Source organism: Actinoplanes sandaracinus, assembly GCF_030009775.1.
In the GTDB taxonomy this organism is placed as follows: Bacteria; Actinomycetota; Actinomycetes; order Mycobacteriales; family Micromonosporaceae; genus Actinoplanes; species Actinoplanes sandaracinus.
Genome location: NZ_JASCTH010000002.1, coordinates 227,800 through 285,470, shown reverse-complemented (window position 1 = coordinate 285,470; position 57,671 = coordinate 227,800). Strand labels below are relative to the sequence as shown.

The window sequence follows — 57,671 nt, the reverse complement described above, 5'->3', positions numbered from 1 at the left end:
CGGTGCCGTCGGCGCCTCCCGCGCGGCTGTCGACTCGGGCTACTACCCGCACCAGTTCCAGGTCGGCCAGACCGGCAAGACGGTGTCGCCGCAGCTCTACCTGGCCCTCGGCATCTCCGGCGCGATCCAGCACCGGGCCGGCATGCAGACCTCGAAGACCATCGTCGCGGTCAACAAGGACGCCGAGGCGCCCATCTTCGAGCTCGCCGACTTCGGCGTGGTCGGCGACCTCTTCAAGATCGTGCCGCAGGCCGCTGAGGAGATCCGCAAGCGCAAGTGACAACCCGGCGTCCGTGATCCGGACGATCTCCCGCCACCTCCGGCGGCCGATCGCCAGGATCCGGCGTCCGACGAACGGCCCGGCGGTCCTCCGCCGGGCCGTCCGCCTTTTCTGCGGTACGCCGTAGGCGCCCCCGACCGCACCGATGGCGGTCCCGTGGCTCCCGCGCGAGGCCCGCGCGGCGCCAGGCCGACTCGCGGCCGCCGGGCCGAGCCCGTGGTCACCGTCACCGCGCCCAGCCGTAGCGCACGCGTGTTCGGGGCGTGTGGTGGGGCGGTTGTGCTACGGCCGGGGAAGTGCCTCGGCAACGGCGTGAATACGACAGCAACCTCTCGCCGGTCGGCTCCCCGATTGAGTTGATCTGCTGGCCGTGCGGATGCGCTGTTCAACGTCCGTTCTGACCGCGCTTCACGCGGCCAGCAGATCAACAATTGGCCGGAGCGGCCGCGATCCCGGGACGCGCCCCGCTTGGGACGGATTGGCTGGTTCTTCCAGTCGGCCGGGAGCGCTGCCTCGACCCCGCTCGGGACCGCGCTCACGACCAGCCAGCGGAGACCGGCTCAGCCACCGTCCGCCGTGACGAACATTCCCCAGCTGGGCGCTGAGGGGCGGGCCGGCCGTAGCGCAGGGGTCATTCGGGCATGCGGTGGCGTCTCTGGGCTACGGCGCGCTGGGCCCGGCCGTAACGCAGGCGTGTTGCGGACCTCTGGTGGGACCTCCGAGCTACGGCTGGAGGTGGGGCCGGTGGGACTGGGTGGGGTTGCGCGACCTTGGGGGCCGGAGGGGGTGGATGTAGTGGGCAGCAGCCCGGTGGTCGCGCCGGGGTGGCGGGGAGCGGACGTCGCGGGGAGTTGCGGGGCGGGATGGTGCTGTTGGGGGCGGGTCCGGGCGTACAAGAGCGGGGTTTCGATCTTGATCTTGATGGTCGCGGGATAGGTCGCTTGGTGGTCGAGGGGTAGGTCGCTTGGGGGTGGTGGGGTAGGGGTCTTGGCGGTCGCGGGGTAGGACGGCGGGCGGCGGTGACAGGGGGACGGCCTAAGCTGGGGGCGATGGCCTACCTCGATCATGCGGCGACCACGCCGATGCTGCCCGCCGCGCTGGACGCCTACGTCGCCGCGGCGCGTGAACTTGGCAATCCGTCTTCGCTGCATGCGGCGGGGCGGGGGGCCCGGCGACTGGTGGAGGAGTCGCGGGAGCGGCTCGCTGCGGCGCTGGGGGCGAGACCTTCGGAGGTCGTCTTCACCAGCGGCGGGACCGAGGCGGACAATCTGGCCGCCAAGGGCATCTTCTGGGCGCGGCGTGACGCTGATCCGCGGAAGCGGCGTGTGGTGGCCTCGGCGGTGGAGCATCACGCCGTGCTCGACGCGGTGGACTGGCTGGAGCGGCACGAGGGCGCCGAGGCCACGTTGCAGCCGGTGGACGGGGCCGGGCGGGTGGATCCGGAGGCGCTCGCCGAGCTGGTCCGGGCGCACGGCGACGAGATCGCGGTGGTCAGCGTCCAGTGGGCGAACAACGAGGTCGGCACGGTGCAGCCGGTGGCGGCGCTGGCGGCGGTCGCCGCCGCCGAGGGCGTGCCGTTCCACACCGACGCCGTGCAGGCCGTCGGCCAGGTGCCGGTGGACTTCGCCGCGAGCGGGGCGGCGGCGCTGACTCTGACGGGGCACAAGGTCGGTGGCCCGGTGGGTGTGGGCGCGCTGCTGCTCGGGCGGGACGTGCCGTGCACGCCTCTGCTGCACGGCGGTGGCCAGGAGCGCGACGTCCGCTCGGGGACGCTGGACACGCCGGGGGTGGTCGCGTTCGCGACGGCGGTCGAGGCGGCGGTCACCGGCCGCCAGGAGCGCGCGGAGCGGGTCGCGGCTCTTCGTGACGACCTGGTGGGGCGGGTGCGGGCGGCGGTTCCGGACGCGATTCTCAACGGTTCCCCGGTCGACCGGCTGCCGGGGAACGCGCACTTCTCCTTCCCGGGTTGCGAGGGTGACGCGCTGCTGTTGCTGCTGGACGCGCAGGGGGTCTACTGCTCGACGGGTTCGGCCTGTTCCGCGGGAGTGGCCCAGCCGAGTCACGTGCTGCTGGCGATGGGGGCCGATGACGGGCGGGCGCGATCGTCGCTGCGGTTCACGCTCGGTCACGACAGCACCAAAGCGGATGTGGACGCGCTGCTCGGGGCACTGCCGGGCGCGGTGGAGCGGGCCCGGCGGGCGGGAGCCTGGAAGACGCCCCGGTAAGCGGGGCCGGATAGGCTTGCGGCATGCGAGTTCTTGCGGCCATGTCCGGCGGTGTCGACTCCGCGGTCGCTGCCGCGCGTGCCCGGGATGCCGGCCATGACGTCACCGGTGTGCACCTGGCGCTGGCCCGTAATCCCCAGACGTTCCGGACCGGGGCGCGCGGCTGTTGCACCCTGGAGGATTCGCGCGACGCGCGCCGGGCCGCCGATGTGATCGGCATCCCGTTCTACGTGTGGGACATGGCGGAGGAGTTCCACGACAGCGTCGTGGACGATTTCGTGAACGAGTACGCGGCCGGCCGTACGCCGAACCCGTGCCTGCGCTGCAACGAGAAGATCAAGTTCACGGCGGTGCTGGACCGGGCGGTGGCCCTCGGGTTCGACGCGGTGGTGACCGGCCACCACGCGCGGCTGGGCGCCGACGGGCTGCTGCGCCGCAGCGTCGACCTGCCGAAAGACCAGTCCTACGTGCTGGCCGTGCTGACCCGCGAGCAGCTGGACCGGTCGATCTTCCCGCTCGGCGACTCGACCAAGGAGCAGGTCCGGGCCGAGGCCGCCGCGCGCGGGCTGGCCGTGGCCGACAAGCCCGACTCGCATGACATCTGCTTCATCGCCGACGGCGACACCCGCGGGTTCCTGGAGAGCCGCCTCGGGGCGGCGCCCGGCGACATCGTCGACGGGCGGACCGGTGAGACGCTGGGCCGGCACAACGGGGCGTACGGGTTCACGATCGGCCAGCGCAAGGGCCTCGACCTGCGGGTGCCGGCCGAGGACGGGCGCCCTCGTTACGTGTTGTCGATCACTCCGGTGAGCAACACGGTGACCGTGGGGCCGCGGGAGGACCTCGAGGTCGACGTGGTCAGCGCGACCCGCCCGATCTGGCATTCCGCTTCTCTCGCGGAGGACTGCGACGTGCAGTTGCGGGCACACGGCGAGGTGGTCGCCGCCTCGGTGTCGGTGACCGCTGACGCGCTGGTCGCGACTCTGAGGTCACCGGCGCGTGGCGTTGCGGCGGGTCAGGCGATCGTGGCCTACCGTCCCGACCCGGCCGGTGACATCGTGCTCGGGTCGGCGACGATCACCGCCGGGACCAGGGCGGCGTCGCATGCCTGAGTTCCCGTGGGGCGCGGGCGCCGCCACCGGGATCGGGTCGATGCCCGGCACCGACATCGCCGAGGCGCAGCGGATCGTCCTCGGTGAACTGCCCGGCCTGCCGCACCTGGCCGAGCTGCCGGAGCGCGGCCCGGGCGCCGACATGATCGGGCGGTCCGCGGGGTTCCTGGTCGAGATGCCGGTGCAGCTCTACACCGGCCGGTGGCAGATGGCCTCACGGCCGGGCAAAGACCTTCGGCGTACGTTCGACCTGCTGGAACGTGATCTCGATCAGCTGAGCGAGCAGGCCGCCGGATACTCCGGCCCGCTGAAGATCCAGGCCGCCGGCCCGTGGACCCTGGCGGCGAGCCTGGATCTGCCGATCGGCGGCCGGATGCTGCGCGACCCGGGCGCCGTGCGTGACCTGACCGACTCGCTCGCCGAGGGGCTGCGCCGGCACGTGGCAGAGGTGCGCAAGCGCGTGCCGGGAGCCACCGTGCTGCTTCAGCTGGACGAGCCGTCGCTGCCGGCTGTGCTGGCGGGGCACGTGCCGACGGAGAGCGGGCTCAGCGCGTACCGGACGGTCGACGGCCCGGACGCCTCCACCCGTCTGCGGACCGTGGTGGAGACCGTCGATGCGCCGGTGATCGTGCACTGCTGCGCTCCCGGCCTGCCGTTGCGGGTGGTGCGCGACACGACCGCGGCGGCCGTGGCGTTCGACCTGTCGCTGCTCACCGACCTGGACCCGCTGGGCGAGGCGATCGAGGCCGGCCTGGGGATCTTCGTGGGCGCCGCGCCGACCCGGCCGGCCGACGGACTGCGACCGGAGTCGAAGCAGATCGCCGAGCGGGTCGGCACGCTCTGGCAGCGCTTGGGCTTCCCGGCGGCGCGGCTGCCGGAGCAGGTGGTGATCACCCCGGCGTGTGGTCTGGCCGGCGCGCCGGCGGGCTATGTTCGTGCGTTGCTCAAGGCGTGCACGGAGGCCGGCCGCCGGATCGCCGAGGTCTGACGTCGCCCGGACGAGGTCTTGACGCCGGTCCGCGGAAATGTCGGTGGGTGGGACTAACGTGCGGGTTGAGTTCGCAGACACGGAGGTCCCGGTGCCCGACAATCCCACATCTGAGCTGGACCCGGCCGACGAGCTTCCGGCTGCCGCCCGCATCGCGGCGCCGGAGCCGGCCGCGGCCGCAGACCCGGCTTTGCGGGCCGCCGCCCGGCACTCCGAGCTGGCCGACGAGATCCGGGAGCATCAGCACCGCTATTACGAGCTCGACGCGCCCACCGTGTCGGACGCCGAGTTCGATCAGCTCCTGCGTGAGCTGGAGGCGCTGGAGGCGGAGTTCCCGGAGCTGCGCACCTCCGAGTCGCCGACCCAGCTGGTGGGCGGCACGGTCTCCGGCGACTTCCCCAAGGTCGACCACATCGAGCGCATGATGTCGCTGGACAACGTGTTCGACGACGACGAGCTGGCCGCGTGGACCGAGCGCACCCTGCGCGACGCCGGCGGCCCGGTGCGGTTCCTCTGCGAACTCAAGATCGACGGACTGGCGATCAACCTGACGTATGAGAAGGGCGTCCTCGTCCGGGCCGCCACCCGGGGCACCGGCCGCACCGGCGACGACGTCACGCCCAATGTGCGGACCATCCGTGACATCCCGGAGCGGTTGGCCGGCGACGACGTGCCCGATCTGGTGGAGGTGCGGGGCGAGATCTACTTCCCGGCCGAGGCGTTCGCCGCGCTCAACGCGATGTTGGTCGAGCAGGGCAAGCCGACGTATATGAATCCCCGCAACGCGGCCTCCGGCAGCCTGCGGCAGAAGGATCCGCGGATCACCGGGTCACGCGGGCTGGGCATGGTGGTGCACGGGCTCGGCGCGCGGGAGGGCTTCGCCCCGGCCTCGCAGTCGGAGTCCTACGCGGCGATGAAGGCGTGGGGGCTGCCGGTCAGTGAGCGCTGGCGGCTGGTCGACGATCTGGCCGGGGTGCGCGAGTTCATCGCCTACTACGGCAAGCACCGGCACGATGTCGAGCACGACATCGACGGTGTGGTGGTCAAGATCGATGACGTCGCCATCCAGGGGCGGCTCGGCTCGACCAGCCGGGCCCCGCGCTGGGCGATTGCCTTCAAATATCCGCCGGAGGAGGTCACCACCAAGCTGGTCGACATCTTGGTCAACGTGGGCCGCACCGGCCGGGTCACGCCCTATGCGGTGGTGGAGCCGGTGGTGGTGGCCGGGTCGGAGGTCGAGTTCGCCACCCTGCACAACGCGCAGGAGGTCGTCCGCAAGGGCGTGCTGATCGGTGACACGGTGGTGCTGCGCAAGGCCGGTGACGTCATCCCGGAGATCCTCGGCCCGGTGCTCGACCTGCGGCCGGCGGACGCGCGGGCCTTCGTCATGCCGACCGTCTGTCCCGACTGCGGCACGCCGCTGGCCCCGGCGAAAGAGGGCGACATCGACATCCGGTGCCCCAACTCGCGGTACTGCGTCGGCCAGCGCCGGGAGCGGCTGACCTATGTCGGGCATCGCAACGTCCTCGACATCGACGTGCTCGGGGAGAAGTCGGCTCGGGCGCTGATCGATTCGGGTGTGCTGTTCGACGAGGGAGACCTGTTCTCCCTCACCGAGGACGATCTGCTGCGGGCCCCGTTCTTCGTGAAAAAGGACGGCACGCTCGGCGCCAATGCGCACAAGATGCTGCTCAGCCTGGCCGAGGCGAAGGAGCGTCCGCTGGCCCGGATCCTGCGTGCGCTGTCGATCCGGCACGTCGGCCCGGACGCGGCCGGCGCCCTGGCCTTGGAGTTCGGCTCGATGGAGGCGCTCGAGGAGGTTCTGGAGCGGACAGCGGTCGCGCCCCCGGCTTCGCCCACGGCCGCCGTGGTGGAGCCGGCCGATGCCGGCGAGCCGGCCACCGCGGCCGAGCCTGCCATCGAGAGCGAGCCGGCCATCGAGAGCCAGCCTGCCACCGAGAGTGAGCCGGCCCCGAAGCGGAAAGCCGCCAAACCCGTCGACCCGCTCGCCGCGGTGGAGAAGGTCGGTCCGACCATCGCCGAGAGCCTGCGCGAGTGGTTCGCCGTCGACTGGCACCGGGAGATCATCGAGAAGTGGCGGGCGGCCGGGGTGCGGATGGCCGACGAGCGGGTCGAGACGGGCCCACGCCCGCTGGACGGCGTCACCGTGGTCGTGACCGGCACGCTCGCGGGTTACAGCCGTGACAAGGCGGCCGAGGCGATCACCACCCGAGGCGGCAAGGTGAGCGGTTCGGTGTCGAAGAAGACCGGGTTCGTGGTAGTCGGCGAGAACCCCGGCAGCAAGTACGACAAGGCGATCACCCTGAAGGTGCCGGTGCTCGACGAGGCCGGGTTCGGCGTACTGCTGGCGGAGGGCCCGGAAGCGGCCCGGGCGGTCGCCGAGACCGCCCCGGAAGGGTGAATCACGGCAGATCGTGCGTCTGGGAGTTGTGGGGCGTCTAACAACGTTTAGGTGCTTTAGGACAAAAAGCGCTATACGGATCTATGGTGTATGCGATCGGTGATCGAGGCCATCGTGGAGGTCGCATGGATGCCGCTCGCCCCCGGACGGCCGGCCTGCGTCACCGGCGCACAGTGATCGTCTCCACCGTGTCGGCCGCGGCCGCCGCCCTCGCGCTGCTGCTCGGTTCATCCGGTGATCTGCCGGCGGCCTTCTGGGTGACGGCTCTGCTCGCCGTCGTGGTCGACTCCCGGCCCTACCTGGTGCCCGGGCGGCGGGCCAGCGCGGTGATCCTGCCCTCCATCTGCTTCACCTTCGCCATTGCGCTGGCCTGGGGCGCGGCGCCGGCCATCGCGGTGCAGCTGGCCGCCGTCACCGTCGCCGGCATCCGGATGCGGCACTCGCTGCGCCGCACCCTTCACCTGGCCCTGCAACACGCCGCCGCGCTCGGCGCCGCGGCCGTGGTGGCCGGTTTCGGGTCGCTGCGGTTCGACCCGGGCCCCGGCTGGTGGGACGCGACGGTCATCTGCGCGGCCGCGATCGCCTGGATCTGCGCCCGTCACGCGGTCGCCGCCCTGGTCCGCGGCCTCACCTCGGAGAGCCGCGCCCCGGCCCGGCGCCGCCGCGGCCACGCCGACCTGCTGGCGACCGCCGCCCTGCTGCTGCTCGGCCCGGTGGTGCTGGTCGCCGCACTGGTCAGCCCGGCCCTGCTTCCGCTCACCCTGCTGGCCCTGCACGCCGTGCACCGGATGGTCCGCTGGGCCGGCGAGTCCGAGCGGGCCGCCCGCTTCGACCCGCTGACCGGCCTGCCCAACCGCCGGGCCCTGCAGACCGCGATGGCCGAGCGCGCCCCGGACCGGCGCCGTGCCCTGCTCCTGCTCGATCTGGACAGGTTCCGCACGGTCAACGACGCCCTCGGCCACGGCGCCGGCGACCGGTTGCTGACCAGGGTCGCCGACCGGCTGACCTCGGTGGTGCCCGCGCACGACCTGGTGGTCCGGCTGGGCGGCGACGAGTTCGCGGTCCTCGCCACCCGCGTCGAGGACCCGGCGTCGGCCCGGCGGATCGCCCAGCATCTGGCCGAGGCGCTGAGCCGCCCGTTCCCGCTGGACGGCACCCCGGTCGAGCTGAGCGCGTCGATCGGGATCGCGCTCCAGTCCGGCCGCCGCGACGCCAGCACGATGCTGCGTGAGGCGGAGTCCGCGATGTACGAGGCGAAACAGCGCGGCGACCAGGTCGCGGTGCACGGGCCGGACGCCGCCGAACACACCCCCGACCGGCTCACCCTGGTCGCCGACCTGCGCACCGCGCTGCGCCGGGACCCGCCGGACGACGGGATAGTCCTCTACTACCAACCCCAGATAGCGATCGGCACCGGCGAGGTCGTCGGAGTGGAGGCGCTGCTGCGCTGGCGGCACCCGCGCCGCGGCACGGTCGGGCCGGAGGAACTGCTGCGGGCCGCCGAGCCGACCCCGGTGATGCGGCTGCTGACCGCACGGGTGCTGGAGGAGGTGGTGGCGCAGCTCGCGGTGTGGCGCGACGGCCGGTTCCCGCTGCGGGCCGCGGTCAACGTCAGCGCGCGTGACCTGCACGCCGGTGACATCGTCGACCGGGTCGGTGGCCTCCTCGACCGGTACGGCGTCCCCGCCGACCTGCTCCAGCTGGAGATCACCGAGAGCGCGCTGATGGCCGACCCGCACCGGGTCCTGGAGACCACCACCCGGCTCAGCCGGATGGGCGTCGCGATCTCGCTGGACGACTTCGGCACCGGATATTCGTCACTGCAGCACCTGCGCCGGCTGCCGCTGTCCGAGGTCAAGATCGACCGCTCGTTCGTCCTCGGGATGGCCACCGACTCCGGTGACGCGGCGATCGTACGATCCGTGGTCGGTCTCGCCGGAGATCTCGGCCTCCGTGCCGTCGCGGAGGGTGTGGAGGACGAGGTGACCTGGCGGCTTCTCGCCGCCGCCGGGTGTCACACCGCCCAGGGCTGGTTCCACGCCCGCCCGATGCCCGCCGCCGACCTCGGGGAGTGGCTGTCGCGGTACCGCCCGGTCCAGCCCTGGAATCGCGGCGAAATAGACTCGGGGTTCGCACCGAACACCGTCAAACAATGAGGGGGCAGGATGGCCGCCATCTCCCGCGAAGAGGTAGCGCACCTGGCGCGCCTGTCGCGGCTCGCCGTGACCGAGGAGGAACTGGATCGATTCGCGGGTCAGCTCGACGTGATCCTGCAGTCGGTCGCCCGGGTCGGTGAGGTGGCCGCGGAGGACATCCCGCCGACCTCGCACTCGGTTCCGCTGACCAACGTGTACCGCGACGACGTGCCCACGCCGAGCCTGACGCAGGACGAGGCGCTCTCCGGCGCCCCCGACGCGTACGAGGGCCGGTTCCGGGTGCCGCGCATCCTGGACGAGGAGGCCTGAAGTGAGTGACCTGACCAGGCTCTCCGCCGCCGACCTGGCTTCGCGCATCGCGAAGCGGGAGGTCTCGGCCGTCGAGGTGGCCACCGCGCACCTCGACCGCATCGCCGCCGTCGACGAGCGGGTGCACGCGTTCCTCCACGTCGACCGCGAGGGCGCGCTCGCCGCCGCCAAACGCGTCGACGACGGCGAGATCACCGGGCCGCTGGCCGGGGTGCCGATCGCCGTCAAGGACGTGCTGACCACCAAGGGCATCCCGACGACCGCCGCCTCGAAGATCCTCGAGGGCTGGAAGCCGCCGTACGACGCCACCATCGTCGAGCGTCTCAAGAACGCCGGCATGCCGATCCTCGGCAAGACCAACATGGACGAGTTCGCGATGGGCTCCTCCACGGAGTACAGCGCGTACGGCCCGACGAACAACCCCTGGGACCTGGGACGCATCCCGGGCGGCTCGGGTGGTGGCTCGGCGGCGGCGCTGGCGGCCTACGAGGCTCCGCTCGCGATCGGCACCGACACCGGCGGCTCGATCCGGCAGCCGGGCGCGGTCACCGGCACCGTGGGCGCCAAGCCGACCTACGGCGGCACCTCGCGGTACGGGCTGATCGCGTTCTCGTCCTCGCTGGACACACCCGGCCCGTGTGGCCGGACGGTGGAGGACACCGCCCTGCTGCACGCGGTGATCGCCGGCCACGACCCGCGCGACTCGACCTCGATCCAGCAGGCCGTGCCCGACGTCGTCGCCGCCGCCCGCCTGGGTGCCACCGGTGACCTGACCGGCGTCAAGCTCGGCCTGGTCAAGGAGTTCGCCGGCGACGGCTCCGAGCCCGGCGTCGCAGCCGCGTTCCGGGAGTCGCTGGAGGCACTGGTCAAGCTGGGCGCCGAGGTCGTCGAGGTGTCCTGCCCGAACTTCCAGTACGCGCTTCCGGCCTACTACCTGATCGCCCCCAGCGAGTGCTCGTCGAACCTGGCCCGCTTCGACGGCGTCCGGTACGGCCTGCGCAGCGGCGACGACGGCAGCCGCTCGCTCGAGGAGGTCATGTCGCTGACCCGGGACGAGGGTTTCGGCCCCGAGGTCAAGCGGCGCATCATCCTCGGCACCTACGCCCTCTCGTCGGGTTACTACGACGCGTACTACGGTCAGGCGCAGAAGGTCCGGACCCTGATCACCCGGGACTTCCAGTCCGCGTTCGAGCAGGTCGACGTGCTGGTCTCACCGACCACCCCGTTCGTGGCGTTCCCGTTCGGCTCGCGGACGAGCGACCCGTACCAGATGTACCTCGCCGACCTGTTCACCATCCCGACGAACCTGTACGGCGGCCCGGCCATCTCGGTCCCGTGCGGTCTCGCCGAGGGCCTGCCGGTCGGCTTCCAGATCATGGCCCCGACGATGGCCGACGACCGCATGTACCGGGTCGCCGCCGCGCTGGAGTCCGCCGTCGGCACGTTCACCCCGCCGGCGCTCTGATCCGTTGACGAAGGGGCCCGCTGCTCGCGGGCCCCTTCTCACTGCGGTGTCGTCGGTGAGTCCAGCCAGGTGTCGATCAGCTTGGTGAAGTCCTTGCCGGTCTCCGCGTTCACGAACGCGATGAAACCGGCCCGGTCCTGGTTGGTGTTGCGGTTCTTCTCCGCCCACGCCCGGGCCAGTGCGAAGAACTTCTCGTCGCCGAGCGCGTCGTTCAGCTCCTTGAGCATGGCCGCCGGGCAGATGTAGACGTTGCTCTCGGCGAAGGTGCCGGCCTTCGGCTTGCCGGGCGGGCCCACCCTCTTGCGCAGGTCGGCGTCGTTCTCCCGCAGGGAGGCCTCCAGGGCGGCGTCGTCGAAGTCGTACAGCTTCTGCTCGTACACGTACTGGATGTAGGTGGCGAAGCCCTCGCTGAGCCACAGGTCGGTCCAGGTCCTCGGGGTGACCGCGTTGCCGAACCACTGGTGGGCGTACTCGTGGACGAGCACCGCCTCGAACTCCTTCAGATCCGTCTCGCGGAACGCCTCCCGGCCCATGCTGAGCATCTGAGACGTCTCCATGGCCGAGATCGAGCCGTTCATCAAAGCACCGGCGCTGGGGTACGGGTACGGCCCGAGCCGTTCCTCCAACCAGGTCAGCAACTGCGGCGACTTCTTCAGGACACCGAGGTACCGGTCGTCGGCCTTCGGCACCGTGAAATAGGTGAGCGGCAGTCCGTGCGGGCCCTTCTGCTCCACCTTGCTGTACCTGTCGACGGCCAGCGTCGTCACGTACGCCGCGGCCGGGTCTGTGCTCTGGTAGTGAAAGGTGTTGCCCTCGACCTTGCCGGGTGTGCCGCTGGCCGCCGCCGTCCAGCCCTCCGGAACGGTCACCGCCATGTCGTAGAGCGCCTCGTCGGACGGGTGCTCGTTGACCGGGTACCAGGTCAGCGCGCCCCACGGCTCCTGCATGGTCCAGAGGACGCCGTCCTTCGAGGTGCGCATGCCGATGCCCTCGGAGGCGTCACCGCGGCGCGACGGCATCTTCACCTGCTTGGGCGTGCCGTGATAGGCGACGGTCAGCGTCACCGGCTGCTCGGCGGCGACCGCGGCGGGCACGATGAGCTTGTCGGCGGTGACGGTGCCGGTGACCTGTTTGTCGTCGACGGTGACACGGTCGACGGTGAGGCCGGTGAAGTCCAGCTTGATCTCGTTCGCGTTCGCCACCGGCCGGATCCGCAGCGTGGCGACACCGGTGAGGATCTTGGTGGTGGGCTGCCAGTCCAGGTCGAGCTGATAGTGCAGGACGTCCAGGCCGGCGTTGCCCTTCTCCGGGTAGAGCGGGTCGGCCACGGGCGTGGAACGGCCGGCCGCCCAGGTGGCGAAATCGATCGCGGGCACCACGGGGCCGATGGAGCCCGACGGTGCGGGTGTGGGTGTGTCCTCGGCGGTGCATGCGGTGGTGAGAACCGTCGCGGCGAGGGCGACGACGGCGAGGGTGTGGCGCATGCGCGGACGGTACCTCGAACATAGATCTTCTCGGGGGCGCAAACCCGGCGTCGTTCTGTCAGACCGGGCGACTAGGCTTGGTCTCTGTCCGCAACGAAGTCTCTGAGCCGGAGCCGCACTCACATGACGACCATCGCGCTGCCGTCCTACGACGACGCCACCAGCCGTTACGAGCCGGTGATCGGCCTGGAGACGCACGTCGAGCTGGGCACCCAGACCAAGATGTTCTGCGGCTGCAAGACCGAGTTCGGCGCCGAGCCAAACACGCAGGTCTGCCCGGTGTGCCTCGCGCTGCCGGGTGCGCTGCCGGTGGCCAACCGGGCCGGCATCGAAGCCACCATCCGCATCGGCCTCGCGCTGAACTGCGACATCGCCGAGTGGTGCCGGATGGCCCGGAAGAACTACTTCTACCCGGACATGCCGAAGAACTTCCAGACCTCACAGTACGACGAACCCCTCTGCACCGACGGCTACGTCGACGTCGAGGTGGACGGCAAGTCCTACCGGATCGGCATCGAGCGGGTGCACCTCGAGGAGGACACCGGCAAGACCCTGCACGTCGGCGGGGCCACCGGCCGCATCCACGGCGCCACCGAGTCGCTGGTCGACTACAACCGGGCCGGCATCCCGCTGGTCGAGATCGTCACCAAGCCGGTTCCCGGCCTCGGCGCGCTCGCCCCCGAGATCGCCAAGGCCTACGTCGCCGAGCTGCGCGACATCATCCGCTCCCTCGGCGTCTCCGACGTCCGCATGGAGCAGGGTTCGCTGCGCTGCGACGTCAACACCTCGCTGAACCTGCCCGGCGAGGAGTGGGGCACCCGCACCGAGACGAAGAACGTCAACTCCCTCCGCTCTGTCGAGCGTGCCGTCCGCTCCGAGATCATCCGCCAGGCCGGCCTCCTCGACGGCGGCACCCGGATCTTCCAGGAGACCCGGCACTTCCAGGAGACCACCGGTGACACCCGGCCGGGCCGCTCCAAGGAGACCGCCACCGACTACCGCTACTTCCCCGAGCCCGACCTGGTGCCGATCGCGCCCGACCCGGCCTGGGTCGAAACCCTTCGCGCCTCGCTGCCGGAGAAGCCCAGCATCAAGCGGGCCCGCCTCCGCGAGGAGTGGGGCATCTCCGCGGTCGACATGCAGTCGGTGGCCAACGCCGGCGCGGTCGAGCTGATCGAGGAGACCATCGCCGCGGGCGCGTCCCCGGCCGGCGCCCGCAAGTGGTGGATGGGCGAGCTGGCCCGCCGCGCCAACGAGCTCGACGTCGAGCTGTCCGCCGTCGGCGCCACCCCCGCCCAGGTCGCCGGCCTGCAGAAACTGGTCGACGAGGGCAAGCTCAACGACAAGCTGGCCCGTGCCGTCCTGGAAGGCGTCGTCGCCGGCGAGGGCGACCCGGTCGAGGTGATGGCCGCCCGCGGGCTTGAGGTGGTCAACGACACCGGCGCGCTCACCGCCGCCGTCGACGAGGCCATCGCCGCCAACCCCGACATCGCCGCCAAGATCCGCGACGGCAAGGTCGCGGCGGCGGGCGCCCTGGTGGGCGCGGTCATGAAGACCACGCGAGGCCAGGCCGACGCCAAGTCCGTCCGCGACCTCATCCTCGCCCGGCTCGGCGCCGCCTAAACCGCCGCGGGGGTACGCATGACGCCCGGTCCCGTGCTCACGGTCCCGGGCGTCGTCGTTTCGGGCGTCGTCGTCCCGGCGGGCCTGTAGTCCCGTCGTCCCGCCACCTGCGCGCGTGCCGGCTCGTCACCCGTGCCCGGTTGCGGCCTGTGCGGGGTTGCCGCCTGCGCCTGGTTGTCGCTTGCGCTGTAACCGGTTGGGTGGGCCGGGCCGTCACACGCTTGTCCGTGCCGGTCGCCTTCAGTCTGATTCCGTCAAAGCAGGCGTCTGGGCGGCGTAACAGAGCGGCGTCTCCCGTTCCCACTCACGCGGCGGGAGGGCCACAGGACCCGAACTGTCCATCCTCGATCGGAGAAGAATTCGATCGAGGATGTACATTCCGTACGCTCTAGGTGGGCGAATTTGCGGCCTTATCGGGAGTTTCATGTCTGAAGAGGCATAGCCTGCCACGATGGCAGGGCACTCCTCGGCAGTAGTCCGCACGAACTCGCGGTGGGCCACCGTCGCACTGACGGCAACCCTCGCCCTCGTGGCCGCAACGTCAGCTGGTGCGAGAGTTGCCGAGATACCGCTTGTTGCAGGGATCGGTGGGACGCCGCCTGCTGCGGATGTCGCCGCTTCGCCCGCGGCTGCGAGGGCTGCGGAATCGCCGGTCGCTGCGGGGATTGCTGCATTGGCGGTCGTTGCAGGACCCGCGAAATCGGTGACTGTTGCGAGATCTGCTGGAACGCGAGCCGCTGCCGGGCCAAACGGGATGCGCGCGGTTACGGGATTCGCTGGAACGCGAGCCACTACCGGACCAAAGCGAAAGCGGGCCGTTGCAAGATCTGCAGAAGCTCGGGCCACTGCGGGATCGGGCTTTGGCGGATCGCGGCTTGTGGCGGAGCGTCGTGGATCACGGCTCATCGCGGGGTCTGGTGGATCGCGGGTTGTTGCGGGATTCGGTGGATCCCGGGTTGTTGCGGGTTCACGTGGATCACGGGCTGTCGCCGGGCTTACTGGCATGCGGGGCACTGCGGGAAAAGCCGACAGGTCGGGCAGCACCGAAACCGCGGGCGCTGCCATGACATCCGCTGCGGTGAGGGCGGTCGGCGATCCACTCACCGTCGGCGGCCCCGGCGTCCTGCTCACCTTCCCCGGCTCGGGTGCGGCGGGGTTCCGCGCCACCGCCGGCCAGCGCCTGACCGTTCTGGCCCAGCGCAAGACCCTCACCGCCGCAGACAACACCGACCTGGTGGTCCGGCGCAACGGCGCCCTGGTGGCCGAGGGCACCCTGCTCACCACCTGGTCCGATGTAAGCGTCGACTTCACCGCCGTTACGGCCGGCGCCTACACCGTCGAGGTGAAACCCCGGGCGAAGGACCGCGGCACCCTTTTGCTGAGCCTCGCCGGAACGACATCGGGCACCCTCTCCATCGGCGGACCAGCCCAGAAGATCACCATCGTCGAGCCCGGTGAACGCGCCTTCCTGGCCTTCCCTGCCACTGCCGGGCAGCAGCTCACCCTGGTGGCCCGCCGCGGCAGCCTCTCCAAGGACGAATACACGCATCTGGAGATCCGCGACCCGTCCGGCGAGATGTCCATGGCCGGCGCGGTCGGTTACGAGGCCGACTACCGCACCCTGGACTTCGACGTCACCGCGACCGGCCGGCATACCCTCGAAGTCGACCCGGACACGGCCGGCACCGGTACTCTCACGGTCCAGTTGGTCGGAGCCGTCACCACCACCCTGACCGCCGGCCAAGCCACCCGGATCACCCTGGCCCGTGCCGGCGAGCGCGCGTACGTCACCTTCCGCGCCGCCGAATCCGAACAGTTCCTCCTGACCGCCCGCCGCGACACCCTCACCGCCACGGAGGAGACCCGAATCCGTGTCCGCACCCCCGCCGGTCTCGAGGTCGTCGACGCGACCCTCACCCGTGAGAAACCCGCCGCGACGCTGGGCTTCAGTTCCTCAGCCGGCACTTACACGATCGAGATCGACCCCGAGGGTCTCGACACCGGCACCCTCACCCTCGACCTAGACAAGATCACCTAACACCCCTCCAGCTGCCAGCCCTTCGGCCCCAGCCCTTCGGCCCCAGCCCTTCGGCCCCAGCCCTTCGGCCCCAGCCCTTCGGCCCCAGCCCTTCGGCCCCAGCCCTTCGGCCCCAGCCCTTCGGCCCCAGCCCTTCGGCCCCAGCCCTTCGGCCCCAGCCCTTCGGCCCCAGCCCTTCGGCCCCAGCCCTTCGGCCCCAGCCCTTCGGCCCCAGCCCTTCGGCCCCAGCCCTTCGGCCCCAGCCCTTCGGCCCCAGCCCTTCGGCCCCAGCCCTTCGGCCCCAGCCCCTCAGCTCGCGGCTCCAGCTCCCAGCCCTTCAGCCCAGCCCTTCAGCCCAGCCCTTCAGTCCAGCCCTTCAGTCCTCAGGCGCCCTCCTCCCTCCCTCACCACCCATAACCGCCGATCTTGTGACCTTGTGGCTGTGCTTAGGCACAACATCAAAGGCCGCAAGCCGGGCCGATTGGCTTTTCGGGGGCCGGGCAGCCAGGGACAGGGCCGCCAGAGGCAGGGCCCGGGGCAGGTGTAGCGGGTGGGTAAGTGTCGCCGGTTGGTGTGGTGAGAGAACGTGATGTGAGAAAACGCCGGGTCAGCCTGTGGGCTGGCGGGCCGGCGCCGACGGAGTAGGAGTGGCGTCAGGTTCGAGGCCGATCACGTTGCGCTGCATCTCCACCGTGGACTCGCCGGTGCCGCCGAGCTGGATGTCGTCGTACGCCTTGAGCTCTCTGTTCTCGTCGAAGTAGAGCACCGACAGGCTCAGCGGGGTGGCCTCTTCCTCGTTCTCCAGGCCGCGCAGGCCGGCGCCGCCGGTGGAGCCCTCGACCATGAGACGTGTGGGGAGGGTGGGCAGCGCGGCCGCCGACGGCGACGGGGCGGGGGAGGGCGCCGCGGAGGAGCCGGGGGCCGACGGGTCGGGGGCCGGGGCGGCCGGCGGCGGGAGCATGGTCACCGAGCGGTTGTGCTGGTGGCCGGCGAGGACCAGCGGGACCAGGCCGGAGAGCGGCTGCGCCATGGCCGGGTCGTGGACCAGGGCGATGTCCACCGTTTTGCCGGACTGCCGGATCGTCTGGGACAGCCGCTTGCCGGCCGCGGTCAGCAGTTCGGGGCCGGAGTCGTCGCCGGCCTCGTTGGTCTCGCTCTTGTCGGGGGTGAACTGGGGGTCGCCGATGCCGGCGATGGTGAGGCCCTCGATCTCGGTGAGCCCGTCGTCGAGCACGATCGCGTTGCTCTGGGCGGCGACCGCGGCCTGGATGGCGGCCGAGTCGTGGTTGCCGCGGACGTAGATGTAAGGCACCTGGATCGACGGGATGGACGCGACGTATCCGGTTTCGGCGCTGCTGCCCCAGTCGACGATGTCGCCGGTGTCGATGACCGCGTCGATCTCGAAGGTTTCCACCACGGTCCGGATCAGGCCCCAGGACGAGGGGTTGAGGTGCAGGTCGGAGACGTGCAGCAGGCGGGTGGTGTTGCCGGCGGGCTCATAGACGGGCAGCGCCGAGATGGTCGAGTAGACGCGGCTGACGTTGCCGAGGATGGTCTGCAACTGGTCGGAGTATCGCCCGTAGTTGTCGGCGATCCGCCGCGCGTCACCGACCACCGCGGGCGCGTTGACCAGCAGGCCCTCGTAGCGCGGCTCGCTGATCGAGTCGGGCCGGAGGGTGCCGGCGGCCAGGCCCAGACTGCCGCCGGTGACCACCAGCGCGGTCACGCCGGCCGCCGCGGTCCGTCGCACATTGCGGAAGGTCAGGGCGGACAGGATGAGGCCGCCGAGAACGGCCAGGCCGAGGGTCCGCAGGCCGAGCCGCGCCACGGCGGCGGCCACCTCGTCGAGGGCCCGGTCACCGGCCGAGCTGATCGCCGCCGGGTTGTCGATCAGCGCCTCGGTGCGGCTCTGGTCCAGGGAGCCGAGGGCGACCCGCAGATGGACCGGGCCGCGGTGACTGTCGAGGTGCAGTGACCCGAGCGGCGGGATGTTGATCTCGGTGCCGCCGTGCACGGACGGTGTCACGGACATCTCCGCGCCGAACGGTCCGACGTTGAGGTCGGCGCGGGCGAAGAGCATCACCCCGATCAGCGCGCCGGCGACGCCGGTCAACCCGACGGCGGTGGCCACCCGGATGCGGCGGGTCCACCGGTGCCGGAACACCCGGCCGGACATGTCAGCCACGGTTCGCCAACGGTGTCGCCACGAGGGCCGGTCCGGAGCCGTGGTCGGCCGGTCTTCAGTCATCGTGGCCTCACCTGCCCGGTCGGGCTCGGGATGAAACAGTCATGGCCGTCAACTCCGGCCGGCGCCGCCGTCGGAGAAGACCAGCCGGATGACGCGGTCGTCATCGGGGGCGGAGGTTCCGCCGTCCTCCCGGTTGGAGGTGCCCACCCAGAACGAGCCGTCCGGGGCGGCAACCATGGCGCGCAGCCGGCCGAACTGGTCGGTCAGCAGCTCCTGAGGGCTGCCCAGGACCGTCCCCCCGGCGGTGACGTTGAGAAGCTGCAACCGCCGGCCCAGCACGCAGGCGGTGGCCACCAGGGTCTCCAGGGCGCCGACCCCGGCGCACGAGGAGACGCCGGACGGCCAGGACACCAGCGGATCGGTGAACGCGGCGCCGGCGCCGGCACCGGAGCCGTCGGCCTTCGGCCAGCCGTAGTTCTTGCCCTTCTCCACCACGTTCAATTCGGCGGTACGTGGCTGGCCGCGATCGGTCGCGTACATCCGCTTGGTCTGGTCCCAGGTCAGGCCCTGCACGTTGCGGTGACCGGAGGACCAGACGGGGGAGGTCTTGACCGGATTGCCGGGAGCCGGCTTGCCGGCCGTGGTGATCCGCAGGATCTTGCCGCCCAGACTCTTGGCGTCCTGCGCCTGGCCGCCGTCGGGCGTGCCGTCGCCGGTGCCGGCGTAGAGGAAGCCGTCCGGGCCGAAGGCCAGAGCGCCGCCGTTGTGTTCGGCCGAGCGTGGGATGCCGGTGAGGACGGGCTCCAGATCGCCGTCACCGGCCAGCTTGCCGATCCGGTTGTCCTGCTCGGTGGAGTAGAAGACGTAGAGCGTGCTGTCGGTCTTGTAGTCGGGCGAGACGGCGATGCCGAGCAGGCCGCCGTCGCCGCCGGCGCGCACCTCGCCGAGCCGCCGCAACTCGGTGACCTTGAGCCCCTCGGCGGTCGACTCGGGGCCGATCTTCAGGATGCGGGCGGTGTCGCGCTCGGTGACCACCGCCCCGGCGTCGGGCAGGAAGGCCATGCCCCACGGCACCTCGAGGTTCTTCGCCAGCACGGTGACCGCGATCCCGCGCTCGCCGTCGTCACCACCGGCGGTCGGAGCGGCCGACGGACGGGGCAGGTTGGGCGCGGAACCGGCCTTGTCCGGGCCGGGCGGGCCGAAGCTGCACCCCGCGGTCAGCGCCAGCACGGCCACGGAACCGGCGGCCAGAGCACGGCCGCGGCGGAAGAACCCCGCGCGGCCGGATGGCACGGCACGGCCGCGGCGGAACAGCACAGCACGGCCCCGGCGGAACAGCACGACCCGACCCCCTTCGGTCCTATGCCGACCAGGGTAGCCGTGCGGTCTGACAGAACCGGCTCATTGATGGTCGCCTGCGGCGACCGGATGGCCGCTGGCCTGGAGCACCAGGGGCAGGTTGTCCCGGGTGACACCGGTGAGGCGGATGACGTTGCCGTTGTCGAGCAGGGCCGAGACCCGGCCCCGCTCATCAGGGGCGAGCTCGGCGATCCGGCCGAACGGCACCCGGCTGCCGCCGATGAGGGCGCGGACGCGCAGCTCGCCGGGGTAGACGTCGGTGCCGGCCCGCCACGTCCAGGCGAGGACGGCGATCGGGATCAGCAGCAGCGGGGTCCGTGCCCAGGAGGAGCCGGCGATCGGGATCGTGCCGACGAGCCCGATCAACGCGGCGACCAGGACGGCGCCGGACTTGCGAACACGGAGGACGGGATGATCGCTCACGTACCCATTCTTCCACCCGGAGCGGCGATCGGTCGTGCCGGACCCGGGGCACCCGGCGCCGGGTTGACCGTCATCGCTGGATGGTCGACGATCCGATGGTGGGACGGCGACACGCCGTGCCGTAACCCGATCCGGGGACCGTCGTTGACCCGGTGCACTTCCCTCTTGCTCCCGCCCCGCATCCCGGGTCGCTCCGGGGTCAGAAAGCAGAGGAATCGTCGATGGTCGCCGTACTGCTCGCGTGGGCGATCGGCGTCACCGGCCTGTGCGCGGGTGCCGTCCTGATCCGTACCGCTCTGGCGATCCACCGTGCCGAGGGCGCGTTCGTGTCCTGCCGGGGCGCCGGATTCGTCGGACTGGGCGCCCTGGTCACGGCGATCACCGGTCTGGTCCCGTGGTGGGCGCCGGAGGACCGGGCCGGCTGGCTCACCGCGGGCCTGGCCGTGGCCGCCGTCTGTTTCGTGGCCGGCACGTCGCTGCTGCCCGGGGCGGCGAGCACCTGGGCGGTGCGGTTGCGGCGCGCGTACGACGGGGCCGCCCTCGGTGTGAGCCTGGGCTTCGCGATCTACCTGGTCCCGGCGGCGTCGAGCCGTCCCGAGGTGGTGCCGGCGCTGCTGATCGCGGCGGGCGGGATCGCCGTCGTCACGGTGATCGTGTTGCGCGCCCGTCCCCGTCCGCCGGGGGCCCTGTGGTGTGGCGCCGGTTCGGTGTTGGTCATGCTGGGCCTGAGCACTCTGGCGATCGGGGCGTCCGGACCGGTGTCGCCGGCCGCCGGGCTCCTCGTGGTGGCCGGCCTCAGCGCCTCGGCGATGGGCGGTTCCCGCCGTGATCTGCCACTGCCGCCGCTGGCGCCCCGCCACCCGGATCAGTACCTGGCGAGCTATCCGCTGCTGGCGGTGCCGGCCGCGGTGGGCGTGATCGCCGCGATCTGGCACCTGCTCACCGTCGACGAGTTCGAGACCGAGGCGATCGTCTTCGGTCTGGTGATGGTCAGTGTGCTGGTCGTCCGGGAACTGCTCGTGGTCCGCGACATCCGCCGCTACGCGGGCCGGCTGCGGGTCGCCGAGGCGCACTTCCGCTCTCTGGTGGCCGGTGCCACCGACCTCACCCTGGTGCTCGACGAGCGGCTCACGGTCCAGTGGCAGTCGCCGGCGGCGGCCCGCCTCTTCGGGCTCCGCGACCAGGAGGTGATCGGCCGGGACTTCCACGACCTGCTGCACCCCGACGACGCGGCGGACGCGCGGGCGGTGATCGGGTCGGTGCTCGCCGGTGAGCACGATGACGGCCCTCCGGTGCTGGTCAACGCCCGGGTCCGCGACGGCGCGCGGCTCTGGCGGGACACCGAGTCGACCATCTCGGATCTGCGCGGTGTCCCCGAGGTCGCGGCGCTTGTCGTACACGTCCGCGATGTGGGTGAACGCCGTCATCTGGAGCGGACCCTGCACCGGCTGTCCTACCTGGACCAGCTGACCGGCCTGGCGAATCGCCGGGCCCTGATGCGGGATCTGCTCGCTCTGCGCCGCCGGGCCGGGCAGCACGGCACGCTGCTGGTGATCGATCTGCACGGGCTCGCCGAGATCAACGACACCCGGGGGCGGGAGGTCGGGGACGCCGTGCTGATCGAGGTCGCCCGGCGGCTGCGCGCCCTGATCGGCGCCGAGGACGTCGCCGCGCGGCTGGCCGGCGACGAGTTCGCGGTGCTCACCACCGATTCGGCGGTTCCGGCGTACGCCCTGGCGAGCCGCATCGTGACCGCCCTGGGCGAGCCGTACGCGCTGCCCGGCACCACCGCCGTCCTGCACACCAGCGTGGGCCTGGCCGAGCTGGCCGGCGGCGCCGACTCCGACGAGGTGCTGCGGCACGCCGACCTGGCCCGGCAGCGGGCCCGCCAACTCGGGCGGGACCGGGTCGAGTGGTACGACCCGGATGTCGAGATCCAGCTGCACCGCCGGATGGAACTGGAGCAGCAGCTTCTCGGCGCGGCCGGGCGCGGCGAACTGGACCTGGTCTTTCAGCCGGTGTCGTGGCTGGGCGACGGCCGCCCGGCCGGGGTCGAGGCGCTGCTGCGCTGGCGGCATCCCGAGCTGGGCACGATCCTGCCGGAGGAGTTGCTGCCGATCGCGGCCTCGCTGGGGATCACCGCCGAGCTGGACGAGTGGGTGCTCGACGAGGCCTGTCACCACCTGGTCACCTGGTCGCTGAACGACGAGTTCTGGCTCTCCGTCAACGTGGGCCCGCGTGAGCTGCTGACCGCCCGTTTCCCGGAGCGGGTCCAGGCGACCCTGAGCCGGCACGGCCTGGCCCCGGAACGCCTGGTCGTCGAGGTGGCCGAGACCTGGATCGCCGAGGACGTGCCGGCTGTCGTGGCCGCTCTCGCCGGGTTGCGCAAGCTGGGGGTGCGCGCCGCTCTGGACGACTTCGGGTCCGGGCAGACCTCGCTGTCGCACCTGCGCCGGCTGCCGGTGGACATGCTGAAACTCAGCCCGTCACTGGCGACCGACCCGTCGGTGATGCAGGTGGTGGTGAGTCTCGGCCGCCGGCTGGGACTGGAGATCGTCGCCAAGAACCTGGAGACGCCGGAGGACATCGCCCGCGCGACCGAGGCCGGTTGCCGGTACGGCCAGGGGTTCGCTCTCGGTCATCCGGGCCCGGCGGAACGCGTCGAGGCATACCTCGACAGCCACCGAAGCTGAGGCAGCCACCGAAGCTGAGACGGCCGTTGAGGTCAGCGCGGCGGGGCGGTGCTGCCGCGCGGGGTGAGGTGAACCCGCCCGGCCTCGACGTTGCCGACTTTCCGGCCGTCGATGGCGTTGAGGAGCTCCAGCGCGGCCTGTGCGCCGTACGCCGAGATGTCCCGGCTGAGTGCGGTGAGCGGTGGGTGGACCAGGCTGCACAGGGGCGAGTCGTCCCAGGCCACGATCGACAGGTCGCCGGGGACGGAGAGCCCCATCTCCTGGGCGACGGCCAGGCCGGCGACGGCCATCACGTCGTTGTCGTAGATGATCGCGGTGGGCCGGTCGCCGCCGATCAGCAGCCGCCGGGTGGCCCGGCTGCCCTCCTCGCCGGTGTAGTCGGCCGGGATGGTCCTCGCGTGGTCCAGCCCCAGTGACGCGCAGACCGTCTCGAAGGCTTTCGTCCGGTTCTGGGTGTGCAGCAGGTCGGAGACGCCGCTGACCCGGGCGATCCGGTGGTGGCCGAGGGCGACCAGGTAGCGGACGGCTTCGGTGATGGCGCCGGCGTCGTCGGACCAGATCTGCGCGATCGACCCGGTCTCGCCGGGGCCGCCGATCACCACGGCCGGGAGCTGGAGCTGCTGCAGGACGGGGATGCGGATGTCGTCCTTGCGGATGTCGGTGACGATGACGCCGTCGATCCGGCGTTCCCCCCACCACCGGCGGTAGACCTCGATCTCCTCTTCGGGAGTGGCCACCACCTGGAGGGTCAGAGCGTAGGACCGGGCGCCGAGCTCGGCTTCGAAACCGCTGATCAGTCCCATGAACCAGGGCTCGATGCCGAGGAGTTTGGCGGGCCGGCACAGCGTGAGGCCGACGGCGCGTGCGCGAGCGCCGGAGAGCGCCCGGGCCGCGCTGTTGGCGTTGAACCCGATCTCTTCGGCGATCGACAGGATCCGCTTGCGCGTCGCCTCGGAGACGCCTGGCTGGCCGTTCAGCGCATATGACACGGCGCCTTTGGACACGCCCGCCCGCCGTGCGATGTCGGCGATCGTGGGCCGCTTCACTCAGTCTCCTCTGTCCCCACTGATGCCGAGCTTATCGGGCGCCGGATGGTGGGCCGTCGGACTCCCTCGACAACCGTCCCCTGCTTGATCGGTTAAGTGTTACGGCACACTGCAGGCGATGTAAACCCATCGATTTGTTCACGCCCGAAAAATCCGGCTTGCTACACACTGGGAGCGCGCCCGTAGCCCGCTATTGACAGGGATGAAAGCCCGGCTTACGGTTCCCAGAACTTACCCGGTTCAGTGATGCGCATCTCCTTGCGGAGGAATGACATGGAACATTTCGGACGTCGCGGCCTGCGTGTGGGTGCCGCCGGCCTCGCCGCTGCGTTGGCCATAACGGGTTGTAGCGGTCAGGCGCTGGAGGGCAACAACAACACCACCGCCGAGGGCGGCCAGGTCACCCTGAAGGTCAACTTCTGGGGTGACATGGGCCTGGACAAGCTGAAGGCCAAGTACGAGGCCGCCAACCCCAACGTCAAGATCGTGCTGAACACGGGCGAGTACAACGCCCAGCACGAGGACCTGCAGAAGAAGCTGGTCGCGGGCTCTGGCGCGCCGGACATCTCGGCTGTCGACGAGGGTTTCATCGTCCAGTTCCGCAGCCAGGCCGACCAGTTCGTCAATCTGACCGACAAGGGCGCCGGCGCGCTCGAGTCGAAGTACCTGCCCTGGAAGTGGCAGGCCTCGAAGTCCACCTCCGGCCAGCAGATCGGCCTCGGCACGGACGTCGGCGGTCTGGCCATGTGCTACCGCACCGACCTGTTCAAGGCGGCCGGCCTGCCCACCGACCGTGAGTCGGTCAGCAAGCTGTGGCCCACCTGGGACGCGTTCCTGGAGACCGGCAAGACCTACACCTCGAAGTCGAACAAGAAGTTCCTCGACTCCGGTACGAACCTGTTCAACCCGGTCCTCTCGCAGCAGCCGGTCGGCTTCTACAACGAGCAGGAGCAGCTCCAGATGGACGGCGGCCCGAAGGTCGCGTTCGACATCGCCACGAAGGCCCTCGACGCCGGCATCTCCGCCAACCTGGCCAGCTTCCAGCCGAACTGGGACCAGGGCTTCACCAAGGACCAGTTCGCCGTCCTCGCCTGCCCGGCGTGGATGCTCGGCCACATCCAGAAGACCGCGCCGGACCAGGCGGGCAAGTGGGACATCGCCACGATCCCGGGTGGCGGCGGCAACTGGGGCGGCTCCTGGTGGACCATCCCCAAGCAGGGCAAGAACGTCGATGCGGCGTACAAGTTCGTCGAGTGGCTGATCCAGCCGGAGCAGCAGATCGAGGTCTTCAAGACGGTCGGCAACCTGCCCTCGCAGCCGGCGCTCTACAAGGACCCCGCGGTGCTGGACTACAAGAAGGAGTTCTTCACCAACGCGCCGACCGGCCAGATCTTCGCCTCCACCGCGGAGAACCTGAAGCCGCAGTATCTCGGCAAGAAGAACGGCCCCACCCGCGTGGCCGTGGAGAACGTGATCAACCGGGTCGGCCAGGGCGGCATCAAGTCGGCTGACGCCTGGGCCGAGGCGGTCAAGGAAGCCGAGAAGGCCGCCAAGTCCTGATCCGTTTCCTTCGCAACGGCGGGGTGGCCACGGCCGCCCCGCCGTCCGGCCCGTAAGAGGAGTTTGTCGTGTCGCTCACCGACGTTCGCGCGGTGCGGACCGAGGAGCCGAAGCCCGCGCCGCCGAACGGCGCGAAGTTCTGGCTCTACCGTTTCGACACCAAGACCGTGCCCTACCTGCTGATCGCGCCGTTCTTCATCCTGTTCGCGATCTTCGGGCTGTTCCCTCTCATCTTCAACGCGGTGGTGTCACTGCGCCACTGGCGGCTCGACGACCCGACGCTCACCGGCTGGGCCGGCATGGAGAACTTCACCAAGCTGGTGGACGACTCCGACTTCTGGGACTCGCTGCTCAACACGTTCGGCATCTTCATCCTCTCCACCGTTCCGCAGCTGCTCATCGCGCTGATGCTGGCGAACCTGCTGAACCGCAAGCTGCGCGGCGCCACCTTCTGGCGGATCGGCGTGCTGCTGCCGTACGTCACCCCCGTCGCGGCCTCGACCCTGGTCTTCGCTGTCTTCTTCAGCCGCGACTACGGCCTCGCCAACTGGTTCCTGTCGCTCGTCGGTTTCGGCGAGGAACAGCCGCTCGACTGGCGCGCCTCCACATGGAGCAGCTGGATGGCCATCGCCGTCATGGTCAACTGGAAGTGGATCGGCTACAACGCGCTGCTCTACCTGTCGGCGATGCAGGCCATCCCGAAGGACGTCTATGAGGCCGCCGCGGTCGACGGCGCCGGCCCGTGGCGCCAGCTGTGGAAGATCACCGTGCCGATGATCCAGCCGGTCGTCCTCTTCACCGTCATCCTCTCCACCATCGGCGGGCTGCAGCTCTTCAACGAGCCGATGCTCTTCGACGAGAACCCGGCGCTCGCCAACGGCGGTTACGACCACCAGTGGCGCACCATCGCGCAGCTCATCTATAAGGTCGGCTGGCGCGACCTCGACCTCGGGTACGCCGCCGCGATGAGCTGGGCGCTGTTCCTGATCATTCTGGTTGTGGCCGCGGTGAACGCGATCGCCACCCGGCGCCTGGGAGGCGGAAAGTGAGCACCCGCCTGTTGAGCCGCGCGCCTCAGGACACTCCGGGAACGTGGAAGTCCTACCTCGGGCTGACCGCGATCCTGCTGGTGTCGGCGTTCCCGGTCTACTGGATGTTCGTCATCGCCACCAGCTCCGACGAGGCGGTGATGAAGTCGCCGCCGTCGGTGGTCCCCGGCGACCAGTTCCTGGCCAACCTGCGTGAAGTCTTCGGCATGCAGGACGTCTACTTCACCGCGTCATTGATCAACAGCCTGATCGTGGCGCTCGCGGTCACCGCGTCGACATTGTTCTTCTGCTCGCTGGCCGGGTTCGCCTTCGCGAAGCTGCGTTTCAAGGGCAACAACATCCTGATGTTCGTAGTGATCCTGACGCTGACCGTGCCCAACCAGCTCGGCGTGGTCGCCCTCTACATCCTGATGGGCAAGCTCGGCTGGAACGGAACGCTCCTCGCGGTCATCGCGCCCGGCCTGGTCAGCGCGTTCGGCGTCTTCTACATGCGGCAGTTCATCGGTCACGCGATCCCCGACGAGCTGGTCGAGGCGGCCCGCATCGACGGCGCGCTGACGCTGCGGATCTACTGGACCGTCGTGGTCCCGGCGATCCGTCCCGCTCTAGCCGTCCTCGGGCTGCTCACCTTCGTGGCCACCTGGAACGACTTCCAGTGGCCGCTGATCACGCTGAACGGCACCGATTTCCCGACCTCGATGGTGGCCCTCTCCGACCTGGCGAGCGGCAACTATGTGATCTATCGCCGGGTGCTGGCCGGTGCCTTCGTCGCCACCGTTCCGCTGGTCATCCTGCTGCTCGTCGGCGGACGTCAGCTGGTCCGCGGCATCATGGAGGGCGCGCTCAAGTAACGCCGTCCCGTTCAACAGGTTGACGTCCGCGATCAAGCGGGTTGACGTTTCCCGATCAACGGGGATGACGTCCCCGCTCAACATGTTGAGTCCAGTCAACACGTCATGTCCACCCATCAAGTCAACCCGTCAAGCCAAGAGGCCACGTTGAGGGTATCACGCCAGGCGGGCCCGTCCACCGCTTGCGGTGGACGGGCCTCGCCCTTTCAACCCTCTTGTCGTACGACTACCCCGACCCCGAACACACACGGACGGTTCCCAACCTCCGGCGGCTGACGGCCTCGCCTCTTCTCCCGACTCCCACAGCGGAATCCAGACCCGTGTTCGGGTGGATTCGGGTGGGTGTCGTGTTCGGGTGGATTCGGGTGGGTGTCGTGTTCGGGTGGGCTCGGGTGGGCGTCGTGTTCGCGTGGGCTCGGGTGGGCGTCGTGCTCGGGCGGGCCTCGCTTCCGGGTGGAGTCAGTCGGACCAGCGGTCGTCCTGCCAGGGTGTGCCGTCGAGCCGCCCGAACCGGTGGCACTCGCCGAATCGGAGTCGCCGCACGCGGTGGACGGCCATTGTGGCCGGTCCCTACGCTGGGGACCTGCGGACTCCGGCCTCCGAAAGGGCTGAGCGGCAATGGCCAATTCCCGGAAGCGTTCCCGTCCCCATCCGCACCGACCCTCCGCGCCGGCTCGGCCACCCGGCCCCGCGGTTCCCGATCTGCCGGTTCAGCAGTCGCCCGCGCGGCAGCCGGGGCGGTCCGCCCTCGAAGCGCCCGAGTATCCAACCTCCGGGCGGACGGCGCCTGAGGAGGTGGCTTCCGGGCGGGTGGCGGCTGAGGAGGTGGCTCTCGAGCGCGCGGCGCCCGAGCGGCAGGGCGCATCCGGTCCCGATCGTGCGGTCGATGACCTGACTCAGTGGCTCGAAGGCGGCGCCAGCGGCCGCGAATCCTCGAAGATCTCGACGCGAGAACTGGTGGCGCTCGGGTCCGCCCTACTCCTGCTGCTCTTTCTGATCAAGATCTACGGCGTCGGCCGTTATTCGCTGACCACGACGACCGCACTGCTCGCGGCCACCCCGGTGCAGGTCGCGCTCGGCACGGTCACCATCTACGCCTACTACGTGCTCCCGGCGATCGCCCTGGGTACACTGTGGTTCGCGGTCCGGTTCCGCGCCCGCATCCAGCCGGCGCTCTGGCCCCTGATCCTGATCGTCTCCACCGTCACGGCATTGGCGTCACCGTTCAGATATCTGCTTCGCGGCCTCGCGGTGGTCTTGGCCGCCCTGTGTGTGGAACTGGTCATCCGGCACTTCCGGCACCGCTGGCGTGACTCAGCCGACGAGAACCTGATCCGACGCTATCGGAAGCTGACCGGCTGGCAGGGCCTGTCCGTCGTCTACCTGGGCGCCGCCGCCCTCGCGTTCCAGTTCATGCACAGCCTCGACGCCCCATGGGTGTCGGCTCAGGCGTTCCTGCTCAACACCACGGCCGTGCCGGCGACCCAGAACCTGACCGACGGCGTCAACCGTCTCCAGGTGATCCCGGAGAGCCGCTTCGTCGGCTATCCCATCGCCGAGTCCGAGGAGTGGCTGACAGTTCTGCACGCCGATACCCGCTACGTCATGCGCATCCCGCAGTCTGCCGTGGACACTCGCCTGACCTGCCACAACGAGAACGACCAACTGGCCGGTGACCGCCCGCTACTGGACGCTCTGAGGGGCCAGACCTACAGCTCACCGAACCTGGACTGCCGCGAGGTCGTGCGCTACCTCAACCGCAAGCTCCCCGGCCAGCCCCTGCCGACCTGGAACTGACGCCCACCCCTGAACTCCCGCAGCTCGCGGCTGGTCACCCGGACCGGAGCAGTGAACCACCCACTGCCGGTGACGCAGGCCCGTCCACCAGCCCGGTCGAGGCAGAGCCCACGGCAAGCCGCCGAACCCATCTACCGGAGCCCAGAACACGCGCCACGGCTGGTGGGGTGGGCCGTCGCGTGGGCGTCTTCCGGGCGGGGTTGGGGTGCGCGGGCGCCTGTCGGGCGAGGGTTGGGGTGCGCGGGCGCCTGTCGGGCGAGGGTTGGCGTGGGCGGGCGACGGCTGGCGGGTGGGCCGTAGCGCGGGCGCCTGTCGGGCGAGGGTTGGCCTGCGTGGGCTACCGCTCGGGGCTGGGGTGGGGCCGGTTCCGGCGGGCGGCGTAGCCGGTGAGTGGGGATCCGCCCGAGAGGCGCGGCAGGGCCGGAGCCGCGGCGACGTCGCGTGGTAGCGCGCGACGGGGTGGTGCGGTGGGGGAGTCGTGGCCGTACCCCGATGGGCTTGTGGTTGACAGAGGCCGGCGGATGGGGTGAGCCATCCGCCGGCCTCCGTCGCCGTGCTGAAGGGTTACTCGGGGACGCGGCGGTAGGCGCCGTCGCTGGCGCTGGTGGCCATCGAGGCGTAGGCGCGCAGCGCCGCCGAGACCGGCCGCTGCCGGTCGGCCGGGGTGTACGGCTTCGGCCGGCGTTCCTGTTCGTGCCGGCGCTGGGCCAGCACGTCGTCGTGGACGTTGAGGGTGATGCTGCGGCCGGGGATGTCGATGGTGATCTCGTCGCCGGTCTCGACGAGGGAGATCAGGCCGCCGGCGGCCGCCTCCGGCGAGACGTGGCCGATGGAGAGGCCGCTGGTGCCGCCGGAGAACCGGCCGTCGGTGATCAGCGCGCACGCTTTGCCGAGGCCGCGGCCTTTCAGGAAGCTGGTCGGGTAGAGCATCTCCTGCATGCCGGGGCCTCCGCGCGGGCCCTCGTAGCGGATGACCACGACGTCGCCTTCGACGACCTCTTTGCCCAGGATGCCGGTGACGGCGTCGTCCTGCGACTCGTAGACGCGGGCCGGGCCGGTGAACTTCCAGATCGACTCGTCGACGCCGGCGGTCTTGACGACGCAGCCGTCGGGGGCGAGGTTGCCGAAGAGGATGGCGAGGCCGCCGTCGACGGTGTAGGCGTGCTCGACCGAGCGGATGCAGCCGCCCTCGGCGTCGGTGTCGAGTTTCCCCCAGCGGTTCTGCGTGCTGAACGGCTCGACGGTGCGGACCCCGCCGGGCGCGGCGTGGAACAGTTCCAGCGCCTCGGGCGCGGGCGAACCGCCGCGGATGTCCCACTTGTCGAGCCAGGAGGCGAGGTCGGGGGAGTGCACGGCGCGCACGGCGGGACGAAGCGCGCCGCCGCGGTTGAGCTCACCCAGGAGCGCGGGGATGCCGCCGGCCCGGTGCACGTCCTCCATGTGGTATTTCGGGCTGTTCGGCGCCACTTTCGACAGGCAGGGCACCCGGCGGGAGATGGCGTCGATGTCGGAGACGCTGAAGTCGAGCTCCGCCTCGCGGGCCGCGGCCAGCAGGTGCAGGATCGTGTTGGTGGAGCCGCCCATCGCCACGTCCAGGGCCACCGCGTTCTCGAAGGCGTCGCGGTTGGCGATCGAGCGCGGCAGCACCGACTCGTCGTCCTTCTCGTAGTAGTCCCTGGCGATCTCGACGATCAGCCGGCCGGCCTCTTCGAAGAGGGCCTTGCGGGAGGCGTGCGTGGCCAGCGTCGAGCCGTTGCCGGGCAGCGACAGGCCGATCGCCTCGGTCAGGCAGTTCATCGAGTTGGCGGTGAACATGCCGGAGCACGAGCCGCACGTGGGGCAGGCGGAGCGCTCGATCGTGTCGAGCTGCTCGTCGGTGACGTTGTCGTTGGCCGCGGCGCTCATCGCGTCGACCAGGTCGAGCTTCTCGTGGACGATGCCCTCGATGGCGATCGTCTTGCCGGCTTCCATCGGGCCGCCGGAGACGAAGACCGTCGGGATGTTGAGCCGCAGCGCGGCGATCAGCATGCCGGGTGTGATCTTGTCGCAGTTCGAGATGCAGACCAGGGCGTCGGCGCAGTGCGCGTTGACCATGTACTCGACGGCGTCGGCGATCAGTTCGCGACTGGGCAGCGAGTAGAGCATGCCGCCGTGGCCCATGGCGATGCCGTCGTCGACGGCGATGGTGTTGAACTCGCGCCCGATCCCGCCGGCCTTGAAGATCGATTCGGCGACGAGCCCACCCATGTCCTTGAGGTGCACGTGTCCGGGTACGAACTGGGTGTAGCTGTTGGCGATGGCGACGATCGGCTTGCCGAAGTCGTCGTCGGTCATACCGGTGGCGCGCCACAGGGCGCGCGCGCCGGCCATCGTCCGGCCGTGTGTCGAGGTCCGGGAGCGCAGCTCAGGCATGCCACCCATAGTGCCACTGTCCAGGCCGTCCACCACGGCGGACGTCCACAGCTCGGGACGCATGGGGTGTCATAAATCCCGGACATCCGGCACAGTGTGTCAGTGCACTCACCGTCGGGTATGGATCTGGCGGGCCTCATCGGCCTGCTCGTCGCCGTCCCGGCGGTCGCCTACCTGGGCCAGTCCGGCCGCCGGCACACCGGCGCCGCCCGGCGGGCGCATCTGCTGCTCGCCGCCGGTGGCGCGATCGCCACCGGCGCCGCGCTCGCCGGCCTGGTCACCGCGCTGATCACCGGGCACCACGACGTTCCCGGGCACACCCGCGCGCTGGCCACCGCGGTCGCCGTCGGCATGGGGATCGGCACGCTGACCCTGCTGGCCGGCACGGTGGCGCTGCCGGGCGCGGCCAGCAGCCCGGCCGCGGCGGTCCGGCACCTGCTGGACGGCCTGGTCATCGCGGCGGCCGTCTGGTTCGTCGGCTGGGTGCTGATCAGCCGGCCGACCCGGATCCTCGGCGACGCGACGCCGAACCGATGTCTCGCGATCCTGCTGCCGGCCCTGCTGATGGTGCTCGCCCTGGGCCTGACCGCGGTGCTGACGCTGCACGCCCACCGGCCGCGGCGGCACACCGTGCGGGTGGCGGCCGGGGTCACCGTGGTGGCAGCGGGGGCGAACGTGCTGGCCATCGGCATCTGCCGGGAGAACGAGGGTTTCACCCTGGCCAGCGGCCTGCTGCTGACGGCGGGGCTGACCCTGGTGGCGTGGGCGGTGCGGGCCGCCGACCGGCCGGTCGAGGTGTCCGGGGACGTGCTGGAGCGCGGCGCGGCCTACGTGGTGATGCCGATGGTCGCCATGATCGTCGCCCTCGGCTATCACCTGGCCCGCGGCGGGGCGATGGACGTGCTCGGCTATCTGGGCGTCAGCGTGGTGGGCCTGGCCCTGGTGGCCCGGCAATACCTGGCTCTCGGTGATGTGCGGCGCTACACGATGCGGCTGCGGCAGAGTGAGGCGCATTTTCGTGAGCTGGCACACACCGACCCGCTGACCGGGCTGGCCAACCGGCGCGGCCTGCAGGAGGCGCTGCGGGACGAGCCGTCGAAAGCCGCGTTGATCGGCATCGACATGGACGGGTTCAAGAGCGTCAACGACCTGCGCGGCCACGACGTCGGTGACGCCGTGCTGGCCGAGGTGGGCGCCCGGCTGCGGCGCAACCTGCTGGCCGGCGACGTGGCGGCGCGTCTCGGCGGCGACGAGTTCGCGGTGCTGATGCGCGGCGACACGGACGAGGCGGTGCTCGCGGCGCACCGGCTGCTCGCGGTTCTGGGCGAGCCCTACGAGGTGGACGGCGGCTCGATCTTCCTCTCCGCGAGCCTGGGCGTGGCCGCCACCGGCGAGCTGCTGCACGACGCCGACCTCGCGCTGCGCTACGCCAAGCAGCGCGGCAAGAACCGGGTGGAGAGCTACCAGCACGAGTACGACGAGTTGCTGCGCCGCAGAGGCATCCTGACCGGCGAGCTGCGTCACGCGATCGACCGCAACCAGCTCCACCTGGTGTTCCAGCCGGTGGTGGCGCTGCCGTCGATGCGCCCGCTCGGCGGCGAGGCGCTGCTGCGGTGGACGCATCCGGAGCTGGGCCGGGTCGCGCCGGTCGAGTTCATCCCGGTGGCCGAGGAGTCCGGCCTGATCAACCGGATCGGCGCCTGGGTGCTGGAGCAGGCCTGCAAGCAGCTCGCCGAGTGGCTGGCGAACGGGCACGACATCTGGCTGTCGGTGAACCTGTCGCCGAAGGAGCTGCACAACTCCGACTACGCCGCTCAGGTCGCCGACGTGCTGGCCGAGTACGGCGTACCCCCGCAGCGCCTGGTCCTGGAGGTGACCGAGCACGCCGTCGCCACTGACATGGAGGAGCTGGTCCGCAGGCTCGCCGAGTTGCGCGAGACGGGCGTGCGGATCGCGCTGGACGACTTCGGGGCCGGCTATTCCTCGCTGACCCAGCTGCGCACCCTTCCGGTCGACATCCTGAAGATCGACCACGCGCTGGTGGCGGAGCCCGAGTCACGGACCGGGACGGCGGCGCCGCTGGTCGACGTGGTGGTCCGGCTCGGGCACCGGCTCGGCCTGGAGGTGCTGGCCGAGGGGATCGGCACGCCGGCCCAGCGGGAGGTCGTCGAGGAGGCCGGCTGCCGGCTGGGTCAGGGCTCGTTGTTCGGGTGGGGTGTGCCGGCCGAGCACTTCGAGTCGCGGCTGTTGTCGTCGCGCCCGTCGGGCGCCCGCCCGCTTCCTCAGCCGCGGCGGAAGTCGTCGAGCGACGCACCGGCCCGCAGCCAGGTGGTCCGCCTCGGGCCGGGAATGCGGCAGGTCAGAGCGTTGCTGCCGAGCGATCCTGATTTCGCCACCGCGGCCCGTGATCAAAATATGGGATCAGTTGACTCAGGCCGTGAGATGGGGCAAGGTTAGCCGCATGTGCTTCGCGTCCCGAGTACTTATCTGAGCGCACTCCTCCGGCCAACGGAGAGTGCGCTAGGTCCCGTGCATCTGCACGTGGGCCTTTTTTGTTGCTCAAGACACGGATCAGCACCGGACGCCAACCCGAAAAGGTCTGAACTGCGATGACGAGACCCACTCCTGAATCCCTCGCACACCGAGCCACTCCAGCCACCGTCGCGGCGGCCGTGAACACCGCTCCGATCAGCGTGGCCCCGGTAGCCACCACCGGTGCCGGCGCGCTCGTCCGGTCGCTCGAGGCGCTCGGGGTCGAGGTCGCGTTCGGCATTCCGGGCGGGGCGATCCTTCCGGCGTACGACCCGCTGTTCGACTCGAAGGTGCGGCACATCCTGGTCCGCCACGAGCAGGGCGCCGGCCACGCCGCGACCGGTTACGCGCAGGCCACCGGCAAGGTGGGGGTCTGCATCGCGACCAGCGGCCCGGGCGCCACGAACCTGGTGACGCCGATCGCCGACGCGTACATGGACTCGGTGCCGATCGTCGCGATCACCGGGCAGGTCGGCCGTCCGTACATCGGGACGGACGCCTTCCAGGAGGCCGACATCCAGGGCATCACCCTGCCGATCACCAAGCACAACTTCCTGGTCCAGACGCCGGAGGAGCTGCCCCGGATCATGGCCGAGGCGTTCCACCTGGCGTCCAGCGGCCGTCCCGGCCCGGTCCTGGTGGACATCCCGAAGGACGTGCTGCAGGCGCAGACCGTCTTCGCCTGGCCGCCGACCCTGGACCTGCCCGGCTACCGCCCGACCCTGCACCCGCACGGCAAGCAGATCCGCGAGGCGGCCCGCCTGATCGCCGCGGCCAAGCGCCCGGTGCTGTACGTGGGCGGCGGCGTCCACAAGGCCGGGGCCACCGACGGCCTGCGCAAGCTGGCCGAGCTGACCGGCATCCCGGTGGTGACCACGCTGATGGGCATCGGCGCGTTCCCCGACTCGCACCCGCAGCACCTGGGCATGCCCGGCATGCACGGCACGGTTCCCGCGGTCTACGCGATGCAGAAGTCGGACCTGCTGGTCACTCTCGGCGCCCGCTTCGACGACCGGGTCACCGGCCAGCTCGACTCGTTCGCGCCGGACGCCAAGATCGTGCACGCCGACATCGATCCGGCGGAGATCGGCAAGAACCGGCACGCGGACGTCCCGATCGTCGGCGACGCCCGGCACGTGATCGACGAGCTGATCGCGGCGGTCTCGGCCACCGCGGCCGGCACCGAGCAGTACGCGGCCTGGTGGTCGACGCTGAACGACATCCGTGACCGTTACCCGATCGGCTACGACGAGCCGACCGACGGCACCCTGGCCCCGCAGTACGTGATCGAGCGGCTGGGCGCGCTGGTCGGGCCGGACGCGATCTACTGCGCGGGCGTCGGTCAGCACCAGATGTGGGCCTCCCAGTTCATCAAGTACGAGAAGCCGGGCACCTGGCTCAACTCGGGCGGCGCCGGCACGATGGGCTACGCGGTCCCGGCCGCGATGGGCGCCAAGGTCGCGAAGCCGGACACCACGGTGTGGGCGATCGACGGCGACGGCTGCTTCCAGATGACCAACCAGGAGCTGGCCACCTGCGCCCTGGAGGGCATCCCGATCAAGGTCGCCCTCATCAACAACGGCAACCTGGGCATGGTCCGGCAGTGGCAGACCCTGTTCTACGACGGCCGCTACTCGAACACCGAGCTGGGCACGCACAAGCACCGGATCCCGGACTTCGTGAAGCTGGCCGAGGCGCTCGGCTGCATCGGCCTGCGGTGTGAGTCGAAGGACGACGTCGACAAGATCATCCAGCAGGCCATGGAGATCAACGACGCCCCGGTGGTCATCGACTTCACGGTCGGCAAGGACGCCATGGTGTGGCCGATGGTCGCGGCCGGCACCAGCAACGACGAGATCATGTTCGCCCGGGACGTGCGCCCGACGTTCGAGGAGGACGACCTGTGACCAACAAACACACGCTGTCGGTGCTGGTCGAGAACAAGCCGGGTGTGCTCGCCCGGGTGAGCGGACTGTTCTCCCGGCGCAGCTTCAACATCGACTCCCTGGCGGTCGGCGAGACGGAGAACCCGGACGTCAGCCGCATCACGATCGTGGTCAACGCCGACTCTTCTCCTCTGGAGCAGGTCACCAAGCAGCTCAACAAGCTGGTGAACGTCCTGAAGATCGTGGAACTGGACCCGGCGCAGTCGGTCCAGCGTGAGCTCCTGCTGGTCAAGGTGCGCGCCGACCGGGCGCAGCGCAGCCAGGTGCTCGAGACCGTCGAGCTGTTCCGGGCGCGAGTGATCGACGTCGCTCCGGACACCCTGACGATCGAGGCGACCGGTAATCCCGACAAACTGGATGCACTGCTGCGCGACCTCGAGCCGTACGGCATCAAGGAGATGGTGCAGTCGGGCCTCGTGGCCATCGGCCGCGGTTCCCGCTCCATCACCACAGGCCCCGCGCTCCGCGCCGCCTGAGTCCCCCAGCGCCGCCTGAGTTAGTAAAACGAGAGAAGAAGGAAGTCATGACCGCGGAAGTGTTCTACGACGGCGACGCCGACCTGTCGATCATCCAGGGCAAGAAGGTCGCCGTCATCGGCTACGGCAGCCAGGGCCACGCCCACTCGCTGTCGCTGCGCGACTCCGGCGTCGAGGTCGTGGTGGGCCTGCAGGAGGGCTCGAAGAGCCGCTCGAAGGCCGAGGAGCAGGGCCTCACCGTGAAGACCCCGGCCGAGGCCTCCGCCTGGGCCGACGTGATCATGGTGCTGGCGCCGGACACCGCGCAGCGCAAGATCTACACCGAGTCGATCGCCCCGAACCTGACCGCCGGCAAGGCGCTCTTCTTCGGCCACGGCCTGAACATCCGCTTCGAGCTGATCAAGCCGCCCGCGGACGTCACCGTCGCGATGGTCGCCCCGAAGGGCCCCGGCCACCTGGTCCGCCGCCAGTACGTGGACGGCAAGGGTGTCCCCGCCCTGGTGGCGGTCGAGCAGGACCCGACCGGCGCCGGCCTCGCGCTCGCCCTGTCGTACGCGAAGGCGATCGGCGGCACCCGCGCCGGCGTCATCAAGACGACGTTCAAGGAGGAGACCGAGACCGACCTCTTCGGCGAGCAGGCCGTCCTCTGTGGCGGCACGGCAGCGCTGGTGCAGACCGGTTTCGAGGTGCTCACCGAGGCCGGTTACGCCCCGGAGATCGCCTACTTCGAGTGCCTGCACGAGCTCAAGCTGATCGTCGACCTGATGTACGAGGGCGGCATTTCCCGGATGCGGTACAGCGTCTCGGACACCGCCGAGTTCGGTGACTACGTCTCCGGCCCCCGCGTGATCAACGCGGAGACCAAGAAGGAGATGCAGGCGATCCTCGCCGACATCCAGTCCGGCGAGTTCACCCGCCGTCTGATCTCCGACGACGAGGCCGGCGCGCCGGAGCTCAAGAAGTACCGCGAGCAGGGCGCCGAGCACCCGATCGAGATCACCGGCAAGAAGCTGCGCGGCATGATGAGCTGGGTGGACCGGCCCATCACCGAGACCGCCTGATCCACCGCGGGTGTGGCACGGATCGGGCAGCGCTTCTCGAGGCGCTGCCCGATCTGTGGTCGCCGGGGACCTCACCGAACGGGTGACGGTCGAGGTGCGTGGCGCGTTGCCGGACGGATCGGGCGTGGTCGGCCTGCCAGCGGATCAGAAGGCCCGGTACACCGACCCGTCCTGGAGGTCGAGCAGGTCGAGGCGGAAGTGTCCGGCGTACCTCTCGATCGTCTCCAGCACCACGTCCGGGCAGTTCTCGTCGAGCCGCATGTGGATGTGGTCGGCTTCGGCGTGCAGCGGCGCGCTGGCCCATGGCGATCCAGACGCGCCGAGATGCGGCCCACGGTCCGGATAATGGCTGGTCAGGGCGTCGTAGAAGGCGACGACGCGGGGGTCGGCGGGGCGTCGGGGATGCTCGCCGCGGACGCAGCGGGCATTGGCGGCCCGGACCGCTTCCGGTTCGGCCGTCTGGCCCATGGCCCACACCACTAGGTCGAAACTCACCGGCGCATGGTGCCATCACCGCCGCGTCCCGCGACGAACCGTATCCCCGACACGCTGGTGTGCGGCTTGCGCGTCATTAGTCCGTCTCGCTAGCGTTGTCCTGACCGCACGTCCTGAACGGGCCTGTCTTCGGGTGATGGTGTCCGTCCCCGGGGCGAGCGGTGAGTATTCCGGCGGGACTTCTCGTCGCTACAGCCCCCGTGACCGTTTGCCGCGGTCCCGGGGGCTGTTCGCATTCGAGAGCATCCGAGATGCGTCCGAGAGCATCCGGAGCATCCGAACCAGCGTTGCGTCTGAACCAGCGTTCATTTGGTGGGACTGTCGTTCCGTTGATCGGGACAGGCGAGTAGCCTGGCCGGGGTTGACCGGACGTGTTGGGGGAATTGACGTGAGCGTGGCGCGGATCGCGGTTGTCGGCGGCGACGGCATCGGTACCGAGGTGACCGCGCAGGCCCGCAAGGTCATCGACGTCGTCCTCCCCGGAGTCGACTACAACGAGTACGACCTGGGCGCCCGCCTCTACCACCGCACCGGCGAGGTCCTGCCGGCGACGGTGCAGGGCGAGCTGGCCGGCCACGACGCCATCCTGCTGGGCGCCATCGGCGACCCGAGCGTCGCGCCGGGCATCCTGGAGCGCGGCCTGCTGCTGAAGCTCCGCTTCGACTTCGATCAGTATGTGAACCTCCGCCCGTCCAAGCTGTGGCCGGGCACCACCAGCCCGCTCGCCGGCGTCAAGCCCGGTGAGATCGACATGGTCGTGGTCCGCGAGGGCACCGAGGGCCTCTACGTCGGCGCCGGCGGCGTCCTGCACAAGGACACCCCCGCCGAGATCGCCACCGAGGAGAGCCTGAACACCCGGCACGGTGTCGAGCGGGTCATCCGTGACGCGTTCTCCCGCGCGCAGCGCCGCGACCGCCGCCACGTCACCCTGGTCCACAAGACCAACGTGCTGACCCACGCCGGCAACCTGTGGTCCCGTGCCTTCGCCGCCGTCGCCTCGGAGTTCCCCGAGGTCACCACGGAGTACCAGCACATCGACGCCGCCAGCATGTTCATGGTCAGCAACCCGCAGCGCTTCGACGTCGTGGTGACCGACAACCTCTTCGGTGACATCCTCACCGACATCGCCGCCGCCGTGACCGGTGGCATCGGCATGGCCGCCAGCGGCTCCGTCAACCCGGAGCGGGTCTACCCGTCGACGTTCGAGCCCGTGCACGGCTCCGCGCCGGACATCGCCGGCAAGGGCATCGCCGACCCGGCCGCGGCCATTCTCTCCGCCGCCCTGCTGCTGGAGCACCTGGGCAAGCTCGACGAGGCCCGGCGAGTAACCGAGGCGGTCGCGGCCGAGGTCGCGTCCCGGGCCCCGGGCGCGCCGCTGCGTACCGCCGAGGTCGGCGACCGCGTCGCCGCCGCCGTCTGAGCGACGCCACACCGAGCCCTTCGGGGCTTCGTCACCCGCGGTCATTGTGTTAACGACCGTTCGGGGTAAATTCATGGGGCACTGCGGGTGCCCCCACGCATGCTTCGATTCTGTCTGCAGAAAGCAGGTCTACTTGCCATGAGCGGTGGTGACAACCTCGATTTCGAGATCCGTCCGAACCCGGCACCCGTCAGCGACGCGGACCGTCAGGCCGCGCTGGCCAGCCCCGGTTTCGGCCGAATCTTCACCGACCACATGGTCACTGTGCGCTACGCCGACGGTAAGGGTTGGTACGAACCTCGCGTCGAGGCCCGCGCGCCGATCCCGATGGACCCGGCCAGCGCCGTGCTGCACTACGCCCAGGAGATCTTCGAGGGCTTGAAGGCGTACACGCTGCCCGACGGTGGTGTCGCGATGTTCCGGCCGGACGCCAACGCGGCCCGGTTCAACCAGTCCGCCCAGCGCATGGCGATGCCGGCGCTCCCGGTGGAGACGTTCCTCCGCTCCCTGCACGAGATCATCTCGATCGACCGGAAGTGGATTCCGGAAGATCCCGAGGGCAGCCTCTACCTGCGCCCGTTCGCCTACGCGAGCGAGGTCTTCCTCGGTGTCCGCCCCGCGAACGAGTACCTCTACCTGGTCATCGCCTCCCCGGTGGGTCCGTACTTCTCCGGCGGCGTCAAGCCGGTCAGCATCTGGGTGACGCCCGACTTCACCCGGGCCGCTCCCGGTGGCACCGGCGCGGCCAAGTGCGGCGGCAACTACGCCGCCGGTCTCTCCGCGCAGGCCGAGGCCTCCGAGCACGGCTGCGACCAGGTCGTCTACCTGGACGCGGTGGAGCGGAAGTACATCGACGAGCTGGGCGGCATGAATGTCTTCCTCGTCCTCGACGACGGGAACCTGATCACGCCGCCGCTGACCGGCACCATCCTGCCCGGCATCACCCGCGATTCGGTGATCAAGCTGGCCGAGCGGGCCGGCCGCCGTGTCGAGGAGCGCCCGATCAGCCTGGAGGAGTGGCGTGAGGGCGCCGCCTCCGGCCGGGTCCGCGAGGCGTTCGCCTGCGGCACCGCCGCCGTGATCACTCCGATCGGCGTGATCAAGAGTGAGGACGGCGACTTCACCGTCGCCGACGGCGGTCCCGGCGAGGTCACCATGGGCCTGCGCAAGGAGCTGGTCGACATCCAGCGCGGCCGCGCCGAAGACCCCTTCGGCTGGGTCCACCGCGTCCTCTAGATCAAAACCTTTCTCCGGTACGGGTGGGAGCCACCACAAACGCTCCCACCCCGTCTCGTGGCCCCCCCGCGACGTCACCCGCCTCTCGGCGCGCCGCGCGCCTATCGGCTGAGGCGGGTGGTTGCTGATCGGACACGGAGCATGTGCATGCGTGGATACGGGACCACGCGGAAATCCGACTTTTTCTATGCTGCGGGCTCCTGATCTTCGGACCGTTCCCGGGAGGAACCCCGCATGCACCGCCCCTCGGCACGGCGTCCACCTACAAGCTGTCCGGTGACCTTCCCGGTGTCAGCCTGGCGAATCCCGCGCAGCTCGGGGAGTGCGAGAGCACGTCACCGACCGAGTTGGTCTGCTCCACCCCGTTCGACGTCGACCTCGGCCCGGACTTCGACTGGATCTCGCTCGAGGCCGATCTGAAGGCGACCGGCAACGCCGTGGCCGGGTCGACCGGCAAGGTGACGGCGACACTCGCCGCCAAGGACGTCGCGCCGGTCAGCACCAGCGCGACGGTCGAGGTCGCCGAGAGCGTCGACCTGGCCGCCGGTGAGTCCATCGAGATCAGCGCCAAGCCGGGCAGTGCCTTCGACGCCCGGTCGACGGTGACCAACAAGAGCACCAAGGTCGTCACCGGCGCTGGTGTCTTCGGCTACACCGACTATGCGTTCGAGGTCGCCGAGCGGTTCTCGAACTGTGAATACCGCGGCAAGGTCGTGGGCTGCCTCTTCACCGAGGATCTGGAAGCCGGTGTTACCTACGGCGTCGACCTGCCGTTCCGGCTGCGCAAGGACACCGCGGCCCCGGGCAGGAGCGCCGTCCAGTTCCAGTGGATGACCGCTGCCGACTATGCCAAGGCCGCCGACCGGCTGGCCGCCGGCTCCCGGAAGGCCGCCGAGGGCGCGAAGCTGCGGCTGGTCCCGGTGAGCGCCGCCAAGGCGCGGGTTGCCCAGACCGACTCCAAGCCGGACGACAACTGGCAGGAGTTCAGCGTGCGGGCGACCGGGGCGCAGGGCGTCGACCTCGCCGCGGTGGGCGCGAAGGCGTCCGGCGCGGCCGGTTCCACGGTCACCGTCCGGGTCGGCGTGCGCAACAACGGCCCGGCGGCGCTGGACTCCGGCCAAGACCGCGGTCAGGAGAGCATCGCCATCGTCACGGTGCCGACCGGTACGACGGTCACCACCATCCCGATGGGTTGCTACCTCGCCAGAGGCAACGTGGTGAAGACCGATCCGCAGGCGGAGCAGTACGTCTGCTACGGCGGCACCGTGCGCCCCGTGGGTGAGACCGTCAGCTGGGAGTTCGGGCTGCGTATCGACAAGGTCGTCGCGGACGCCAAGGGCCGGATCGAGTCCAACCCGGCGTGCGAGTGCTCGCGTTTCGATCAGGACATCGACAAGTCGAACGACAAGGCCGAAATCGTGATCAACCCATCCGGGGCGGAGCCCGGCACGGGCGGCAACGGTGGCAACGGCGGTAGCGGTGACGCCGACGGCAACGGCGGGACCGGCGGCGAGTCCGGCGGTGAGGGCGGTGGCCTGCCGATCACCGGCCCGCAGGGAACGGCGATCGCCGGCGTCGGCGTGCTGCTCGTGGCGGCCGGTGCGGCCGGCTTCGTGATCGCCCGCAAGCGGCGCACCCGGTTCGAGGTCTGACCTTCTTCGCACGGATGGGCGGGCTCCGGCCCGCCCATCCGCATGTCTCAGGGCTGCAGCAGGTGGGAGCGCAGTGAGGCGAGCTGGTCGTCGGTGACGCCGATGTCCCTGGCGTACGACTCGACCGAGCCGTGCAGCGCGCGCAGGTCGTCGAGGAACATGTGCATCGCCTCGGCGGGCGAGTCGAACATGTGCTCGTTGCCGTTGACCGACTCGGGGCTGGTCCGGAGCAGGTACTCGGTGAGCGGGCGCATCGCCTCGGTGGTCAGCGCGTAGTCGGCGGCGATGTCCTCATCGGACACCCCGAGCAGGGACAGCGTCAGAGCGCAGACCGTGCCGGTCCGGTCCTTCCCGGCCATGCAGTGCACGACGACGGGCGCCGCCACCGGGTCGGCGATCAGGCGCAGCGAGTCGGCGATGCCCTCGCGGCCGTCCTCGGCGAAGTTCAGGTAGCGGTCGGCCAGCCAGCGCTCGCGCCCCGTCTCGCCGGGCTGTTCGATGCCGTCCCAGTCGACGTGCCGGACCACCAGGTTGTGGTAGTCGACGCCGCAGTCGTCGGCGACCCGGCCGAATTTCTCGACCTCGAACGGGCGCCGGAGGTCGATCACCGTGCGGACGCCGAGCGCGGCGAAGGCCTCGGCGTCGCCGTCCTGGATGCGGTGCAGCGAGTCGGCCCGGAACAACCGCCGCCAGCGGACCCGCCGCCCGTCCAGTCCGGCGTAGCCGCCGACGTCACGGAAGTTGTAGGCCTTCGAGAAGGGCAGGTTTCGCGAATACGATTCAGCCACCACGCCCTTAACCTATCCTCCGGGGTCGATCGCCCGATCCCGGAGGAGCGCGGTCACGCACCGTTCGCGCGCGCGGTGGAGCCGATCGGCGAAGTCTCCCGACCGAACGCCAGGACCGGGGGATTGGCCCTGGCGTTCATCCGATCGGGATCCGCCGGCCGGGTGGCGCGCCGCGCGTACCGTCTCAGCTTTTGGATTTGTGGTCTCACCGGGCGCCCGGCGTGGCATGCTCACAACCGTGACCCACTCCGTGCTGATTATTCGCACCTGGCGCGCCGGCTGACCTCATCGCCGACGCGCAGACCTCCCGCATCCGCGGGGGGTCTTTTTGTTGTGAGTGGTGGGTGACCAATCGAAAGGACTTCCCCGATGGACTACCAGGTGTTCGACACGACGCTGCGTGATGGCGGACAACGCGAGGGAATCAGCTACACGGTCGCCGACAAACTCGCCGTCGCACGCCTGCTGGACGAGTTCGGGGTGGGCTTCATCGAGGGCGGCTGGCCGGGCGCCATGCCCAAGGACACCGAGTTCTTCGCACGGGCGAAGACCGAACTGGACCTGCGGCACGCGGTCCTGGTCGCTTTCGGGGCCACCCGCAAGGCAGGCGTCGACGTCGCTGAGGACGCGCAGGTCAAAGCCCTCATCGACGCGGGTACGCCGGTGGTCTGCGTGGTCGCGAAGTCGGACATCCGGCACGTGGAGCGGGCGCTGCGCACCACCGGCGACGAGAATCTGGCGATGGTCCGGGACACCGTGCGGCACCTGGTCGCCAACGGGCGGCGCGCGTTCGTCGACTGTGAGCACTTCTTCGACGGCTTCCGCTACGACCCGGCGTACACGGCGAGTGTCGTGACGGCCGCCATCGAGGCGGGCGCCGAGCGGGTGGTCATGTGTGACACCAACGGCGGCATGCTCCCGTCGATGATCACCAAGGCGATCGAGGAGGTCGTCGCCCGGACCGGCGTGACCCCGGACCGGCTCGGCATCCACTGCCAGAACGACACCGCCTGCGCGGTCGCCAACACCATCGCCGCGGTCGAGGCCGGCGTCGAGCACTTCCAGTGCACCGCCAACGGGTACGGCGAACGCCCCGGCAACGCCGACCTGTTCGCCGTCGTCAGCAACCTGCAACTCAAGCTCGGGCTGAAAGTCCTACCGGACGGATGCCTGGAGAAGGCGACGCGGGTCTCCACCGCGCTCGCCGAGATCGCCAACATCGCCCCCGACACCCACCAGGCCTACGTCGGGGCCGCGGCATTCGCTCACAAGGCGGGGCTGCACGCGAGCGCGATCAAAGTGGATCCGCTGCTCTACAACCACGTCGACCCGTCGGTGGTGGGCAACGACATGCGGATCCTGGTAACCGAGATGGCCGGCCGGGCCAGCATCGAGCTCAAGAGCCGTGAGCTCGGGCTGGACCTGGCCGGCCACCCGGACACCTTGACCGCCGTGACCCGCAAGGTCAAGGACCTGGAAGCGGGCGGCTGGTCGTTCGAGGCCGCCGACGCGTCCTTCGAGCTGCTGGTCCGCGGCGAACTGCCCGGCGCCGATCTGGCACGGCCGTTCACCCTGGAGTCGTACCGGGTGCTGGTCGAGCACCGGGAGGACGGCACGGTCATCTCCGAGGGCACCGTCAAGGTGCGCGTCCGTGGCGAGCGGGTGATCGCCACGGCCGAGGGCAACGGCCCGGTCAACGCCCTCGACGAGGCGTTGCGCAGCGCCCTCCAGAACCACTATCCGCAGCTGAAGACGTTCGAGCTGTCCGACTTCAAGGTGCGGATCCTGGAGGGCAGCCACGGCACCAATGCGATCACCCGGGTGCTGCTGGAGACCAGCGATCGCAACCGCGAATGGACCACGGTCGGCGTGCACGAGAACATCGTCGAGGCCAGCTGGACGGCCCTCGTCGATGCCCTCACCTACGGGTTGGCGCGTACCTCCGCTCCCGCCTGATCCTGTCCCCTGCTCCGGGCGGCGGCTCTGATCGATGCGATCGCCGCCGCCCCCGGCATCGGATCCAGGCGTCGCCCGTCCCGCAGCCGCAGCGCCACCTGCCGCTCGGCGGCTTCCCGGGCGCCGATCACCGCGATGTACGGAACCCTCCGGCACTTGCGGATCCGGGCGCCGACCGAGCCGTCGTGCAGGACCTCCACACGCAGGTCGGCGGCCTCGGCGGCGAACTCCCGGGCCGCGGCGTCCTGATCGGCGCCGACCGGCAGCACCGCGAGCTGAACCGGGGCATACCAGACCGGGAACGCGCCCTCGTGCACCTCGATCAGGTGCCCGAACAGCCGCTCCATCGAGCCGGCCAGGCTGCGGTGCACCATGACCGGCCGGTCCCGCCCGCCGCTCGCGTTCACGTACCCCAGCTTGAACCGCTCCGGCTGGTGGTAGTCGACCTGAACGGTGGCGAGGGTCCACTCCCGGCCGGAGGGATCGGCCACCTGCACGTCGATCTTCGGGCCGTAGAACGCCGCCTCGCCCGCCGCCTCCACGTACGCGACCTTCGCGTCGGCCAGCGCGCCACGCAGCAGCGCCTCGGCCCGTGCCCACACGGCGTCGTCCCCGCCGTACCTCTTTCCCGGCCCGCGCAACGACAACCGGTAGGAGACCGCGCCCATGCCGAGGACCGCGTGCGCCTGGCGCATCAGCCCCAGCACCCCGGCCACCTCGGCGCCCGCCTGATCCTCCGCGCAGAAGATGTGGGCGTCGTTGAGCAGGATCGACCGCACCCGGGACAGGCCGCCGAGGACGCCCGAACGTTCCGCCCGGTACATCGGCCCCAACTCGGCGATCCGCAACGGCAGGTCACGGTACGACCTGCCGCGCGCGGAGAAGATCAGAGCGTGATGCGGGCAGAGACTGGGCCGCAGAACCAGCTCGTCATCACCGACCCGCATCGGCGGGAACATGTCGTCGGCGAAGTTCGACCAGTGGCCGGACAATTCGTACATCTTCCGTCTGCCCAGCGCCGGCGAATAGACGTGCCGGTACCCGGCGCGGCGCTCCAGGTCGTACAGAAAGGACTCGACCTCGTGGCGGGCGGCCGCGCCACCCGGCAGCCAGAACGGCAGGCCGGCGCCGATCAGCGGGTCGGAGTCGAACAGGTCCAGCTCGCGGCCGAGCTTGCGGTGATCAACAGGCATCGTGGGTCTCCTTCGCGGTGACCCCGAACGACACAGCCCCGGGCAGGTCGCCCGGGGCTGTGGATTGGCTTCGCGGATCAGCTCAACAGACACGCCGGGAGAGTTCCGGCGCGGTCGTCATCGAGCTGAGCATCATGCCGACGATGCTAGGAGTTCTCGTTCCGGGCGGCCAGCCAGTTTTCCGCCAGAAGCTGGTAGAGGTAGTGGTCCTGCCAGTCACCGGCGATCCGCAGGTACCGCTGCGCCATCCCGAACCGCTCGAAACCGTTGCGTTCGAGAACACGCTGCGACCGCACGTTGTGCAGCAGGGTGCCCGCCTCGACCCGATGCAGACCGTAAGTGGTGAACGCGGCCTCGACCACCGCGGCGACAGCGGCGCTCGCGACCCCGCGCCCCGCGACGTCCGCCGCCACCCAGTAACCGAGGTTGGCCGACTGGAACGCGCCGTGCACGACGTTCGACAGGTTGACCCGGCCGATGATCCGGCCGTCCTCGACGATCGCGTGCGGCAGCGCGTTGCCCGCCCGCATCAGATCGGAGATGATCTGCCACTGGCCGGCGGCGGTGTAGTAGGACTCGTCCCGCTCCGGGTCCCAGGGCTCCAGATGCTCCCGGTTGGCCCGCAGCAGGGCGGCCAGTTCTTCCGCGTCGGCCGGGCTGATCAGGCGGATCCCGGTCATGCCGTGGGAACCGTCACCCAGGCGATCACCGAGCGATGATCGGTTTCCTTCACGCTGTGCACCTGCACATCCTGCACGCCGATCCGCTCGTCGACCAGCACGTGATCGATGGTGACCGGCGGAATCGGATCACCGTCGTACGGTCCCCAGGTGCCGATCCAGCCCTTGCCGACCGCGTCGGCGGCGTCCCGGTAGCCGGTGGCGATCAGGTCACGCAGCGGCTTGTGGTCGAGTGTCGCGTTGAAGTCACCCATCAGGATCTTGGGGAGGCCGCCCTCGGCCGGCACCTGATCACGCAGGTCGGCCGACCAGCCGGAGACCATATCCGGGTGGGCCGGGGCCAACGGGTGCACCGACTCGACGTAGATCGTCGCGGCGCCCGGCACCTGGATCGTCGCGTGCGCCTGCTGGAAACCGCCGTCGTTACGCCGGGCGGCCTGCTCGGCGAACGGGAAGCGGGAGTAGAGGCCCGAACCGCTCGCACCCCACTCCGGAGCGGGCTGGTTGAACGGCAGGATCGTCTCCAGGCCGGCCGCCTTCAACGCTGCCTGTCCGTGCTCGGTGAATTCCTGCACCGCCAGCACGTCCACCCGGTTGTCGCGCACCAGCTTCACGATCTCGTTCGCGTCGGCGTCGCTGAACAGCAGGTTCGACGTCATCACGCGCATCTCGACGCCCTGGGACGGGCCTCGGTCGGCATCGGCCAGGACACGCGGCACCACAGCCTGCCCGAAACCGAAGGCGATCAGCGTGGCCAGCGCGGCGGCCGCCCCATTGCGGGCGATCAGCGCGACCCCGACTGGAACCAGGGTCCAGACGGCGACATAGGGCGTGAAGGCCAGGAACTGGACCCAGAGGCCACCCTCCCACCCGAAGGTGCGGGCCGGGAACCAGATGGCCGCCGGAACCAGGAGCAGCCAGACCAGAGAGGCCCGGACGATGCGTCGCCGTGCGGCCGGGCGTGCCGCGGGCGGTGCGTCGGTGATCGTCATGGCGGCGACGTTAGCCGCCCGCCGCCACCGCATCGGACCAACGCGGCCCAGGTCACATCATCGACAACCGTCGCGATTCGCCCGGCCTGGGCACGTCAGTCGATGAGCGGTCCGCCCAGGTCAGCCACCTGCTCGGCGGTCGCGGCCCGCTGAATCCATTGATCGAGCTGGTCCAGGTCGGTACATTCAGCGATCTTCATGCGCGCCTCGTCGGGCACCTCGATGCCACGGGCCGTGAGAAACGCGAGAATCGCCTCAGCCTTGGCCGCGGCTTTTCCGGCGGCGAAGTGCCGGCGCGCGAAGTCACTCTGGAACGGATAGTCCGTGGTGGTCATGAAGTCCTCCAGTAGCTTGCGGGTTGCGGTCGGCAACGCCGTGAGCATGACGTCATGGTATAGCGCGGCGTGGGCCGCATCGATGACGTCCAGGGCGTTGACCAGCGCTTCGAAAAGGGGAAGCGGGTCGGAACGGTCGGCGTGGGCAAGGGTCGAGAGCACGGCGAGCTCGGGCAGCCGCCGGGCCATGCCGGGATCGGTGACGACAGGAATGCGCTCCGGGCCGAAAGCCATCGGAGTGACCCGTGACCCAGGCGGGCCGATGGCGATCGGGTCGGTGGCCCAGGCGGCGACCTTCGGGTCCGGGCAGAGCGCCAGCAGGACGACCGGGCATCCCAGGCGTGCGTGCAGGGTGGCGACGTAGGCGGGTCAGCTGCGGCGTTTCTTGGTGTCGACGCGGAGCTGCACCTCGATGACGACCGCCAGCACGTCGGCGCCTGACCGGGTCAAGGTGACCACGGCATCGGCGCGGTACTCGGTCGGGGCGACATCGGTGAGCTCGGCGGAGGAGAGGTGGGCTTCCTCGTACTCGGGAAGTGCGCCGTGCAGCGGGCCGTCAAGTAGTTCCGCAGCGAGAGGGCCTGCTCCGGAACATTTCGATGAGGGTTTCATGCAGTTGTGACGGCATGGGAGAAGCGTAGAGCTAGTTGCTCCACGACCGCTAGTCTCTTGACAGGAGTAGTTGTCTGACAGGGGGTGGGCCCGCGCCCACCCCCTCGCGGCGTCAGATGTCGGAGTCGATCAGGTCGCCGAACTCGGTGAGCTCCTCGCGGATCGCGGCGCCGTCGCCCTCGACGACCAGGGTCAGCCCGTCGACGGCCAGGTGCTCGGCCGCGGCCTTCGACACCTGCTCGACGGTGGCCTCCAGGTATTCGCGGCGCAGCGTCTCGTAGTAGTCGTCCGGAAGGCCGTGCACCACCAGGGTGGCCAGGGCGCCGGCGATCGCCCCCGGCGTCTGCATCTCGACCGACAGCTGGCCGGCCCGCCACGAGCGCGCCACCTCCAGCTCCGCCTCGGTGACGCCCTCCCGCTGGGTGCGGGCGATCTCCCCGAGGGTGTCCCGGATCGCCGGAGCGGTCACCGCGGTCTGCACCCCGGCGGCCACCTCGAAACGGCCGGACCGGCGGGTCATCGCGTACGACCCCCGGATCCCGTACGTGTACCCCTTCACCTCGCGGATCAGATGGTTCAGCCGGGACGTGAACGCCCCGCCGAGCACGGTCGCCGCGAGCGTCATCGGCACGTAGTCGGGTGTGGCCCGCTCCGGCGCCCGGTGCCCGAGCCGCAGCGTCGACTGCACCGAGTCCGGCCGGTCCACCAGGATCGTGCGCCGCCGCGGCGGGAGCCGCACGCCGAGCGGCCCGGCCTGCTCCAGCGGGTCGCCGGACGTGCCGTCGAACGCGGCCTCCGCCAGCGCCGCCAGGTCGAGCGCGTCCAGGTCGCCGGCGACCAGCAGCACGCCGGGCCGCCGCAGCCACGCCTCGTGGAAGGCGAGCACGTCGTCGACGGTCACCGCCGCCACCGAGGTGGGATCGCCGTGCAGCGGGCGGCTGTACCGGCCGTCATCGCCGAACAGGTCGGCGCGCAACGTGGCGTCGGCTCGCGGGCCGGGCTGCGCCCAGTCCATTCGCAGAGCGGTCACCTCGTCGTCGCGGACACGCGCCACGTCCGCCGGATCCAGTTTCGGCGTGCGGGCGGCCTCGGCGGCCAGCCGCATGGCGTCGGCCAGCAACGGGCCGGGCGCCGACACCCCCACCCGGAAGGTGTCCCAGTCGACCCCGGGGGACAGTTCGGCGCCGAGACTCTCCAGCGCGAGGGCGTACGCCGCCGAGTCGCGTTTGCGGGTGCCCTCCTCCAGCGATTTGGCGAGCACGGTGGCCGTACCCTCGCGGCCGTCGGTCTCCCGGGCGGCGCCGGCGTCGAGCAGCAGCAGCGCGCTGGCGAGGATCTGCCCCGGCAGGTGGGCGGCGATCACCGTGCCGCCGTGGGCGGTGACCCGGCGGACGGCGGGGAAGGCGTACGGGCGGGCCGCTCCGGTGCCCGGGCGCGTGGTGACGAGGGTCATGAGGGCTCCCCGGGAACGTAGGTGAGGGTGACGCGGGACTCGGGGCGCAGCACGTGCGCGGCGGCCTCGGTGACGTCGTCGGCCGTGACGGCCAGCCACTTCGGCAGGCGGTCGGCGGCGGTGGCCGGGTCACCGAACTGGGTGGCGTACCGGCCCAGCAGGTCGGCGCGGCCGCCGACCGTGGAGACGCCCCGCCACCACGCGGTGGTCAGCAGCGCCTTGGCCCGGTTCAGCTCGTCGGGGGTGACCGGCTCGTCGATCAGGCTCTGCACCACCTCGGTCAGGCCGGCCTCCAGGGCGTCGATCCCGACGCCGTCCTTGGCGGTGGCGGTGATGATCAGCGGGGCCGGCGCGTGCGCCAGGTCCACCCCGTACGCCCCGATGTAGTCGGGCTGGGCGATCCGGGAGCCGTCGGCGAGCCGCTGGTAGAGGCGGCTGCCACGCCCGTTGCCGAGCACCGTGGCGAGCACCGTCACCGCGTCGTAGCCGGCCGTGCCGAATGGGTACGTCCGGTGCGACAGGTAGATCCGGGGAGCCGGCACCTTGGCGGTGACCGCCTCGCGGACCGCCTCGGTCGCCGGGGTCGGCAGGGTTCCGTCCGGGGCCGCCGGGATGCCCGGCACCGTGGCGATCGCCCCGAAGTACTTCTCCGCCAGCGCGAACACCTCAGCCGGCGTGGTGTCCCCGACGACCGTGAGCACGGCGTTGTTCGGCGCGTAGTACTGCTGGTGGAACGCCTGGAAGGTTTCCAGGGCGGCCGCGTTCAGGTCCTCCATCGACCCGATCGTGGCGTGATGATAGGGATGGCCCTGCGGGTAGAGCAGCGGCAGCAGACGCAGCCAGGCGTCGCCGTACGGCACGTTCTCGTACCGCTGGCGCCGCTCGTTCTTGACCACTTCGCGCTGGTTGTCGAGCGTCTCCTGGGTGAGCGCCGGAACCAGCCCGCCCATCCGGTCCGCCTCCAGCCAGAGCGCCAACTCCAGGTGCTCCGACGGCATCGTCTCGAAGTAGTTGGTCCGGTCCGGGTTGGTGGTCGCGTTCAGCGAACCGCCGTTGCCCTGCACCAGCTTCATGTGCTCGGTCTTCTTCACGTGCTGCGACCCCTCGAACATCAGGTGCTCGAAGAGGTGCGCGAACCCGGTCTGGCCTGGCGGTTCGTGCCGGGAACCGACGTCGTACCAGAGGTTGACGCAGACGACCGGGGCCGTCCGGTCCTCGCTGACGACGACGCGCAGGCCGTTCGCGAGCTGCGCGGTTTCGATGGGCCACGGATACCCGGTCGTGGCGACCGGTGCGGATGGTGACGTCACCCGTGCAATCATGCCCTGTCCGCCGCATTTCCGGCGCGGCTGCGCCGCTGCCGGTCGATAACCCCATGGCACATGATCGGTCCGGGTGCGATGCTGGGCGGCGTGCTTGAGGACGTACGGGTGAACGACCGCCTGACCATCCCGGCGGCCGAACTCGCGTGGCGTTTCTCCCGCGCGAGCGGCCCGGGCGGTCAGGGCGTCAACACCACCGATTCGAGGGTCGAGCTGTCGTGGGACCTGCTCGGCTCCGACCTGCTGCCCCCGATGTTGAAAGCGCGCGCCGCCGAACGCCTCGGCGCCCGCCTGGTCCAGGGTGTCATCACGATCACCGCCGCCGAGCACCGCTCGCAACTTCGCAACCGGGAGGCGGCCGCCGATCGCCTCGCCGGGCTGATCGCCGGTGCGGTCGCGGCGCCACCCCGGGCCCGCCGTGCGACGAAGCCGACGCGCGGTTCCGTGGAGCGCCGCATCTCCGAGAAGAAGCGCCGCGCCCAGACAAAACGAAACCGCCGCCCCGACCACGACTAGCCAACCGCCATCACCCACCCGCCTTACCGCTGCCCTCCAGCGCCGACCTTGTGGAGTTGTCCGGCCACGGTGCGCCGGAAGTCCGCAAGATCGCGAAACGGCGAGGGGGGCGGCGAGGTCAGCGATGGTTGAAGGGGGCTACTGCCTCGCGATTTTGGGCGGCGGCCGCCGGGCCGAGCAGGGCCTCGCAGACGCGGATGAGACGGCTGCGCAGGCCGGCCGCGCGGCGGGCCAGCTCCCGCTGGCGGGCGACATACTCCGCCTTGCCCTCCGGGGTTTCGATCTTGACCGGGGGATGGCCGTAGGAGGCCAGGTCGTAGGGGCTGGCCTGCATGTCCAGCAGGCGGATCTCGCCGGCCAGGGCGAAGCAGTCGAGGGCGAGGGCGCCGGGAACGGCGGGGCCGAGCTTCTGCGCCCACTTGTGCACGTCCATCGCGGCGTGCAGGCAGCCGGGCTGGTCGAGGTCGATCTGGGTGGCCCGGGTGGGCTGCAGGCGGTTGAGCCCGACGGCCTCGGGAGTGAAGAAGCGGAACGCGTCGTAGTGGGTGCAGCGAATGCTGTGCTGCTCGACCACCTCGTCGGTGCCGGCCTGGCCGAGGCGCAGCGGCAGCTCGTGGCGGTGCTCGTTGTCGCGGTAGACCATGGCCCACTCGTGCAGGCCGAAGCAGCCGGAGAAGACCGGGCGGGACGCGGTCGCGGTGAGCAGGCCGTGGATGTAGCGGACGCTCTCGGCGCGGGCGTGCATGAACGCGTCCTGGTCGAGGGTGACGACGCCGTCGGGATGGGACAGATAGAACTTCCACCCGGCGTGCTCGGCCAGGCCGTCGGGAGCCGGTGACAGGCCGGTGCCGACGCCGGGGTGCCAGCGGCGCAGCAGTGACGGGCGGGTCCCGTAGTAGTCGTAGAGAAAGTCCTCGATGGCGTGTTTCTCGCCCGCGGCGCGGCGGGCACGGTGGCCCGCGGTCATCTGGTCGGCGCGCTCCGAGTGCGCCCGGGCGAGGGGAATCCAGGTGACCGAGGGCAGCGTGGTGGTGAGTGCCCTCACCTGCTTGATCCCCATCGCACCAATGTATCTAGCCAAGGCGATCAACACGATCACCGTTTGGCGCGAATGAGTTCCGACACCAACGTTGGCACTGAAGATGTGTGCCGACATGTAGTAGATGTACTACGACATTGATAGTGTGCGTTACATGACGGGATCGGTAATGGCCGCGGGGTCCGTGGTCGACACGCCGGGGGCAGACCCGGTGATCGACGTCCGGGATCTCCGCATGCGTTATGGCGACAAGGAAGTGCTGGCCGGTGTCGACTTCTCGGCACGTGCCGGCGAGGTGGTCGTGCTGCTCGGGCCGAACGGCGCCGGCAAGACGACCACGATCGAGATCCTGGAGGGGTTCCGGGCGCGGTCCGGTGGCCACGCCCGGGTGCTCGGGGTCGATCCTGCGGCCGGCGACGAGCGGTGGCGGGCCCGGCTCGGGGTGGTGCTGCAGTCGTGGCGCGACCACAGCAAGTGGCGGGTCCGGGAGCTGCTCACGCATCTCGGGTCCTACTACGAGGCGTATTCGACGGCGGAGAAGCGCCGGCCCTGGGTGGTGGACGAACTGCTCGAGGTGGTCGGTCTCACCGCGGCGGCCGGCACCGCGATCGGCAGGCTCTCCGGTGGCCAGCGGCGCCGGCTCGACGTGGCGATCGGCATCGTCGGGCGACCCGACCTGCTCTTCCTCGACGAGCCGACGGTCGGCTTCGACCCGGAGGCGCGGCGTGACTTCCACGACCTGATCCACCGGTTGACCGATGTGGACTCGACGACCGTGCTGCTGACCACGCACGACCTGGACGAGGCGGAGAAGCTGGCCGACCGCATCCTGATCCTGGCCACCGGGCGGATCGTCGCGAGCGGCTCGGCCGACGAGCTGTCCCGGCAGGTGGCCGGCGAGTCCGAGGTCCGCTGGACGCGGGACGGGCGGCGGTTCGTGCACTCGGCGGCCGACGCCACCTCCTTCGTGCGCGAGTTGTTCGGCCAGCACGGCGAGGCCATCGGCGACCTCGAGGTGCGGCGGGCCGGCCTGGAGGAGACCTACATGCGGCTGGTCCGCGAGGCGGAGGGGGAGGGGCGATGAGACGGCTGATCGGCGCCGGTGTGCGGCGCGGCGTGATCGAGTTGCGCCAGACGGTGACCAACGTCGCCGACGTCATCGGCTACCTGTTCGCGCCGGTCATGCTGATCGGCTGGTTGCAGGTGATCAAGGGCGACGAGGTGCCCGGCTCGACCGTGTCGCTCGGCGCCTACAGCCTGGTCAGTTCGCTGGCCCTGCTGCTGGTGATCAGCGGGGTGACGTCCACGGCGCAGTACCTGACGATGGACCGGGAGGATGGCACGCTGCTGCGGGCCAAGGCCACGCCGAACGGCATGATCGGCTACCTGATCGGCAAGATCGTGCTGGTGGCCGGAGTCATGGTGCTCACCTGCGTGGTGACGCTGCTGCCGGGTTCCTTCCTGGTCGAGGGGCTGCGGTTCGACGGCGGCACCTGGCTGACCCTGCTCTGGCTGCTGCCGTTGTCGATGCTGGCCCTGATGCCGGCCGGCGCCATCCTCGGTTCGTTCTTCGAGACCGCCCGGGGCGCCGCGATCCTGATGCTGCCGGTGCTCGGCCTCACCGCCATCTCCGGCATCTTCTATGCCCACTCGGTGCAGCCGGGCTGGCTGCAAGGTGTGTCCCAGGTCTTCCCGATGTACTGGCTGGGATCGGGGCTGCGCTCCGCGTTCCTGCCCGGTGAGCCGGAGCGGCAACTGGCGACGGCCGGGGTGCTGGCGATCTGGGCTGTGCTCGGGCTCGGCCTCGCTCCGCGTATCCTGCGGCGGATGGCCAGGCGGGAGTCCGGCTCGCTGGTCGCGGCCCGCCGCGAGCGGGCGATGTCCCGGACCATTTGAGGGAGCACATGGCCAGCGAGGTCACCTACAACCGGATCGCGATGCTGCGTGCCGAGCGTGGCATCACGCGGCGGCAGCTCGCCGACGCTCTCGGGGTGCACTACCAGACGGTGGGTTACCTGGAGCGCGGCGAGTTCAGCCCGAGCCTGCATCTGGCGCTGCGCATCTCCGGCTACTTCGAGGTGCCGGTCGAGGTGGTCTTCGCCCTGGAGCCGTTCCCACGGCTCGGTGCGGAAACCCGACCGGCGTAGATTTCGGGGTGGTCCGGCTGGTTCTCCGTGCCGCCCCGGCGACTGGCGGGGAGGCACGGAGAGCCAGCCGGGAGTCCGCACTGCTAGAGATGGGGTTCACCCGTGCGCTTCGCCCGTTTTGTCCATTCCAAGGGAGTCTCTTTCGGCGTCGTCGAGGGCGACGGCTCCTCGGGACTGACGGTCGCCGAGATCGACAGCCTGCCCTTCAACGAGGTGCGCCTCACCGGGCAGCGATGGGCGCTGGCCGACATCCGGCTGCTCGCCCCGATCTTCTCCAGCAAGGTGATCGGTGTCGGCCGCAACTACGCCGACCACGCCGCCGAGATGGGCAACGAGGTGCCCAAGGAGCCGCTGATCTTCATCAAGCCGTCCACCTCGGTGATCGGCCCGAACGACGCGATCCGGATCCCCGCGGTCACCAACCGGGTCGAGGAGGAGGCCGAGCTCGCCGTCGTGATCGGCGCGACCGGCGCCCGCCGCGTCGACCGCGCCGGCGCCGAGAAGGCGATCTTCGGCTACACCTGCGGCAACGACGTGACCGCCCGTGACCTGCAGCGTTCCGACCCGCAGTGGACCCGGGCCAAGGGCTTCGACTCGTTCTGCCCGATCGGCCCGTGGATCGTCACCGGCCTGGACGTCAGCGACATCGAGGTGCGCTGCGAGGTCGGCCGTGACCCGGAGGCGATGGAGGTGCGCCAGATCGGGCGGACCAAGGACATGGTCTTCGACATCCCGAGCTTGATCTCCTACGTGTCGCACGTCATGACGTTGCTGCCGGGCGACATCATCCTGACCGGCACGCCCGCCGGTGTGAGCCAGATCGTGCCGGGCGACACCGTGTCGGTCAGCATCCAGGGCATCGGCGAGCTGCGTAACCCGGTGGTCTCACTCGACTGACCGCTCGATCCCGTCGAGCAGCAGGGCCAGGCCGTACTCGAAACCGGCCTGGTCCTCGAACCCGCCCGCGTTCCACAAGGCCGTCATCGCCGGGTAGGCCTCGACGTCGAACCACTTCTCCCAGAACTCGCCCCGCTCCAGCCACCACGACTCGGTGGACTGGCCGCTGATCCGGCTGAGCCGGGCGTCCTCGCCGGCCTCCCGGGCGAAGGCGTAGACATACGCCGTCACCGCCAGCGCCGCCCGGTTGATCTGCCCGGCGGGCACGCCCGCGCCGGTCATCGTGGCGACCAGGAACTCGCGCTCGGCCATCGTGCCCGGACCGAGCGGCGGCCGGACCAGCGACACCTCGGTCAGCCAGGGGTGCGTCACGAACATCTCCCGGGTGCGCTCGGCGAAGACCGCCACCCGATCCCGCCAGCTCTGCTCGGTGGCCGCCAGATGACGGGCCAGCAGCACATCGTCGACCATCGCCGCGATCAGATCGGCCCGGGACGGCACGTAGGTGTAGAGCGTCATCGTCGCCACCCCGAGATCCGCCGCGACCCGCGCCATCGAGGCCGCCTCCAGCCCGTCTGCGTCGGCGATCCGGATCGCGGCGGCCACCACCGCGTCGACGCTGAGTCGCGGCGGGCGTCCGGTGGGCTTCTTCGCGGGAAGAGTGCGGCGCCAGAGCAGTGGGTAGTTCTCCATGATTCCGTATACCCTACGGGAAAGCCTTTCCGTAGGGAGTACGAGAATGAGGATCCTGGTCACCGGAGCCACCGGAAACGTCGGCCGGATGGTCGTCGACGAGTTGCTGGCGCTCGGCGCTACCGAGGTGCGGGCCCTGACCGTCGACCCGACCCGAGCCGCGCTGCCACCCGGCGTCGAGGTGGTGAAGGGCTCCTTCAAGCGGCCCGGCGCGGTCGCCGAGGCGCTGAAGGGCGTCGAGAAGCTCTACCTCGCGCCCGACCCCGCCACCGCTTTCGAGGTCTGCCGGCTGGCCGCGGACGCCGGAGTGCGGCACATCGTCGACATGGCCGGGACGAAAGGGGACCACTGGCAGGGAGTCGAGGACGGCGTGGAGGCCTGCGGCGTGCCGTTCACCCATCTCGAACCCGGTGAGTTCATGGCGAACGCGACTCTCTGGGCCCCGCAGATCCAGGCCGGCGACGAGGTCCGGGACGCGTACCCGGACGCGATCAACGCGCCGATCGCCCAGGAGGACATCGCCGCCGTCGCCGCCCGCGTGTTGCTCTCCGAGGATCACCAGGGCAGGTCCTACGAGCTGACCGGCCCCGAGGCGCTCAGTCGTCCCGCGAAGGTCGCCGCCATCGGCACGGCCCTGGGCCGTGAGCTCACCTACACGGAGTTGACCGGTGACGCCGCGATCGCTCAGTTCGAGCAGGTCATGGGCGAGTACGGCCGTTGGTACCTGGACGGTCTCGCGCAACTCACCGAGCATCCTCAGCAGGCTGTGCC

At 70.4% G+C, this 57,671-nt stretch carries 46 protein-coding genes (2 of these 46 only partly in view); 29 read left to right on the top strand and 17 right to left on the bottom strand.

Annotated elements, in window-relative coordinates:
- The 8 genes from QLQ12_RS03925 to gatA form a co-directional block, all read left to right on the top strand.
- On the top strand, positions 1–280 hold the final stretch of the coding sequence (locus tag QLQ12_RS03925) for an electron transfer flavoprotein subunit alpha/FixB family protein (protein ID WP_282757131.1). The gene continues 671 nt to the left of window position 1, outside the view; the window shows 280 of its 951 coding nt (coding positions 672–951); its start codon lies beyond the left edge, outside the window; the stop codon is at positions 278–280.
- A 1,049-nt stretch (positions 281–1,329) separates the two neighbouring features.
- Positions 1,330–2,505 carry a cysteine desulfurase family protein gene (locus tag QLQ12_RS03920; RefSeq protein ID WP_282757130.1) on the top strand — a complete coding sequence of 392 codons (1,176 nt, stop codon included), beginning with the start codon at positions 1,330–1,332 and terminating at the stop codon, positions 2,503–2,505.
- A gap of 23 nt (positions 2,506–2,528) precedes the next feature.
- Positions 2,529–3,617, top strand: coding sequence for a tRNA 2-thiouridine(34) synthase MnmA (gene mnmA / locus QLQ12_RS03915; protein ID WP_282757129.1), 1,089 nt, complete (start codon positions 2,529–2,531; stop codon positions 3,615–3,617).
- Positions 3,610–4,605 carry a methionine synthase gene (locus QLQ12_RS03910; RefSeq protein ID WP_282757128.1) on the top strand — a complete coding sequence of 332 codons (996 nt, stop codon included), beginning with the start codon at positions 3,610–3,612 and terminating at the stop codon, positions 4,603–4,605. The genes mnmA and QLQ12_RS03910 overlap by 8 nt, the downstream gene beginning before the upstream one ends.
- Positions 4,606–4,756: 151 nt before the next feature.
- Positions 4,757–7,027: an NAD-dependent DNA ligase LigA gene (gene ligA, locus QLQ12_RS03905; protein WP_282757346.1), complete on the top strand. Its 2,271-nt coding sequence runs from the start codon at positions 4,757–4,759 to the stop codon at positions 7,025–7,027.
- A 125-nt stretch (positions 7,028–7,152) separates the two neighbouring features.
- Positions 7,153–9,183 (top strand): putative bifunctional diguanylate cyclase/phosphodiesterase, encoded by a 2,031-nt coding sequence (locus QLQ12_RS03900; RefSeq protein ID WP_282757127.1) that lies wholly within the window; start codon positions 7,153–7,155, stop codon positions 9,181–9,183.
- A gap of 9 nt (positions 9,184–9,192) precedes the next feature.
- Positions 9,193–9,492, top strand: coding sequence for an Asp-tRNA(Asn)/Glu-tRNA(Gln) amidotransferase subunit GatC (gene gatC, locus QLQ12_RS03895; protein WP_282757126.1), 300 nt, complete (start codon positions 9,193–9,195; stop codon positions 9,490–9,492).
- Position 9,493: 1 nt separating this feature from the next.
- A complete protein-coding gene (gatA, locus tag QLQ12_RS03890; protein ID WP_282757125.1) occupies positions 9,494–10,957 on the top strand; it encodes an Asp-tRNA(Asn)/Glu-tRNA(Gln) amidotransferase subunit GatA in 1,464 nt (487 codons plus the stop codon).
- Positions 10,958–10,995: 38 nt separating this feature from the next.
- Here gatA and QLQ12_RS03885 read toward each other — a convergent pair whose 3' ends face one another.
- Entirely contained in the window at positions 10,996–12,441 is a 1,446-nt protein-coding gene (locus tag QLQ12_RS03885; RefSeq protein WP_282757124.1) for a M1 family metallopeptidase, read from the bottom strand.
- A 123-nt stretch (positions 12,442–12,564) separates the two neighbouring features.
- Here QLQ12_RS03885 and gatB point away from each other — a divergent pair, with 123 nt between their 5' ends.
- A complete protein-coding gene (gene gatB, locus QLQ12_RS03880) occupies positions 12,565–14,064 on the top strand; it encodes an Asp-tRNA(Asn)/Glu-tRNA(Gln) amidotransferase subunit GatB (protein WP_282757123.1) in 1,500 nt (499 codons plus the stop codon).
- 1,063 nt (positions 14,065–15,127) lie between these two features.
- Positions 15,128–16,102 (top strand): hypothetical protein, encoded by a 975-nt coding sequence (locus QLQ12_RS03875; RefSeq protein ID WP_282757122.1) that lies wholly within the window; start codon positions 15,128–15,130, stop codon positions 16,100–16,102.
- Between the two features lie 586 nt (positions 16,103–16,688).
- Here QLQ12_RS03875 and QLQ12_RS03870 read toward each other — a convergent pair.
- The 3 genes from QLQ12_RS03870 to QLQ12_RS03860 form a co-directional block, all read right to left on the bottom strand.
- The gene (locus QLQ12_RS03870; protein WP_407651401.1) at positions 16,689–18,329 is read right to left on the bottom strand and encodes a metallophosphoesterase family protein; all 1,641 of its coding nucleotides are present in this window, start codon (positions 18,327–18,329) and stop codon (positions 16,689–16,691) included.
- 48 nt (positions 18,330–18,377) lie between these two features.
- Complete coding sequence (locus QLQ12_RS03865) at positions 18,378–19,505, bottom strand: PQQ-dependent sugar dehydrogenase (protein WP_407651407.1); 1,128 nt, start codon at positions 19,503–19,505, stop codon at positions 18,378–18,380.
- A gap of 165 nt (positions 19,506–19,670) precedes the next feature.
- Positions 19,671–20,051, bottom strand: a complete 381-nt coding sequence (locus QLQ12_RS03860) for a PH domain-containing protein (RefSeq protein ID WP_282757121.1) — start codon at positions 20,049–20,051, stop codon at positions 19,671–19,673.
- A 221-nt stretch (positions 20,052–20,272) separates the two neighbouring features.
- Here QLQ12_RS03860 and QLQ12_RS03855 point away from each other — a divergent pair, with 221 nt between their 5' ends.
- A complete protein-coding gene (locus tag QLQ12_RS03855) occupies positions 20,273–22,744 on the top strand; it encodes a putative bifunctional diguanylate cyclase/phosphodiesterase (protein ID WP_282757120.1) in 2,472 nt (823 codons plus the stop codon).
- Between the two features lie 32 nt (positions 22,745–22,776).
- On the opposite strand, the gene QLQ12_RS03850 is transcribed toward QLQ12_RS03855, so the two are convergent.
- Complete coding sequence (locus QLQ12_RS03850; protein ID WP_282757119.1) at positions 22,777–23,790, bottom strand: LacI family DNA-binding transcriptional regulator; 1,014 nt, start codon at positions 23,788–23,790, stop codon at positions 22,777–22,779.
- A 273-nt stretch (positions 23,791–24,063) separates the two neighbouring features.
- Between QLQ12_RS03850 and QLQ12_RS03845 the strand changes: the two genes are divergently transcribed.
- The 4 genes from QLQ12_RS03845 to QLQ12_RS03830 all read left to right on the top strand — a co-directional run bounded on the left by QLQ12_RS03845 (position 24,064) and on the right by QLQ12_RS03830 (position 29,047).
- Positions 24,064–25,350, top strand: a complete 1,287-nt coding sequence (locus tag QLQ12_RS03845) for an ABC transporter substrate-binding protein (RefSeq protein ID WP_282757118.1) — start codon at positions 24,064–24,066, stop codon at positions 25,348–25,350.
- A 68-nt stretch (positions 25,351–25,418) separates the two neighbouring features.
- Positions 25,419–26,399, top strand: a complete 981-nt coding sequence (locus QLQ12_RS03840) for a carbohydrate ABC transporter permease (RefSeq protein WP_407651400.1) — start codon at positions 25,419–25,421, stop codon at positions 26,397–26,399.
- Positions 26,396–27,250, top strand: a complete 855-nt coding sequence (locus tag QLQ12_RS03835) for a carbohydrate ABC transporter permease (protein WP_282757117.1) — start codon at positions 26,396–26,398, stop codon at positions 27,248–27,250. The genes QLQ12_RS03840 and QLQ12_RS03835 overlap by 4 nt, the downstream gene beginning before the upstream one ends.
- A gap of 810 nt (positions 27,251–28,060) precedes the next feature.
- On the top strand, positions 28,061–29,047 hold the full coding sequence (locus QLQ12_RS03830) for a hypothetical protein (RefSeq protein WP_282757116.1): 987 nt from the start codon (positions 28,061–28,063) through the stop codon (positions 29,045–29,047).
- Between the two features lie 564 nt (positions 29,048–29,611).
- Here the strand turns inward: QLQ12_RS03830 and ilvD are convergent.
- Positions 29,612–31,459 carry a dihydroxy-acid dehydratase gene (ilvD, locus tag QLQ12_RS03825; protein ID WP_282757342.1) on the bottom strand — a complete coding sequence of 616 codons (1,848 nt, stop codon included), beginning with the start codon at positions 31,457–31,459 and terminating at the stop codon, positions 29,612–29,614.
- A 102-nt stretch (positions 31,460–31,561) separates the two neighbouring features.
- On the opposite strand from ilvD, the gene QLQ12_RS03820 reads away from it, so the two are divergent.
- The 4 genes from QLQ12_RS03820 (at position 31,562) to ilvC (ending at position 37,474) form a co-directional block, all read left to right on the top strand.
- A complete protein-coding gene (locus QLQ12_RS03820; RefSeq protein WP_282757115.1) occupies positions 31,562–33,916 on the top strand; it encodes a putative bifunctional diguanylate cyclase/phosphodiesterase in 2,355 nt (784 codons plus the stop codon).
- A gap of 152 nt (positions 33,917–34,068) precedes the next feature.
- Positions 34,069–35,898 carry an acetolactate synthase large subunit gene (locus QLQ12_RS03815; protein WP_282757114.1) on the top strand — a complete coding sequence of 610 codons (1,830 nt, stop codon included), beginning with the start codon at positions 34,069–34,071 and terminating at the stop codon, positions 35,896–35,898.
- Positions 35,895–36,413 carry an acetolactate synthase small subunit gene (gene ilvN, locus QLQ12_RS03810; protein ID WP_127543151.1) on the top strand — a complete coding sequence of 173 codons (519 nt, stop codon included), beginning with the start codon at positions 35,895–35,897 and terminating at the stop codon, positions 36,411–36,413. The genes QLQ12_RS03815 and ilvN overlap by 4 nt, the downstream gene beginning before the upstream one ends.
- Positions 36,414–36,460: 47 nt before the next feature.
- Complete coding sequence (gene ilvC / locus QLQ12_RS03805; protein WP_282757113.1) at positions 36,461–37,474, top strand: ketol-acid reductoisomerase; 1,014 nt, start codon at positions 36,461–36,463, stop codon at positions 37,472–37,474.
- Positions 37,475–37,618: 144 nt separating this feature from the next.
- Here ilvC and QLQ12_RS03800 read toward each other — a convergent pair whose 3' ends face one another.
- A complete protein-coding gene (locus QLQ12_RS03800) occupies positions 37,619–37,969 on the bottom strand; it encodes a hypothetical protein (protein WP_282757112.1) in 351 nt (116 codons plus the stop codon).
- A 394-nt stretch (positions 37,970–38,363) separates the two neighbouring features.
- Between QLQ12_RS03800 and QLQ12_RS03795 the strand changes: the two genes are divergently transcribed.
- The 3 genes from QLQ12_RS03795 (at position 38,364) to QLQ12_RS03785 (ending at position 42,277) form a co-directional block, all read left to right on the top strand.
- Positions 38,364–39,389 (top strand): 3-isopropylmalate dehydrogenase, encoded by a 1,026-nt coding sequence (locus QLQ12_RS03795; protein WP_282757341.1) that lies wholly within the window; start codon positions 38,364–38,366, stop codon positions 39,387–39,389.
- Between the two features lie 138 nt (positions 39,390–39,527).
- A complete protein-coding gene (locus QLQ12_RS03790; RefSeq protein ID WP_282757111.1) occupies positions 39,528–40,625 on the top strand; it encodes a branched-chain amino acid aminotransferase in 1,098 nt (365 codons plus the stop codon).
- Between the two features lie 143 nt (positions 40,626–40,768).
- Positions 40,769–42,277 carry a hypothetical protein gene (locus QLQ12_RS03785; protein ID WP_282757110.1) on the top strand — a complete coding sequence of 503 codons (1,509 nt, stop codon included), beginning with the start codon at positions 40,769–40,771 and terminating at the stop codon, positions 42,275–42,277.
- A 47-nt stretch (positions 42,278–42,324) separates the two neighbouring features.
- Here QLQ12_RS03785 and QLQ12_RS03780 read toward each other — a convergent pair whose 3' ends face one another.
- Entirely contained in the window at positions 42,325–43,068 is a 744-nt protein-coding gene (locus tag QLQ12_RS03780) for a tyrosine-protein phosphatase (protein WP_282757109.1), read from the bottom strand.
- Positions 43,069–43,434: 366 nt separating this feature from the next.
- On the opposite strand from QLQ12_RS03780, the gene cimA reads away from it, so the two are divergent.
- Positions 43,435–45,021: a citramalate synthase gene (gene cimA, locus QLQ12_RS03775; protein ID WP_282757108.1), complete on the top strand. Its 1,587-nt coding sequence runs from the start codon at positions 43,435–43,437 to the stop codon at positions 45,019–45,021.
- Here the strand turns inward: cimA and thrS are convergent.
- The 7 genes from thrS to QLQ12_RS03740 all read right to left on the bottom strand — a co-directional run bounded on the left by thrS (position 44,988) and on the right by QLQ12_RS03740 (position 51,608).
- Positions 44,988–46,214, bottom strand: coding sequence for a threonine--tRNA ligase (gene thrS, locus QLQ12_RS03770; RefSeq protein WP_282757107.1), 1,227 nt, complete (start codon positions 46,212–46,214; stop codon positions 44,988–44,990). The genes cimA and thrS overlap by 34 nt on opposite strands.
- A 146-nt stretch (positions 46,215–46,360) precedes the next feature.
- The gene (locus tag QLQ12_RS03765; RefSeq protein ID WP_282757106.1) at positions 46,361–46,894 is read right to left on the bottom strand and encodes a GNAT family N-acetyltransferase; all 534 of its coding nucleotides are present in this window, start codon (positions 46,892–46,894) and stop codon (positions 46,361–46,363) included.
- On the bottom strand, positions 46,891–47,886 hold the full coding sequence (locus QLQ12_RS03760) for an endonuclease/exonuclease/phosphatase family protein (protein WP_282757105.1): 996 nt from the start codon (positions 47,884–47,886) through the stop codon (positions 46,891–46,893). The genes QLQ12_RS03765 and QLQ12_RS03760 overlap by 4 nt, the downstream gene beginning before the upstream one ends.
- 95 nt (positions 47,887–47,981) lie before the next feature.
- Positions 47,982–48,455, bottom strand: coding sequence for a hypothetical protein (locus tag QLQ12_RS03755; protein ID WP_282757104.1), 474 nt, complete (start codon positions 48,453–48,455; stop codon positions 47,982–47,984).
- A gap of 135 nt (positions 48,456–48,590) precedes the next feature.
- Complete coding sequence (locus QLQ12_RS03750; protein WP_282757103.1) at positions 48,591–48,833, bottom strand: hypothetical protein; 243 nt, start codon at positions 48,831–48,833, stop codon at positions 48,591–48,593.
- Between the two features lie 112 nt (positions 48,834–48,945).
- Entirely contained in the window at positions 48,946–50,286 is a 1,341-nt protein-coding gene (locus QLQ12_RS03745) for a M16 family metallopeptidase (protein ID WP_282757102.1), read from the bottom strand.
- Positions 50,283–51,608, bottom strand: coding sequence for a M16 family metallopeptidase (locus QLQ12_RS03740; protein WP_282757101.1), 1,326 nt, complete (start codon positions 51,606–51,608; stop codon positions 50,283–50,285). The genes QLQ12_RS03745 and QLQ12_RS03740 overlap by 4 nt, the downstream gene beginning before the upstream one ends.
- Positions 51,609–51,686: 78 nt before the next feature.
- On the opposite strand from QLQ12_RS03740, the gene arfB reads away from it, so the two are divergent.
- Positions 51,687–52,124 (top strand): alternative ribosome rescue aminoacyl-tRNA hydrolase ArfB, encoded by a 438-nt coding sequence (arfB, locus tag QLQ12_RS03735; protein WP_282757340.1) that lies wholly within the window; start codon positions 51,687–51,689, stop codon positions 52,122–52,124.
- A 118-nt stretch (positions 52,125–52,242) separates the two neighbouring features.
- On the opposite strand, the gene QLQ12_RS03730 is transcribed toward arfB, so the two are convergent.
- On the bottom strand, positions 52,243–53,184 hold the full coding sequence (locus tag QLQ12_RS03730) for a 3-methyladenine DNA glycosylase (RefSeq protein ID WP_282757100.1): 942 nt from the start codon (positions 53,182–53,184) through the stop codon (positions 52,243–52,245).
- 133 nt (positions 53,185–53,317) lie between these two features.
- Between QLQ12_RS03730 and QLQ12_RS03725 the strand changes: the two genes are divergently transcribed.
- The 4 genes from QLQ12_RS03725 (at position 53,318) to QLQ12_RS03710 (ending at position 56,207) form a co-directional block, all read left to right on the top strand.
- The gene (locus QLQ12_RS03725) at positions 53,318–54,247 is read left to right on the top strand and encodes an ABC transporter ATP-binding protein (RefSeq protein WP_282757099.1); all 930 of its coding nucleotides are present in this window, start codon (positions 53,318–53,320) and stop codon (positions 54,245–54,247) included.
- Positions 54,244–55,059, top strand: coding sequence for an ABC transporter permease (locus tag QLQ12_RS03720; RefSeq protein WP_282757098.1), 816 nt, complete (start codon positions 54,244–54,246; stop codon positions 55,057–55,059). Before QLQ12_RS03725 ends, QLQ12_RS03720 begins: the two co-directional genes overlap by 4 nt.
- Before the next feature lie 8 nt (positions 55,060–55,067).
- A complete protein-coding gene (locus QLQ12_RS03715) occupies positions 55,068–55,310 on the top strand; it encodes a helix-turn-helix transcriptional regulator (protein WP_282757097.1) in 243 nt (80 codons plus the stop codon).
- A 102-nt stretch (positions 55,311–55,412) separates the two neighbouring features.
- Positions 55,413–56,207 (top strand): fumarylacetoacetate hydrolase family protein, encoded by a 795-nt coding sequence (locus QLQ12_RS03710; protein ID WP_282757096.1) that lies wholly within the window; start codon positions 55,413–55,415, stop codon positions 56,205–56,207.
- Here QLQ12_RS03710 and QLQ12_RS03705 read toward each other — a convergent pair.
- Entirely contained in the window at positions 56,196–56,900 is a 705-nt protein-coding gene (locus tag QLQ12_RS03705; protein WP_282757095.1) for a TetR/AcrR family transcriptional regulator C-terminal domain-containing protein, read from the bottom strand. The genes QLQ12_RS03710 and QLQ12_RS03705 overlap by 12 nt on opposite strands.
- A 46-nt stretch (positions 56,901–56,946) precedes the next feature.
- On the opposite strand from QLQ12_RS03705, the gene QLQ12_RS03700 reads away from it, so the two are divergent.
- Positions 56,947–57,671 carry the 5' portion of an NAD(P)H-binding protein gene (locus tag QLQ12_RS03700; protein ID WP_282757094.1) on the top strand. It continues 79 nt past the right edge of the window, so the window shows 725 of its 804 coding nt (coding positions 1–725); it begins with the start codon at positions 56,947–56,949; its stop codon lies off the right edge, out of view.

Excerpts from the sequence above, each read along its gene's own strand:
- QLQ12_RS03715 (WP_282757097.1), top strand. The coding sequence starts at position 55,068 with ATGGCCAGCGAGGTCACCTACAACCGGATCGCGATGCTGCGTGCCGAG.
- QLQ12_RS03815 (WP_282757114.1), top strand. The coding sequence starts at position 34,069 with ATGACGAGACCCACTCCTGAATCCCTCGCACACCGAGCCACTCCAGCC.
- QLQ12_RS03920 (WP_282757130.1), top strand. The coding sequence starts at position 1,330 with ATGGCCTACCTCGATCATGCGGCGACCACGCCGATGCTGCCCGCCGCG.
- QLQ12_RS03740 (WP_282757101.1), bottom strand. The coding sequence starts at position 51,608 with ATGATTGCACGGGTGACGTCACCATCCGCACCGGTCGCCACGACCGGG.
- QLQ12_RS03750 (WP_282757103.1), bottom strand. The coding sequence starts at position 48,833 with ATGAAACCCTCATCGAAATGTTCCGGAGCAGGCCCTCTCGCTGCGGAA.
- QLQ12_RS03790 (WP_282757111.1), top strand. The coding sequence starts at position 39,528 with ATGAGCGGTGGTGACAACCTCGATTTCGAGATCCGTCCGAACCCGGCA.
- QLQ12_RS03910 (WP_282757128.1), top strand. The coding sequence starts at position 3,610 with ATGCCTGAGTTCCCGTGGGGCGCGGGCGCCGCCACCGGGATCGGGTCG.
- QLQ12_RS03875 (WP_282757122.1), top strand. The coding sequence starts at position 15,128 with ATGACATCCGCTGCGGTGAGGGCGGTCGGCGATCCACTCACCGTCGGC.
- QLQ12_RS03765 (WP_282757106.1), bottom strand. The coding sequence starts at position 46,894 with ATGACCGGGATCCGCCTGATCAGCCCGGCCGACGCGGAAGAACTGGCC.
- QLQ12_RS03760 (WP_282757105.1), bottom strand. The coding sequence starts at position 47,886 with ATGACGATCACCGACGCACCGCCCGCGGCACGCCCGGCCGCACGGCGA.
- QLQ12_RS03900 (WP_282757127.1), top strand. The coding sequence starts at position 7,153 with ATGGATGCCGCTCGCCCCCGGACGGCCGGCCTGCGTCACCGGCGCACA.
- QLQ12_RS03745 (WP_282757102.1), bottom strand. The coding sequence starts at position 50,286 with ATGACCCTCGTCACCACGCGCCCGGGCACCGGAGCGGCCCGCCCGTAC.
- QLQ12_RS03845 (WP_282757118.1), top strand. The coding sequence starts at position 24,064 with ATGGAACATTTCGGACGTCGCGGCCTGCGTGTGGGTGCCGCCGGCCTC.
- QLQ12_RS03755 (WP_282757104.1), bottom strand. The coding sequence starts at position 48,455 with ATGGCTTTCGGCCCGGAGCGCATTCCTGTCGTCACCGATCCCGGCATG.
- QLQ12_RS03885 (WP_282757124.1), bottom strand. The coding sequence starts at position 12,441 with ATGCGCCACACCCTCGCCGTCGTCGCCCTCGCCGCGACGGTTCTCACC.
- QLQ12_RS03855 (WP_282757120.1), top strand. The coding sequence starts at position 20,273 with ATGGTCGCCGTACTGCTCGCGTGGGCGATCGGCGTCACCGGCCTGTGC.
- gatB (WP_282757123.1), top strand. The coding sequence starts at position 12,565 with ATGACGACCATCGCGCTGCCGTCCTACGACGACGCCACCAGCCGTTAC.
- gatC (WP_282757126.1), top strand. The coding sequence starts at position 9,193 with ATGGCCGCCATCTCCCGCGAAGAGGTAGCGCACCTGGCGCGCCTGTCG.
- QLQ12_RS03730 (WP_282757100.1), bottom strand. The coding sequence starts at position 53,184 with ATGGGGATCAAGCAGGTGAGGGCACTCACCACCACGCTGCCCTCGGTC.
- QLQ12_RS03725 (WP_282757099.1), top strand. The coding sequence starts at position 53,318 with ATGACGGGATCGGTAATGGCCGCGGGGTCCGTGGTCGACACGCCGGGG.
- arfB (WP_282757340.1), top strand. The coding sequence starts at position 51,687 with ATGCTGGGCGGCGTGCTTGAGGACGTACGGGTGAACGACCGCCTGACC.
- QLQ12_RS03720 (WP_282757098.1), top strand. The coding sequence starts at position 54,244 with ATGAGACGGCTGATCGGCGCCGGTGTGCGGCGCGGCGTGATCGAGTTG.
- QLQ12_RS03705 (WP_282757095.1), bottom strand. The coding sequence starts at position 56,900 with ATGGAGAACTACCCACTGCTCTGGCGCCGCACTCTTCCCGCGAAGAAG.
- cimA (WP_282757108.1), top strand. The coding sequence starts at position 43,435 with ATGGACTACCAGGTGTTCGACACGACGCTGCGTGATGGCGGACAACGC.
- ilvD (WP_282757342.1), bottom strand. The coding sequence starts at position 31,459 with ATGCCTGAGCTGCGCTCCCGGACCTCGACACACGGCCGGACGATGGCC.
- ilvC (WP_282757113.1), top strand. The coding sequence starts at position 36,461 with ATGACCGCGGAAGTGTTCTACGACGGCGACGCCGACCTGTCGATCATC.
- thrS (WP_282757107.1), bottom strand. The coding sequence starts at position 46,214 with ATGCCTGTTGATCACCGCAAGCTCGGCCGCGAGCTGGACCTGTTCGAC.
- mnmA (WP_282757129.1), top strand. The coding sequence starts at position 2,529 with ATGCGAGTTCTTGCGGCCATGTCCGGCGGTGTCGACTCCGCGGTCGCT.
- QLQ12_RS03870 (WP_407651401.1), bottom strand. The coding sequence starts at position 18,329 with ATGACTGAAGACCGGCCGACCACGGCTCCGGACCGGCCCTCGTGGCGA.